We start from the raw sequence: 56,504 nt of genomic DNA on the forward strand, positions 1-56,504 counted from the left end.
GAAGAGGCGGAGCCGCAGCGAAAGCGAGTCTGAATAGGGCGTTTAGTACGTGGTCGTAGACCCGAAACCAGGTGATCTACCCATGTCCAGGGTGAAGTTCAGGTAACACTGAATGGAGGCCCGAACCCACGCACGTTGAAAAGTGCGGGGATGAGGTGTGGGTAGCGGAGAAATTCCAATCGAACCTGGAGATAGCTGGTTCTCCCCGAAATAGCTTTAGGGCTAGCCTTAAGTGTAAGAGTCTTGGAGGTAGAGCACTGATTGGACTAGGGGTCCTCATCGGATTACCGAATTCAGTCAAACTCCGAATGCCAATGACTTATCCTTAGGAGTCAGACTGCGAGTGATAAGATCCGTAGTCAAAAGGGAAACAGCCCAGACCGCCAGCTAAGGTCCCAAAGTGTGTATTAAGTGGAAAAGGATGTGGAGTTGCTTAGACAACTAGGATGTTGGCTTAGAAGCAGCCACCATTTAAAGAGTGCGTAATAGCTCACTAGTCGAGTGACTCTGCGCCGAAAATGTACCGGGGCTAAATACACCACCGAAGCTGCGGATTGATACCGAATGGTATCAGTGGTAGGGGAGCGTTCTAAGGACAGTGAAGTCAGACCGTAAGGACTGGTGGAGTGCTTAGAAGTGAGAATGCCGGTATGAGTAGCGAAAGACGGGTGAGAATCCCGTCCACCGAATGCCTAAGGTTTCCTGAGGAAGGCTCGTCCGCTCAGGGTTAGTCAGGACCTAAGCCGAGGCCGACAGGCGTAGGCGATGGACAACAGGTTGATATTCCTGTACCACCTCTTTATCGTTTGAGCAATGGAGGGACGCAGAAGGATAGAAGAAGCGTGCGATTGGTTGTGCACGTCCAAGCAGTTAGGCTGATAAGTAGGCAAATCCGCTTATCGTGAAGGCTGAGCTGTGATGGGGAAGCTCCTTATGGAGCGAAGTCTTTGATTCCCCGCTGCCAAGAAAAGCTTCTAGCGAGATAAAAGGTGCCTGTACCGCAAACCGACACAGGTAGGCGAGGAGAGAATCCTAAGGTGTGCGAGAGAACTCTGGTTAAGGAACTCGGCAAAATGACCCCGTAACTTCGGGAGAAGGGGTGCTTTCTTAACGGAAAGCCGCAGTGAATAGGCCCAAGCGACTGTTTAGCAAAAACACAGCTCTCTGCGAAGCCGTAAGGCGAAGTATAGGGGGTGACACCTGCCCGGTGCTGGAAGGTTAAGGAGAGGGGTTAGCGTAAGCGAAGCTCTGAACTGAAGCCCCAGTAAACGGCGGCCGTAACTATAACGGTCCTAAGGTAGCGAAATTCCTTGTCGGGTAAGTTCCGACCCGCACGAAAGGTGTAACGATTTGGGCACTGTCTCAACCAGAGACTCGGTGAAATTATAGTACCTGTGAAGATGCAGGTTACCCGCGACAGGACGGAAAGACCCCGTGGAGCTTTACTGTAGCCTGATATTGAATTTTGGTACAGTTTGTACAGGATAGGCGGGAGCCATTGAAACCGGAGCGCTAGCTTCGGTGGAGGCGCTGGTGGGATACCGCCCTGACTGTATTGAAATTCTAACCTACGGGTCTTATCGACCCGGGAGACAGTGTCAGGTGGGCAGTTTGACTGGGGCGGTCGCCTCCTAAAGTGTAACGGAGGCGCCCAAAGGTTCCCTCAGAATGGTTGGAAATCATTCGTAGAGTGCAAAGGCATAAGGGAGCTTGACTGCGAGACCTACAAGTCGAGCAGGGACGAAAGTCGGGCTTAGTGATCCGGTGGTTCCGCATGGAAGGGCCATCGCTCAACGGATAAAAGCTACCCCGGGGATAACAGGCTTATCTCCCCCAAGAGTCCACATCGACGGGGAGGTTTGGCACCTCGATGTCGGCTCATCGCATCCTGGGGCTGTAGTCGGTCCCAAGGGTTGGGCTGTTCGCCCATTAAAGCGGTACGCGAGCTGGGTTCAGAACGTCGTGAGACAGTTCGGTCCCTATCCGTCGTGGGCGTAGGAAATTTGAGAGGAGCTGTCCTTAGTACGAGAGGACCGGGATGGACGCACCGCTGGTGTACCAGTTGTTCTGCCAAGGGCATAGCTGGGTAGCTATGTGCGGAAGGGATAAGTGCTGAAAGCATCTAAGCATGAAGCCCCCCTCAAGATGAGATTTCCCATAGCGTAAGCTAGTAAGATCCCTGAAAGATGATCAGGTTGATAGGTTCGAGGTGGAAGCATGGTGACATGTGGAGCTGACGAATACTAATAGATCGAGGACTTAACCATATAATATGTAGCAAATGTTATCTAGTTTTGAAGGAATATGCCTTCATAGTTTGGTGATGATGGCAGAGAGGTCACACCCGTTCCCATACCGAACACGGAAGTTAAGCTCTCTAGCGCCGATGGTAGTTGGGACCTTGTCCCTGTGAGAGTAGGACGTCGCCAAGCAACTAAACACGAGTCAAATGACTCGTGTTTTTTCGTGTTTTCTTTTATAATCCATAGTAATTAAAAAAATGTGCTTAAATAATTACCATGTTGATTAAATACAGGGGAATGTGGCTAGGATAGTGAATAAGCAAAAGAGTTGCAAATTTTATTAATACGTATATAATTAAAGTCAAAGATAGTCAAAGTCAATAAAGGTGGCGGATAAATGAGAAATATATCTGATATCATTGAGCAATATCTAAAGCAAGTTATTGACTTAAGTAATAATAATGTGATTGAAATCAAAAGAAATGAGATTGCGGATCGATTCGAGTGCGTACCATCTCAAATCAATTATGTAATCAATACCCGTTTTACATTAGAAAGAGGATTTATAGTAGAAAGTAAACGTGGTGGTGGAGGTTACATTCGCATTATAAAAGTCAAACTGCATGATGATATAGACATTATTGATCAAATGCTTCATATGATTGATCATAGCGTTGCACAAGGGAATGCAGAGAGTATGATTATACGTTTATTAGAAGAGGGAATTATAACAGGCCGTGAAGCAAAACTAATGTTAAGTGTACTAGATCGTTCTGTATTATCAATGGATATTCCTTCTCGAGATGAACTTAGGGCTCGAATATTATGCGCAATGTTAAGAACACTGAAATATAAATAAATACAGCTTTTGTAAAAGAATGATAATTAAGATAGGGCAGTTAAATATTGTAGAAGTTTTGAAAAAGAGCATGTACTTTTATCTAAATGGATTAAGGAAAGAGGACAATCTAGTAATGTATGAAAAGTATCATGAGGTAGATCGTTCCTATTGTAAAGGTGGGGATATTGATGACTTGTCAAAACTGTAATATAAGACCAGCAACTTTACATTATACAAAAGTAATCAACGAGAAGAAGGCGGAAGTTCATCTTTGTGAGCAATGTGCGGAGCAAAGTGGCTATACGTCTTTCTTTCAATCATCACAGTCTAACTTTTCATTTCATGATGTATTTGCTGGTTTATTACACGGTGAATCAACAATGTTTGGAGAAGAAAAAAACGGGTTTTCAAATACAAATACAGTAAGATGTCCAGATTGTAAGATGACATATGAACATTTTACAAAAGTGGGACGCTTTGGTTGTGCTTCTTGTTACGATACATTTAAAGGACACTTAAACCCATTGTTAAAGCGACTTCATGGTGGACATACAGAACATTGTGGAAAAATTCCGGAACGAATGGAAGGAAATATCCACTTAAAGAAAGAATTAGATGAACTAAAACTTATTCTGAAACAATATGTACAGAATGAGGAGTTTGAGAAAGCTGCTGAGGTAAGAGATGAAATTCGAGGGCTTGAAACTCAGCTTAGTGAGCATAGAGAGGGGGAGTAGTTCTATGTCACTGGACAAAATTATGAATGAAGCGATTAGTCCATGGATGAAGGGGGATGGCCCTGATTCTGATATTGTTTTAAGTAGTCGAATTCGTTTGGCTCGTAATTTTAAGCAATATCAATTTTCTACTATGCAAAACGAAGAGGAAGCTCAACAGGTTCAAGAATTATTTAAAAAGAAATTTATAAATAAATCGGTAGAGCCCTTTGGGAAGTTTGGATTATTAAAAATGAATGAATTAACGCCTCTTCAAAGGAGAGTTTTAGTCGAAAAGCATTTAATTAGTCCAAATCTCGCAGGGACCGAATATGGAGCATGTCTGTTATCAGAAAGCGAACACATTAGTGTGATGCTTAATGAGGAAGACCACATTAGGATTCAGTGCCTATTTCCAGGGCTACAGTTATCAAAGGCGCTTCAAAGCGCTAATCAAATAGATAATTGGATTGAGAAAGAGGTTGAATATGCTTTTGATGAATCACTTGGATATATTACGAGTTGTCCTACTAACGTTGGTACAGGATTAAGAGCTTCTGTAATGATTCATTTACCAGGGCTGGTTTTAACAAAAAGAATTAGCCGTATTATACAAGTAATTCAAAAATTAGGGTTAGTAGTAAGAGGAATATACGGTGAAGGTAGCGAAGCGTTAGGTAATATATTTCAAGTATCAAATCAAATGACGCTAGGGAAATCCGAAGTAGATATTATTGCAGATTTAAAGAGTGTCATGCAGCAAATTATACAACAAGAAAAATTGGCCAGAGAATTAATTGTACAAAATTCGAGTATTGAGCTTGAAGATAAGGTTTATCGTTCTTACGGTATACTAGCAAACAGTCGTTTAATTCAATCTGCAGAAGCGGCAACTTGCTTATCGGATGTACGACTTGGTATTGATCTAGGATATATAAAAGGTATATCGAGAAATATTTTGACTGAGCTAATGGTTCTTACGCAACCAGGTATTTTACAACAATACGCAGGAGGACCTTTAGGACCAGAAGAAAGAGATTATCGAAGAGCAACCTTAATCCGTGAGCGATTACGTATTGAAAAAAACTAAGCGCAAGTAGGAGGCGATTTCTATGATGTTTGGAAGATTTACAGAAAGAGCACAGAAAGTATTAGCTTTATCTCAAGAGGAAGCAATTCGCATTGGGCATAATAATATTGGAACAGAACATATTTTACTTGGGCTTGTACGCGAAGGTGAAGGAATTGCAGCAAAAGCGTTAATTGCTCTTGGATTGAGCCCGGAAAAAGTGCAAAAAGAGGTAGAAGCGTTAATTGGACGTGGAACAGAAGCTTCTCAAACTGTACATTATACACCTCGTGCTAAAAAAGTTATTGAATTGTCTATGGATGAAGCGCGTAAGCTAGGACATTCTTACGTTGGAACAGAACATATTTTACTTGGCTTAATCCGTGAAGGTGAAGGTGTAGCGGCACGTGTTTTAAATAATTTAGGCGTAAGCCTCAACAAAGCAAGACAACAAGTGTTACAACTTCTTGGAAGTAACGAAGCGAGTTCAGGTCACCAAGGTGGTTCATCGACAAATGCCAATACACCGACACTAGACAGTTTAGCGCGCGACTTAACAGTTGTTGCACGTGAGAATCGTTTGGATCCTGTTATTGGACGTAGTAAAGAAATTCAACGTGTAATTGAAGTGTTAAGCCGTAGAACAAAAAACAATCCAGTGTTAATTGGAGAGCCTGGTGTAGGTAAAACAGCAATTGCTGAAGGGTTAGCACAGCAAATCGTAAATAATGAAGTTCCTGAAACGTTAAGAGATAAGCGTGTTATGACACTAGATATGGGAACAGTGGTAGCTGGGACGAAATATCGTGGTGAGTTTGAAGATCGTTTAAAGAAAGTAATGGATGAAATACGTCAAGCAGGGAATATTATTCTATTTATTGATGAACTTCATACATTAATCGGTGCAGGTGGAGCAGAAGGTGCAATCGATGCATCAAATATTTTAAAACCATCTTTAGCACGCGGAGAATTACAATGTATTGGTGCGACAACTTTAGATGAGTATCGTAAATATATTGAAAAGGATGCAGCTTTAGAGAGACGTTTCCAGCCAATTCATGTTGATGAGCCGAGTCTAGAAGAATCAACTCAAATCTTGAAAGGTTTACGCGATCGTTATGAGGCGCATCACCGTGTGTCTATTACAGATGATGCAATTGATGCAGCTGTAAAACTTTCTGATCGTTATATTACGGATCGTTTCTTACCGGATAAAGCAATTGATTTAATTGATGAAGCTGCTTCAAAGGTTCGCTTACGCTCTTATACAACACCACCAAACTTAAAAGAGCTTGAAGTGAAGCTTGAGGAAATTCGAAAAGAAAAAGATGCGGCTGTACAAAGTCAAGAGTTTGAAAAGGCTGCTTCCTTACGTGATATGGAACAACGCTTACGTGAGAAATTGGAAGATACAAAGCGTCAGTGGAAAGAGCAACAAGGAAAAGAAAATTCAGAGGTTACGGTAGAAGATATTGCAAATGTCGTTTCTACATGGACACGTATCCCTGTTTCTAAACTTGCACAAACAGAGACTGATAAATTATTAAACTTAGAATCCATTCTTCATGATCGTGTCATCGGCCAGGATGAAGCGGTAGTGGCTGTAGCGAAAGCTGTTCGTCGTGCAAGAGCAGGACTAAAAGATCCGAAACGTCCAATTGGTTCATTTATTTTCTTAGGACCAACAGGTGTAGGTAAAACAGAATTAGCAAGAGCATTGGCAGAATCTATGTTCGGTGATGAGGATGCAATGATTCGCATTGATATGTCTGAGTATATGGAGAAACATTCAACTTCTCGCTTAGTTGGTTCTCCTCCAGGATATGTTGGGTATGAAGAAGGCGGACAATTAACAGAGAAGGTTCGTCGTAAGCCGTATTCAGTTGTCCTATTAGATGAAGTAGAGAAGGCGCATCCCGATGTATTTAATATTTTACTACAGGTATTGGAAGATGGTCGTTTAACTGATTCTAAAGGACGTACAGTTGACTTCCGTAATACGATTGTTATTATGACGTCTAACGTTGGTGCTGAGGCGTTAAAACGTAACAAACATCTTGGATTTAACGTACAAGATGAAAGCCGTGATTATTCGGATATGAAAGGTAAAGTAATGGATGAGCTGAAAAAGGCATTTCGTCCAGAATTCTTAAACCGTATTGATGAAATTATCGTATTCCATATGCTTGAGAAAAAACATATTCAAGAAATTGTGACTCTTATGGTAAATCAGTTAGTGAATCGCTTAAAAGAACAAGAAATTGAATTGCAATTAACAGAAGGGGCGATTGCAGCTATTGCTGATAAAGGGTTTGATCGTGAATATGGTGCTCGTCCACTACGTAGAGCAATTCAGAAGCATGTAGAAGATAGACTATCGGAAGAACTTTTAAAAGGTGCTATTGAGAAAGGGCAAAAAGTTATCTTTGATGTAGAAGGGGAAACATTTGTCATTCATAGTGCTGAAAAGGTAAAATAAGTATAGACAAACTAAGAGGGCTACGAGATAGCCCTCTTTCTTGTACGAGAAGGTCAAATGTTTATAGATGAAAGCGAAGTGAAATATAAAAAGATATGGCTAAAAAGAAAACAAAATTCACATGTCAAGAGTGTGGTTATCAATCACCAAAATATATGGGTAAATGTCCAGGGTGTGGTCAATGGAATTCGCTTGTTGAAGAGATGGAACCCGTTGTATCATCCAGACGCCTAAATTATGCAAATGCAATTCAAACAGAAGTAACAAAACCAAGACGTCTTACAGAAGTAGAAACAAAGTCTGAGGCACGTATTGAAACAAAATTTCAGGAGTTTAACCGTGTACTAGGTGGCGGAATTGTAGATGGATCTTTAGTACTTATTGGTGGGGACCCTGGGATTGGAAAATCAACGTTATTATTACAGATTTCCTCGCAATTAGCAGATGCTTCATATGATGTATTGTATATATCAGGTGAGGAGTCAGCAAAGCAAATTAAACTTCGTGCAGATCGTTTACATGTAAATGGTAGTAATCTATTTGTTGTATCAGAGACAGATTTACAGCGTATTGCAGCACATATTGAAGAGATGAATCCTGCTTTTGTTGTTATTGATTCTATTCAAACGATACATTTACCTGAAGTGACATCAGCTCCTGGTAGTGTGGCGCAAGTACGTGAATGTACAGCAGAATTAATGAAACTTGCAAAAACAAAGGGAATCCCAATTTTTATCGTAGGGCATGTGACAAAAGAAGGTGCAATTGCGGGACCGCGTATGCTAGAACATATGGTCGATGCAGTTCTTTACTTTGAAGGAGATCGACACCATACATATCGTATTTTACGAGCTGTAAAGAATCGTTTTGGTTCTACGAATGAAATGGGTATCTTTGAAATGAAAGAACTTGGCCTTGCAGAAGTCTTAAATCCTTCTGAAATTTTCCTTGAGGAAAGACCAGTTGGAGTTGCAGGTTCAACAGTAGTTGCCTCAATGGAAGGAACAAGACCAGTTTTAGTAGAAATACAGGCATTAATTTCCCCTACTAGTTTTGGAAATCCTCGAAGAATGGCGACAGGAATTGATCATAATCGTGTCTCGCTTATTATGGCGGTACTAGAGAAAAGAACAGGTTTACTATTACAAAATCAAGATGCGTATTTAAAAGTAGCTGGTGGTTTGAAATTAGATGAACCGGCAATTGATTTAGCTGTTGCCTTAAGTATAGCTTCAAGTTTTAGAGATAAATCTACGGCACCAACTGATGCGGTAATAGGAGAAGTTGGATTAACTGGAGAAATAAGAAGAGTATCAAGAATCGAACAACGTGTACAAGAAGCAGCTAAATTAGGATTTCAACGTGCTATCATTCCTAGAAAAAATTTAGGGGGGTGGACAATTCCAGAGGGGATTGAGGTTGTAGGTGTTTCTAATTTAGGAGAAGCGCTTCGTTTGACATTAGGAGGCTAGGCTATGGAAGAAAATAAGCAACGTGTCAAAAGTATAATTAATATTTTACAGCTCGTGGCCCCGGGAACACCACTGCGCGAAGGGATAGATAATGTACTTCGCGCACAAACAGGGGGACTAATTGTTCTTGGGTATAATGAGCAGATTAAAAGCATTGTTGATGGTGGTTTTCATATTAATTGCGCATTCTCTCCTGCTAGTTTATATGAATTAGCAAAAATGGATGGAGCACTTATTTTAAATGAAACTGGAAGTAAAATTTTAATTGCAAACGCACAGTTAGTTCCGGATTCATCTATTGATTCTATTGAAACAGGTATGCGTCACCGAACAGCAGAGCGTGTAGCAAAGCAGACGGGCAGCCTTGTTGTGGCCATTTCACAAAGACGTAATGTAATTACGCTATATCAAGGGAACTTACGTTATACACTAAAAGATATAGGTGTCATTTTAACGAAGGCAAATCAAGCAATTCAAACGCTAGAAAAATATAAGGCTGTATGGAATGACGGCATTACGAATTTGGGTATTCTAGAATTTGAAGAGGTCGTTACAATGTCCGAGGTGGTTCACGTTTTACATAGTGTTGAAATGGTGCTGCGTATAAAAAATGAAATATTGAGCTATATTCATGAGCTAGGAACAGAAGGTAGGTTAATTCGTTTACAGCTTACAGAATTACTAGCTGATTTAGAGGCAGAGGCAGCATTGTTAATTAAAGATTATCACCAGGAGAAAACACAAGACCATCATCAAATCTTGAAAAAGTTACAAGATCTTGCAAATACACAACTTTTAGAGGATAGTGATTTAGTTAAATTACTTGGGTATTCAGGACAAACAAGTTTAGAAGAAAGTGTGACACCTAGAGGATACCGAATCACAAGCAAGATTTCTCGTGTTCCGCCACTTATTATCGAGAATTTAATTAATCGATTTAAAACATTGCAAGGTGTTTGCCGAGCAACTATTAATGAATTGGATGATGTGGAAGGAATTGGAGAAGTGAGAGCGAAGAAAATACGAGAAGGTCTAAAAAGAATTCAAGAGCATCTCTATATGAGTAGACACAATTAAGAATATTACATTGATTCTATAATATAACGACACTAGAACATTTTTGGTATATGATATGATATATTGGTAAATAAAACTATTTACAAAAAAACACGTCCGCTTTTGCATTCGGCGTTTTGATTAGCGAAACAATGGTTAATAATGAGTAGGAGGTGGTTGGATGTTAAAACGGATTGTACAGCTCTTCTTTTTAGTGATCGGGGGAGCGTTAGGGATTTACTTAATCCCAAAAATTATTAATGTATTAGATATCGGTGCGGTTCCTTTGTTGGAAGGATCGTATGTTCGTGCAATTATTGGTGCAATTATTTTATTTTTAACAACATTTTGGCTTGTAGATTATATTGTTCAACTTATTAAGCATATTGAAGAGGCTCTTGTAAAGGCGCCTGTAGCAGATGTTTTATTTGGTACATTAGGATTAATCTCTGGTCTTATTGTTGCATATTTAATTTTGATACCAATTCGTGAATTTACAATTCCAGTTATTAGTACGGTGTTGCAAGTGTTCTTCACCCTTTTACTTGGATATTTAGGATTCCAAGTAGGATTTAAAAAGAGGAATGAATTGCTAGGATTATTTACATTACCCCAACGCGGAGGTAAGAAGAAAAACAATAGTGAGAATGAAGAGGTAGAGGTCGAAGCAGAAAAATCTACGACTCATTGGAAAATTCTCGATACGAGTGTAATTATTGATGGACGTATTGCAGATATTTGCCAAACAAAGTTTTTAGAAGGAACAATCGTCATTCCACAATTCGTATTAGAAGAGCTTCAGCATATTGCCGATTCTTCAGATGCTTTAAAGCGTAATCGTGGCCGCAGAGGACTAGACATTTTAAATCGTATTCAAAAGGAGATGCCAATTCCGGTAGAAATTTATGAAGGCGATTTCGATGATATCCAAGAAGTAGATAGCAAGCTTGTAAAGTTGGCAAAAATCACTGGTGGAACTGTAGTAACAAACGATTTCAATTTAAACAAAGTTTCTGAATTACAAGGGGTTACGGTGTTAAACATTAATGATTTAGCTAATGCGATTAAACCAGTCGTACTCCCTGGTGAAGAATTAAGTGTTTATGTTGTGAAAGATGGTAAAGAACAGAATCAAGGTGTTGCATACTTAGATGATGGTACGATGATTGTAGTAGAAGATGGTAGAGAGTATGTGGGTTCACAACTTGATGTACTTGTTACTAGCGTATTACAAACATCGGCTGGTCGTATGATTTTCGCAAAACGTAAATTGCTAGAAAAAGCATTATAAGTAGAGGATTATTAATATGTATACATTAATTATTCCGGCAGCGGGCCAAGGGAAACGAATGGGTGCTGGTAAAAATAAGTTATTTTTACTTATAGATGAAGTACCAATTATTGTGCACACATTGCGTGCTTTTGAAAAAGATAAAGCGTGCAAAAGTATTATTATGGCAATTAACGAAGAAGAACGCCCGTATTTTGAAGAGTTGGTGCAGAAGTACCAGATTGAAAAGCACGTACAATTTATTCAGGGTGGAGCCGAAAGACAAGATAGCGTATATAACGCACTTCAGTATGCGAGTGGTGTCGAATATGTTCTTGTTCATGACGGGGCGCGCCCGTTCGTAACGAATAAAGTGATTTGCGATGTATTAACTGCAGCAGAAAAATATGGAGCTTCCATTTGTGCAGTGCCAGTAAAAGATACTGTTAAGAAAGTAGAGCAGGGTGTTGTTGTAGAAACGGTAGAGCGGTCTCAACTTAACGCTGTACAAACACCACAAGGATTCTCTGTTTCTCTTTTGCTAGAAGCTCATAGAAGCGCAAAGCAAAGTTGTTTTCTTGGCACAGATGATGCAAGTCTCGTAGAACGCGTTGGGAAGCAAGTTGGTGTAGTGGAGGGGAGTTACTATAATATTAAAGTGACGACTCCGGAAGATCTACTAATTGCTGAAAGTTTCCTTCGTGTTCAGAAGAAATAAAGTTGATGATGTGTTAATAAAGAAAAGCTCGGCAACAGCCGGGCTTTTCTTTATAAGGATAGCGATATAATATAGAGTCATAAAGCTCAGTAGTTTAGCTTAAGGAGGAAGTAAGGATGTTTCGAATTGGACAAGGTTTTGATGTACATGAATTTGCGGAAGGGCGTCCGTTGATTATCGGTGGAATTACAATTCCACACGAGAAAGGATTAATCGGTCATTCAGATGCAGATGTATTGTTACATACGATTGCTGATGCATGTTTAGGTGCGATTGCAGCAGGAGATATCGGAAAGCATTTTCCTGATACAGACCCAGCTTTTAAAGATGCAGATTCAGCTGTATTGTTACAAAAAGTTTGGGAATTTGTGCGTGAACAAGGTTACGAGTTAGGAAATTTAGATTGTACAATTATTGCTCAAAAACCAAAAATGGCACCACATATTGAGAGCATGCGTAAGCGCATTAGTGAACTGTTAGAAACGTCTATCAATAACATTAATGTAAAGGCAACAACAACAGAAAAATTAGGATTTACAGGTAGAGAAGAAGGGATTGCTTCTCAAGCGGTTGTTTTATTACAGAAAAAATAATGGTTTTTAATTCGTAAGATGGATAATCACATTTTTTTGGTGTACAATTATAGAATGTGTTGACATTAAGAATGGAAGGTGTACCAATTATGGAAAAGCAAGTGAGAGTGCGCTACGCGCCAAGTCCAACAGGACACTTACATATCGGAAATGCGCGTACGGCATTATTTAATTATTTATTTGCTCGTCATTTAGATGGCAAATTTATTATTCGTATTGAAGATACTGATGTAAAACGTAACGTGGCTGGTGGAGAAGAAAGCCAATTAAAATACTTGAAATGGCTCGGTATGGACTGGGATGAAGGTGTTGATGTTGGTGGTGAATTTGGACCATATCGCCAAACAGAGCGTTTAGATATTTATAAAAAATTATATGAAGATTTATTAGAGCGTGGTCTAGCTTATAAATGTTACATGACAGAAGAAGAGCTAGAAGCAGAGCGTGAAGGACAAATCGCTCGCGGTGAAACACCTCGTTACGCAGGTAACCACCGTGAATTAACTGAAGAACAAGTGAAAGAATTTGAAGCTGAGGGACGTATTCCAAGTATTCGTTTCCGTGTACCAGCTGATCGTGACTACACATTCAAAGATATTGTAAAAGATGAAGTTGCGTTCCATTCAAATGATTTCGGTGATTTTGTTATTGTGAAAAAAGATGGAATTCCAACTTATAACTTTGCAGTAGCAGTAGATGATCATCTAATGGAAATTACACATGTACTTCGTGGTGATGATCATATTTCAAATACACCGAAACAAATGATGATTTATGAAGCTTTCGGCTGGGATATTCCACAATTCGGTCATATGACTCTAATTGTTAATGAAAGTCGTAAAAAGTTAAGTAAGCGTGATGAATCTATTATTCAATTTATTGAGCAATATAAAGAGCTTGGGTATCTTCCAGAAGCAATCTTTAACTTTATTGCACTACTAGGTTGGTCTCCGGTAGGAGAAGAAGAAATCTTCTCTAAAGATGAGTTTATCAAAATGTTCGATGCAGCTCGTTTATCAAAATCACCTGCATTATTTGATTCTCAAAAACTAAAATGGATGAACAACCAGTATATGAAAAAGCAAGATTTAGATACGGTTGTAGAGTTAAGCTTACCGCATTTAGTGAAAGCTGGACGTGTGGGAGAAACTTTAAGCGAACAAGACCAAGCTTGGATTCGTGATGTAATTGCTTTATACCATGAACAAATGAGTTTTGGAGCTGAAATTGTAGAGCTTTCTGAAATGTTCTTTAAAGATCATGTTGATTATGAAGAAGAAGGACAAGAAGTATTAAATGGTGAACAAGTACCTGAAGTACTTCGTGCATTTGCTGGTCAAATAGAAGCTCTAGAAGCAATGGAGCCAGCAGCAATTAAGGCAGCAATTAAAGCAGTTCAAAAGGAAACAGGACATAAAGGTAAAAATTTATTTATGCCAATCCGTGTTGCAACTACAGGACAAACGCATGGTCCAGAGCTTCCGAATGCTATTGCACTTCTTGGAAAAGAAAAAGTTTTAAATCGTCTTCAAAAAGTAATTGGTTAACATTTTCTAGATTTAGAAATATAATAAGTATACCTAAAATCTAATAAGGAAAAGCGACGAGAAGGAGAAGTAGAAAATCAGGCTTTTTACAGAGAGAACCACCTTTAGGCTGGGAGTGGTTTATAAGCGGGTTTTTGAAATGCCCCTTCGAGTCTTCTGCTGAACAGCGAATTGCTTCGTGGGACGTCTTAGGCCGCAAAGTAAGCAGAAGCGGTGTACACCGTTATCATGGATGAGTTTGAGGCTTTTTTAAGCCTAAACAGAGTGGAACCGCGCTTAAAAGGCGTCTCTGTCAATATGACAGAGACGCCTTTTTTTTTATACCGTGTAAATAGGTAGAGATATAGAATTTCTCCCCTTATATAAAGAATTAGGGGAGAAGTGATGAGTTAGGGGAGTTAGTTCGTTCGACAAAAAAGCAGCCCATAAAGGGGAGGGAACACCGATGTTTAAGAGGCTTCGGGAAGATATTGAAGTCGTTTTTGAACAGGATCCAGCGGCAAGAGGTTATTTCGAAGTCATTTTAACTTACTCTGGATTACATGCAGTTTGGGCCCATCGAATTGCACATGCTTTTTATAAAAGGAATTTTTTCTTTCTTGCACGTTTTGTTTCACAAGTGAGTCGCTTTTTTACTGGCATTGAGATCCATCCAGGAGCAACTATTGGTCGACGCTTTTTTATAGATCATGGAATGGGAGTTGTAATTGGAGAAACTTGTGAAATTGGTGATAATGTAACGATTTATCAAGGGGTTACATTAGGTGGTACAGGAAAAGAAAAAGGGAAGAGGCACCCAACAATTCAGGATAATGTATTAATTGCGACGGGTGCTAAAGTTCTTGGGTCTATTACTGTGGGAGAGAATTCTAAAATCGGAGCAGGGTCTGTCGTATTAAAAGAAGTTCCTGCACATTCTACAGTTGTAGGTATACCTGGCCGTGTCGTTATTCAAAATGGAGTAAAGATTGGTCAAGAATTAAATCACTCTGACCTTCCAGATCCGATTTTTGATAAATTAAAGGCTATGGAAGTAGAACTTGATAAATTGAAGAAACAATTGGAATTAAAGGTAGAAAGGAAGGATAAAAATGACTATTCACATTTATAATACGTTAACACGTCAAAAAGAAGAGTTTGTTCCATTAGAAGAAAATAAGGTAAAGATGTATGTATGCGGACCTACAGTTTATAACTACATTCATATTGGGAATGCAAGACCTCCTATGGTATTCGATACAGTGCGTCGTTATTTAGAATACAAAGGATACGATGTGCAATATGTATCTAACTTTACGGACGTAGATGATAAATTAATTAAAGCGGCAAATGAATTAGGTGAAGATGTACCAACGATTGCTGATCGTTTTGTTGAAGCGTACTTTGAAGATGTGACAGCACTAGGTTGCAAACATGCAACAGTTCATCCTCGTGTAACAGAAAATATGGATATCATTATTGAATTTATTCAAGAACTTGTGAATAAAGGGTATGCATATGAATCAGAGGGTGATGTGTACTTTAAGACGAAGGAATTTGAAGGTTACGGTAAATTATCACATCAACCAATCGCAGATTTACGTCACGGTGCTCGTATTGAGGTAGGGGAAAAGAAACAAGACCCTCTTGATTTTGCTTTATGGAAAGCTGCGAAAGAAGGAGAAATCTTCTGGGAAAGCCCTTGGGGGCAAGGACGTCCAGGATGGCATATTGAATGCTCAGCAATGGCGCGTAAGTACTTAGGGGATACAATTGACATTCATGCTGGTGGGCAAGATTTGGCGTTCCCGCATCATGAAAATGAAATTGCGCAGTCAGAGGCATTGACTGGAAAAACGTTTGCACGTTACTGGATGCATAATGGATATATTAATATTAACAATGAGAAGATGTCTAAATCGCTTGGTAACTTTATTTTAGTTCACGATATTATTAAGCAATACGACCCGCAGTTAATTAGATTCTTTATGTTATCAGTACACTATCGTCACCCGATTAACTTTAGTGAAGAGTTATTACAAAGTACGAATAATGGACTGGAAAGAATTAAAACAGCTTATGGAAACTTAAAGCATCGTATGGAGAGTAGTACGGATTTAACGGACCATAATGAGAAATGGTTAGCTGAAATAGAGAAATTCCAGACTGCATTTGAAGAGGCAATGAATGATGACTTTAACACTGCAAATGCAATTACCGAATTATACAACGTAGCAAATCATGCAAATCAATATTTACTTGAAGAGCATACATCTAAAGTTGTGATTGAAGCATACGTAAAACAACTGGAAACGTTATTTGATATTTTAGGATTAGAATTATCAAAAGAAGAATTACTGGATGAAGAAATTGAAGAGCTTATCCAAAAGCGCATTGAAGCTCGTAAAAATCGCGATTTCGCATTGTCTGATCAAATTCGTGACGATTTAAAAGAACGTAATATTATTTTAGAAGATACCGCTCAAGGTACAAGATGGAAAAGAGGATAAGGATGATTGATGCAAAGCAATTAAACAGCTTGGCGTTAGCGTATATGGGTGATGCGGTATATGAACAATATATCCGCTATCACCTCCTTCAAAAAGGAAAAGTTCGCCCTAATCAATTACATCGCTTAGGGACGAGCTTTGTTTCAGCAAAAGCACAGGCGAAAGTTGTTTATCATTTATTAGAGACGGCATTTTTGACAGAGGAAGAAGAGGCGGTATTAAGAAGAGGGCGTAATGCAAATTCAGGTACAGTTCCGAAAAATACGGATGTACAAACATATCGACATAGTACAGCCTTTGAAGCACTAATTGGTTATCATCATTTATTAAATAATCGTGAAAGATTAGACGAAATTGTATATAAGGCAATTGCAGTTTTAGAAGAAAAGGAAGGGGGCACATCATCATGACTAGTGAATATATTATCGGACGTAACCCTGTAATTGAAGCGTTAAGATCAGGGAGAGATATTAATAAAATTTGGATCGCAGAAGGTGCTGCCAAAGGACAAGTACAAATTGTACTAGCGTTAGCGAAAGAAAATAAGATTATTTTACAACATGCACCAAAGAAAAAGTTAGATCAATTAGTTGAGGGTAATCATCAAGGTGTAATTGCTCAAGTAGCTGCATATCAGTATGCAGAGTTAGAAGATTTATTCAAAGTGGCAGAAAAACGTAATGAAGATCCGTTCTTCTTGATTTTAGATGAGATTGAAGATCCGCATAACCTAGGTTCTATTATGCGTACTGCTGATGCAACAGGAGCTCATGGAATTATTATTCCGAAGAGAAGAGCTGTGGGACTTACAGCATCAGTTGCGAAAGCATCAACAGGAGCGATTGAATACATTCCTGTTGCGCGCGTAACAAACTTATCTCGTACAATTGATGAATTAAAAGAGCGTGGACTTTGGATTGCTGGTACAGATGCCAAAGGGAAAACGGATTACCGTAATTTAGATGGTACAATGCCGATTGGATTAGTAATTGGTAGTGAAGGAAAAGGTATGAGTCGTATTATTGGTGAAAAGTGTGATTTCTTAATCACTCTACCGATGGTTGGTAAAGTTACATCCTTAAATGCTTCAGTAGCCGCAAGTTTGTTAATGTATGAGGTATATCGTAAACGTCACGAAATTGGTAAATAAAAAATGAACGATATTTTAATCGTTGACGGTTACAACATTATCGGAGCTTGGGGAGATTTGAAGAAACTGCGGGATGTAGATTTACAATCATCAAGAGATGCGCTTATTGATAAGATGGCGGATTATCAAGGTTATACAGGCACAAAAGTGATGATAGTCTTTGATGCCTATACAGTCCATGGTATTGAAAAAAAGATGAAACAATCTCGTGTAGAAGTAATATTCACACGAAAGAATCAAACTGCAGACGAAAAGATAGAGCAACTTGCAATAGAGCTTAGAAATATAAATACACAAATATATGTTGCGACTTCTGATTATACAGAACAATGGGTTATATTTGGGCAAGGTGCCCTTCGAAAATCTGCGCGTGAATTAGAGTTGGAAGTACAAGCGATGGAACAACAAGTAAGAAGGCGTACAAAAGACGCGAAAGAACAGCAGCCTGCCATGCGAAAGATATTTAGTAAGGATATTACAGAAAAATTAGAAAAATTAAGAAGAGGAGAGCGTTGAAGCATTGACGCTCTTTATCTTTTTACTGTATAATATTGCTAAATAAATAGCGGTCGGAGGGATCAAGGTGGAAGCAGGCTTCGTAAGTATAGGCGACGTTACATTTCGTGATTTAGAGGATGAGGCAATCGTTGAGTTAGTTCGAAAAGGTAATACTGACGCTCTAGAATATTTAATTCACAAGTATAAGAACTTTGTTCGTGCGAAATCAAGATCTTACTTTTTAGTGGGTGCCGATCGAGAAGACATTGTTCAAGAAGGTATGATAGGGTTGTTTAAAGCAATTCGTGATTATAAAGAGGACAAGCTGTCTTCATTCAAAGCATTTGCTGAACTATGTATCACTCGACAAATTATTACCGCTATTAAAACGGCAACAAGACAAAAACATATTCCTTTAAATTCGTATGTGTCTTTAGATAAGCCGATTTACGATGAGGAATCTGATCGAACGTTATTGGATGTTATTTCTGAAGCGAAGGTGACTGATCCTGAAGAGATGATCATTAGCCAGGAAGAATATACAGACATAGAATCAAAAATATCTGAATTATTAAGCGATTTAGAAAGAAAAGTGCTTTCTTTATATTTAGATGGTCGTTCTTATCAAGAGATTTCAGAACAGTTAAACAGGCATGTGAAATCTATTGATAACGCTTTACAACGAGTAAAGAGGAAATTGGAACGATATATGGAAATGAGAGAAAGTACAACTTTAAATTCATAAGAAGTAACAAGTGCTGCAGGTGTAAAATAAATCACCTGTTTTCTTTTGTAGAGAGTACAAAATGCATGTCATTGACATTGTCTTTTATTGTATGATACATTTTTAGGGACATAATGTTACAAGGTTGGTGTAACTAATGAGGAAAAAAGTTGTACTCTCATGTGAAGAGTGTAAAAATCGAAACTACTCTACTATGAAAGATACGAGCTCAATAGAGCGACTTGAAATAAAAAAGTTTTGTAAAACATGCAATCAGCATACAGTTCACAAGGAAACAAAATAAATAATTGAAATAATACACTGGAGGTCCCGCAGATGCGTTTAACGAACTTTTTCGGCGATGTAGGTCGCGAAATGAAAAAAGTAAGTTGGCCTAAAAAAGATGAATTACTCCGCTCAACAGCGACTGTTGTTGCTACAGTTGTGTTCTTTGCGATTTTCTTCGCAGTAGTTGATATGGGCATTTCTTCTTTAATTCGGTTAATTCTTGGTTAATTCTTGAATAAGAAGCACTTATCCATGATATAATGTTATTTATAAGAACTGTGTAAAAGCCCGGTGAACGGGTTTTTTCATTTGCGCAAAAAAATGTACGTCAGGGAGGGAAGGACGCTCGTCCTAAATGAATGGAAAAAAGTTGGTATGTTGTCCATACTTATTCTGGATATGAAAATAAAGTAAAAGCAAACCTAGAGAAACGTGTAGAATCAATGGGTATGCAAGATAAAATTTTCCGTGTTGTTGTCCCGGAAGAAGTAGAAGTAGAAATGAAAAACGGAAAAGAAAAATTAATGAAAAGAAAAGTGTTCCCAGGTTATGTATTAGTAGAATTAATCATGACTGATGACTCTTGGTATGTTGTACGTAACACGCCAGGTGTAACTGGGTTCGTTGGTTCTTCTGGTTCTGGATCTAAACCATCACCTCTATTAGAAGAGGAAGTTGTTACCATTATGAAACATATGGGAATGGACAACGAAGTGGTTGATTTCGACTTTGAACTTCATGAGACAGTACGTGTAAATGAGGGGCCATTCGCAGATTATACAGGTGCTATTGAAGAAATTGATGTGGAGAAGAAAAAGGTTAGCGTGCTTGTGGACATGTTTGGTCGCGAGACTCCAGTTGAACTTGACTTCCATCAAATTGAAAAATTATAAAATGAAACTTGAAATGAATTGTAAAAAGTGATAATATCTTTTAAGTCAGTACGTCTTCGTTATCGGAGACGTTTTTTGAAAGATTTTATCCTTACAGATAAAATATGACGTGGGAGGGCAAATCACTGTCCAATTGACCACATCACGGACTTAAGGAGGTGTGTCTCGTGGCTAAAAAGGTAATTAAAATGGTAAAGCTTCAAATTCCTGCAGGTAAAGCTAACCCAGCTCCACCAGTTGGTCCAGCATTAGGACAAGCAGGTGTTAACATCATGGGCTTCTGTAAAGAGTTTAACGCTCGTACAGCAGATCAAGCTGGTCTTATCATCCCTGTTGAAATTACGGTATTTGAGGACCGTTCATTCACTTTCATTACTAAAACTCCTCCTGCTGCTGTTCTTCTTAAGAAAGTAGCTGGTATTGAGTCTGGTTCTGGTGAACCAAACCGTAATAAAGTGGCAACTGTTAAGCGTGATAAAGTACGCGAAATCGCTGAAACTAAAATGCCTGACCTAAACGCTGCTAGCGTAGAAGCTGCAATGCGTATGGTTGAAGGTACTGCACGCAGTATGGGCATCGTTATCGAAGACTAATTCGATTTGTTTTTAAAAAAGGTTGCGGGTCTGGAATTCCAATTCGCAACCTTTATTATCGTAAATGATTATCGTTTTTAAATAAATGGATGGCGCTCATCCTCAGGTTATACCTGAAAACAGGCGTAAACGTGGGAGGTTATTCCGCTAAAACCACATTCGAGGAGGAAATAAAAATGGCTAAAAGAGGTAAAAAGTACGTAGAAGCTGCAAAGCTTGTTGATCGTGCAGCTGCTTACTCTGCAACAGAAGCAGTAGAATTAGTAAAGAAAACAAACACAGCTAAATTTGATGCAACTGTAGAAGCTGCATTCCGTTTAGGTGTTGACCCTAAGAAAGCTGACCAACAAATCCGTGGCGCAGTTGTTCTTCCACACGGTACTGGTAAAGTACAACGTGTATTAGTATTTGCTAAAGGTGAAAAAGCTAAAGAAGCTGAAGCTGCTGGAGCTGACTTCGTAGGCGATACTGATTACATCGGTAAAATCCAACAAGGTTGGTTCGATTTCGATGTAGTAGTAGCAACTCCTGACATGATGGGTGAAGTTGGTAAACTTGGTCGCGTATTAGGACCTAAAGGTTTAATGCCAAACCCTAAAACTGGAACAGTTACTTTCGATGTAACTAAAGCTGTTAACGAAATCAAAGCTGGTAAAGTTGAATACCGCGTTGATAAAGCTGGTAACATCCACGTTCCAATCGGTAAAGTATCTTTCGAAGATGCTAAATTAGTAGAAAACTTCAAAACAATTGCTGACACTTTACAAAAAGTTAAGCCAGCTGCTGCAAAAGGTACTTACATGAAGAACGTAACAGTTGCTTCTACAATGGGACCTGGCGTACGTGTAGACGTTTCTACATTAGCGTAAATTTTGGAAGTTGACTTCATAAAGAAGTTTTAATATAATCATTTATGTTGTGAATTTAATTAGTGTACCGTAGACAGTAGGTGTCAATAGACTTAATTTCCTACCTAGGTGTTAATATACGAAGCGGAATCTTTTTTCTGTGACTATATGCCTCCATGTCTACAAGTTGGGCATGGAGGTTTTTAGTGCACTTTCGGTACATCTTCTATATAATCTACAGGAGGTGTAATAACATGAGCAAAGTAATCGAAACTAAACAACAAGTTGTAACTGAAATCGCGGACAAACTTCGCGCTAGTAAATCTACAATCGTTGTTGACTACCGTGGTTTAACAGTTTCTGAAGCAACAGAATTACGTAAGCAATTACGTGAAGCTGGCGTTGAGTTCAAAGTTTACAAAAACTCTCTAACTCGTCGTGCTGCAGAATCTGCTGAAATGGCTGAGTTAAATGAATTCTTAACAGGACCAAACGCAATCGCGTTCAGTAACGAGGATGTAGTTGCTCCTGCGAAAGTATTAAACGACTTCGCTAAAGATCATGAAGCTTTAGAAATTAAAGCGGGCGTAATCGAAGGTAAACTTGTAACACTTGATGAGGTTAAAGCAATCGCTACTCTTCCATCACGTGAAGGCTTACTTTCTATGCTTCTTAGCGTTCTTCAAGCTCCAATCCGTAACCTTGCACTTGCTACTAAAGCAGTTGCAGACCAAAAGGAAGAGCAAGGCGCTTAATTTTTTAAAAGATAATTACGTATTATCGATAAAACAATACAAACCTATTTAAGGGAGGATATTTACAATGACTAAAGAACAAATCATTGAAGCAGTTAAATCTATGACTGTATTAGAACTTAACGACTTAGTAAAAGCTATCGAGGAAGAATTCGGCGTAACTGCTGCTGCTCCTGTAGCTGTTGCTGGTGGCGCTGGAGAAGCTGCTGCTGAGAAAACTGAATTTGATGTGGAACTAACTAGCGCTGGTGCACAAAAAATCAAAGTTATCAAAGTTGTTCGTGAAATCACTGGTCTTGGCTTAAAAGAAGCTAAAGAATTAGTTGACAACACTCCAAAAGTAATCAAAGAAGCTGCTGCTAAAGAAGAAGCTGAAGAAATCAAAGCTAAACTTGAAGAAGTTGGCGCTGCTGTAGAAGTTAAGTAATTAACTTTTGATGCTTTAAAAAAAGCTCGCTCTCATGCGAGCTTTTTTTTTAACTGTAAAGAAAAGAGGTGGCCATATGGCAGACCATTATTTTTCTAACGACCCTTCTAGTAAAAGTGATCGTAAGCGATGGGAGTTTGCCCTTCGTGGATCTCGATTTACTTTCTTATCTGACCATGGGGTGTTCTCGAAAAACGAAGTGGACTTTGGTTCCCGTCTTTTAATTGAAGCGTTTCAAATGCCAGATATTAAAGGTGATATATTAGACGTAGGTTGCGGATACGGTCCTATTGGTTTGTCGTTAGCGAAAGAGTTTCAAGGTCGTGAAGTTCACATGGTGGATGTGAACGAGAGGGCACTTGGGCTTGCGAAAGAAAACGCCGCTAATAACAAAATCGAGAATATACGTATTTTTCAAAGTAGCGTCTATGAAAATGTAGATGGTAAGTATGCTGCTATTCTATCTAACCCTCCAATTCGTGCGGGTAAAGATATCGTACATGAGATTTTAGAAAAAGCTGTGGAGTATTTAGTTCCGGGTGGAGAACTTTGGGTTGTTATTCAAAAGAAACAAGGTGCACCGTCTGCGCTAAAAAAACTAGAAGAAGTATTTTCTGAAGTTGAGGTTGTAGAAAAGAAAAAAGGATATTATATCATAAAATCAAAAAAACGTTGACGGTTATTTTTGGCTATGTTAACATTATACAATGCCAATATATGATTTTCTGCGTTGAGAAAGATGTATATTTTTGTTTCTCTTGGAAAAGATAGTAAAATCAGCAGATTATGAAACAGAATGATGGTTTTCTTATAGAAGCCATTTTTCTTTTTTGAGCAGGTAGAAAGACTCAACGTATTTATCTTTAAGAGAAAGAGACTACGCTAATAGCAGTAGTTGTATTTATTTGTGATTTTGCACAAATTTTTTTGTGCATTTATAATACTCATGATTTGAGGGGTGAAGCAGTTGACAGGTCAACTAGTTCAATACGGACGCCACCGCCAACGAAGAAGTTATGCCCGTATTAGTGAAGTATTAGAGTTACCAAATCTTATCGAAATTCAAACCTCTTCTTATCAGTGGTTTCTTGATGAGGGTTTGCGAGAAATGTTCCAAGACATTTCTCCGATTGAAGACTTTACGGGAAATCTATCGCTTGAATTTATCGACTACAGCTTAGGTGAACCTAAATACTCTGTAGACGAATGCAAAGAGCGTGATGTGACGTATGCAGCACCACTTCGTGTAAAAGTGCGTCTAATCAACAAGGAAACTGGTGAAGTAAAAGAACAAGATGTGTTCATGGGAGATTTCCCACTCATGACAGAGACTGGAACATTCGTAATTAACGGTGCAGAACGTGTTATCGTTTCCCAGTTAGTTCGCTCTCCAAGCGTATACTATAGTGGCAAAGTGGATAAAAACGGAAAACGTGGTTTTACTGCTACTGTAATTCCAAACCGCGGAGCTTGGTTAGAGTATGAGACAGATGCTAAGGATGTTGTATATGTGCGTATTGACCGTACGCGTAAACTTCCTGTAACTGTTTTGTTACGCGCATTAGGGTTTGGCTCTGATCAAGAAATCACCGAGCTTTTAGGTGATAACGAATACTTAAGCAACACATTAGAAAAAGACAACACAGATAGCACAGAAAAAGCATTGCTTGAAATTTATGAGCGTCTACGTCCTGGTGAACCACCAACAGTAGAAAATGCTAAGAGCTTACTTGTGTCTCGTTTCTTCGATCCAAAGCGCTACGATTTAGCAAATGTAGGTCGCTATAAGATCAACAAGAAGTTACACATTAAAAACAGGTTGTTTAATCAACGTTTAGCTGAAACATTAGTGGATCCAGAAACTGGTGAAATTTTAGCGGCAGAAGGAACAATCTTAGATCGTCGTACACTTGATCGCATTTTACCTTACTTAGAGAAAAACATTGGATTCAAAACAGCGAAACCAATGGGTGGAGTGGTAGAAGGCGATGTTGAGCTGCAATCTATTAAGATTTATGCTCCTGAGTCGGAAGGCGAACGCGTAATTAATGTAATTGGTAATGCAAACATTACTCGTGATGTGAAACACATCACACCAGGTGATATCCTTGCTTCTATCAGTTACTTCTTCAACCTACTATACAAAGTAGGGGATACAGATGATATTGACCATTTAGGAAACCGTCGTCTGCGTTCTGTTGGAGAACTATTACAAAATCAATTCCGTATCGGTCTTTCTCGTATGGAACGTGTTGTTCGTGAGAGAATGTCGATCCAAGATACAAATGCAATTACACCACAGGCACTAATTAATATTCGTCCTGTTATTGCATCTATTAAAGAGTTCTTCGGAAGTTCTCAGTTATCTCAGTTTATGGACCAAACAAACCCATTAGCAGAGTTAACTCACAAACGAAGACTATCTGCATTAGGACCTGGTGGTTTAACGCGTGAGCGCGCAGGCTTTGAAGTGCGTGACGTTCATTACTCCCACTACGGTCGTATGTGTCCGATTGAAACACCAGAGGGACCAAACATCGGTTTGATTAACTCATTATCTTCGTTCGCGAAAGTAAATGAGTTTGGTTTCATTGAAACACCATACCGTCGTGTTGACCCAGAAACTGGTCTTGTAACAGGGCATGTTGATTACTTAACAGCAGATGAAGAAGATAACTATGTTGTAGCCCAAGCGAATATGAAATTATCTGACGAAGGTGAATTCCTAAGTGAAGATATCGTAGCTCGTTTCCGTGGTGAAAACATTGTCACAAATAGAGAACGCATCGACTACATGGATGTATCTCCAAAACAAGTAGTGTCGGCAGCGACAGCTTGTATTCCGTTCTTAGAAAACGATGACTCTAACCGCGCACTTATGGGAGCGAACATGCAACGTCAGGCGGTTCCGTTAATGAATCCGGAATCTCCGATTGTAGGTACAGGTATGGAGTACGTATCAGCAAAAGACTCAGGTGCTGCAGTAATCTGTAAACATCCTGGTGTTGTTGAGCGCGTAGAAGCACGTGAAGTTTGGGTACGTCGCTATGTAGAAGTTGACGGTCAAACAGTAAAAGGCGACTTAGATCGCTACAAAATGCAAAAATTCATTCGTTCTAACCAAGGAACTTGTTACAACCAACGTCCAATCGTAAGTGTTGGAAATGAAGTTGTAAAAGGTGAAATCCTTGCGGATGGTCCTTCTATGGAATTAGGTGAACTAGCACTTGGACGTAACGTGCTTGTTGGCTTCATGACTTGGGACGGTTATAACTACGAGGATGCGATCATCATGAGTGAGCGCCTTGTAAAAGATGATGTGTACACTTCTATTCATATTGAAGAATATGAATCAGAAGCTCGTGATACGAAGCTTGGACCAGAAGAAATTACACGTGACATTCCAAACGTTGGGGAAGACGCATTACGTAACCTTGACGAGCGCGGTATCATTCGCGTTGGTGCTGAAGTAAAAGATGGAGATTTACTTGTTGGTAAAGTAACACCTAAAGGTGTAACAGAATTAACAGCTGAAGAACGTCTATTACATGCTATCTTTGGAGAAAAAGCACGTGAAGTACGTGATACATCACTACGTGTACCACACGGTGGTGGCGGTATTATCTTAGACGTAAAAGTATTCAACCGTGAAGATGGCGATGAATTACCACCAGGTGTGAATCAACTTGTACGTGCATATATCGTTCAAAAACGTAAAATCTCTGAAGGTGACAAGATGGCCGGACGTCACGGTAACAAAGGTGTTATTTCTCGTATTTTACCAGAAGAAGATATGCCTTACTTACCAGACGGTACGCCAATCGATATCATGTTAAACCCATTAGGGGTACCATCTCGTATGAATATCGGTCAGGTATTAGAACTTCATCTTGGTATGGCAGCAAGATACCTTGGCATTCACATTGCAACACCAGTATTTGATGGTGCTCGTGAGGAAGATGTTTGGGGCACAATTGAAGAAGCTGGTATGGCAAATGACGCGAAAACAATCCTGTATGACGGACGTACTGGTGAACCATTCGATAACCGCGTATCTGTTGGTGTCATGTATATGATCAAACTTGCGCACATGGTTGACGATAAACTTCATGCTCGTTCTACTGGACCATACTCACTTGTAACGCAGCAACCTCTTGGAGGTAAAGCTCAGTTCGGTGGACAGCGTTTCGGTGAGATGGAGGTTTGGGCACTTGAAGCATACGGTGCTGCTTATACTCTTCAAGAAATCTTAACAGTGAAGTCTGATGATGTTGTTGGACGTGTTAAGACTTATGAAGCAATTGTTAAAGGCGAAAATGTTCCAGAACCAGGCGTTCCTGAATCATTCAAAGTATTGATTAAAGAGCTGCAAAGTTTAGGTATGGACGTTAAAATGATGTCTAGCGACGATACAGAAATTGAAATGCGTGATACAGAAGATGACGATGATCATCAATCAGCAGATAAATTGAATGTCGAAGTTGAGACAACTAAGGAATAATTGGGATAACCTGTAGACTAAAAGGGAGGTAGGCCCCTTGATAGATGTAAATAACTTTGAATATATGAAGATTGGACTTGCTTCACCTGACAAGATTCGTTCTTGGTCATACGGTGAAGTTAAGAAACCAGAAACTATTAACTATCGTACGTTAAAGCCTGAAAAAGATGGCTTGTTCTGTGAGCGTATTTTCGGACCACAAAAGGACTGGGAATGTCATTGCGGAAAATACAAACGTGTACGTTATAAAGGTGTAGTTTGTGATCGATGTGGCGTTGAAGTAACGCGTGCAAAAGTACGTCGTGAACGTATGGGTCATATCGAATTAGCTGCTCCTGTATCTCATATTTGGTATTTCAAAGGTATCCCGAGCCGCATGGGACTTGTCTTAGACATGTCCCCTCGCGCGCTTGAAGAAGTAATTTATTTCGCTTCTTATGTTGTAACAGAAAGTGGAGATACACCACTTGATAAGAAGCAATTACTTTCTGAAAAAGAATACCGTGCATATCGTGATCGATATGGTAGCACATTCCAAGCTGCTATGGGTGCAGAAGCAATTAAAAAGCTACTACAAGACATCGATTTAGATAAAGAAGTAGACTTCTTAAAAGAAGAATTAAAAACAGCACAAGGACAACGCCGTACTCGTGCTATTAAACGTCTAGAAGTATTAGAAGCATTCCGTAACTCTGGAAATGAACCGTCTTGGATGATCTTAGATGTTCTACCAGTAATCCCACCAGAACTACGCCCAATGGTACAGTTAGACGGTGGACGTTTTGCTACTTCTGACTTAAACGACTTATACCGTCGTGTAATTAACCGTAACAATCGTTTAAAACGTCTATTGGACTTAGGTGCACCAAGCATCATCGTTCAAAACGAAAAACGTATGTTACAAGAAGCTGTAGACGCATTAATCGATAATGGTCGTCGTGGCCGTCCAGTTACTGGACCAGGTAATCGTCCATTAAAATCACTATCTCACATGCTTAAAGGTAAACAAGGACGTTTCCGTCAAAACTTATTAGGTAAACGTGTTGACTACTCTGGTCGTTCTGTAATCGTTGTAGGACCGAACTTAAAGATGTATCAATGTGGATTACCAAAAGAAATGGCGCTTGAACTGTTCAAACCTTTCGTAATGAAAGAGTTAGTTGAAAAAGGATTAGCACATAACATTAAGAGTGCGAAACGTAAAATCGAGCGTGTACAACCTGAAGTTTGGGACGTTTTAGAGTCTGTGATTAAAGAACATCCAGTACTTCTAAACCGCGCACCAACACTTCACCGTCTTGGTATCCAGGCGTTTGAACCTACATTAGTAGAAGGTCGCGCAATCCGTCTACACCCACTTGTATGTACTGCATACAACGCGGACTTTGACGGTGACCAAATGGCCGTTCACGTACCTTTATCATCAGAAGCTCAAGCTGAAGCTCGTCTTCTTATGTTAGCGGCACAAAACATCTTGAACCCGAAAGACGGTAAACCAGTTGTTACTCCATCTCAGGATATGGTATTAGGTAACTATTACTTAACACTTGAGCGTGAAGGTGCAATCGGTGAAGGTATGGTCTTTAAAGATGCAAACGAAGCATTGCTTGCATATCAAAATGGATATGTTCATCTTCATACACGTGTTGCAGTAGCTGCAAGTGCAGTAAACAACGCAACATTTACTGAAGAGCAAAAGAGTATGCTTCTATTAACAACAGTTGGTAAATTAATATTTAACGAAATCTTACCAGAGTCGTTCCCTTATATTAATGAACCAACAAATTCAAACCTTGAAAAAGAAACACCAGCGAAATATTTCGTTGAAAAAGGTGCGAACATTAAAGAAATTATTGCTAGTCGCGAAGAAGTGGCGCCATTTAGCAAGAAGATCCTTGGTAACATCATTGCGGAAGTGTTCAAACGTTTCCAAATTACAGAAACGTCTCGCATGCTTGACCGTATGAAAAACTTAGGATTCAAGTACTCTACAAAAGCTGGTATTACAGTTGGGGTATCTGACATTCTTGTATTAGGCGAAAAAGATGAAATTCTCCACGAAGCACAAGCAAAAGTAGATAATGTAATTAAACAATTCCGTCGCGGTTTAATCACGGAAGAAGAACGTTACGATCGCGTTATCTCTATTTGGAGTAATGCAAAAGATGTTATCCAAGGAAAACTGATGAAATCCTTGAATAAACGCAACCCAATCTTCATGATGAGTGACTCAGGTGCCCGTGGTAACGCATCTAACTTTACTCAGCTTGCTGGTATGCGTGGTCTTATGGCCAATCCATCTGGTCGTATCATCGAACTTCCAATCAAATCGAGTTTCCGTGAAGGTTTAACAGTACTTGAGTACTTCATCTCTACGCATGGTGCGCGTAAAGGTCTTGCCGATACAGCACTTAAAACTGCCGATTCTGGTTACTTAACACGTCGTCTTGTTGACGTTGCACAAGATGTAATCGTTCGTGAAGATGATTGTGGAACAGATCGCGGTTTATTAATTGGTGCGATTAAAGAGGGTAATGAAGTTATCGAGTCATTATATGATCGTCTTGTTGGACGTTTTGCAAGAAAAACTGTAAAACATCCTGAAACAGGTGAAGTATTAGTTGCTGAAAATCAATTAATTACTGAAGATATTGCTCATATCGTTGAAAATTCGGGTGTTGAAACTGTAAACATTCGTTCAGCGTTTACGTGTAACACTCGCCACGGTGTATGTAAGAAGTGTTACGGTCGTAACTTAGCAACTGGAACAGACGTAGAAGTAGGAGAAGCGGTAGGTATTATCGCAGCTCAATCTATCGGTGAGCCAGGTACACAGTTAACGATGCGTACATTCCATACAGGTGGGGTTGCCGGAGATGATATCACTCAAGGTTTACCTCGTATCCAAGAGATTTTCGAAGCTCGTAATCCGAAAGGTCAGGCAGTTATCAGTGAAATCGACGGTGTTATCGCAGCGATCAACGACGTTAAAGATCGCCAAGAAGTAGTTGTGCAGGGTGAAGTTGAAGCTCGTACGTATGCTATTCCTTACGGTGCTCGTCTGAAAGTAACTCCAGGACAGCCAATTAGCCACGGTAAAGAGTTAACAGAAGGTTCTATTGATCCGAAAGAATTACTAAAAGTAACGGACATTACGGCGGTTCAAGAATACTTATTACGTGAAGTTCAAAAAGTATACCGTATGCAAGGGGTAGAAATTGGTGACAAACACGTAGAAGTAATGGTACGTCAAATGTTACGTAAAGTTCGTGTAAGTGATGCAGGTGAAACAGATGTATTACCAGGAACATTACTAGATATCCATCAGTTTACTGATGCGAATGCTAAGGTCTTACTGCAAGGTAAGCAACCAGCAACGGCTAGACCTGTTCTACTTGGTATTACAAAAGCTTCACTTGAAACAGATTCATTCTTATCTGCAGCATCGTTCCAAGAAACAACTCGTGTCTTAACTGATGCAGCAATTAAGGGTAAACGCGATGAACTTCTAGGATTAAAAGAAAATGTTATTATCGGTAAACTTGTTCCTGCTGGAACAGGTATGAATCGTTATCGCAAAGTGGATCTTGTAAAAACAACACAAGATGACATGAATGTAGAAAACGATGAGGTTTATGTGGAACAGTAAAATTTTCCGGTATAAATTTTGTATAAAAACAATTAATCTTAGTTGACATTGTATGAGTCAAAATGTTACTATAATCAAGGTTGCTCCTGAACGATGCTTTGGAGGATATTTATATGTCTTATCAAAAAGTATCAACTGCTGAAAATGTAGTCGTTGGTCATAAACGCACATTGGAAGCAATCAAAAATGGTACAGTTAAAGAAGTTGTCATCGCAGAGGATGCTGACATGCGGTTAACCCATGCTATCATTCGTGTTGCAATGCAATATAACGTGCCCATAACAAAAGTTGAATCAGTTCGTAAGCTTGGTAAAGCTTCGGGGATTCAAGTGGGAGCTTCAGCAATAGGAATAATAAGTTAAAACTGTTTTTGTGAGGAGAGAGCATTTGCTCTTCCTTGCAAAAACTTTGTTTTCAACTAATAATGAACCACCTGGATATGTGGTCATACAAACATGCGAAGGGAGGATAATCAAATGCCTACTATTAACCAATTAGTGAGAAATGGTCGTACTGATAAAGTATGGAAATCTAAATCACCTGCGTTAAACAAAGGTTTTAACTCTTTAAAGAAAAAATCAACTGATATCTCTGCACCTCAAAAACGTGGTGTATGTACTCGTGTTGGTACAATGACTCCAAAGAAACCTAACTCAGCGTTACGTAAATACGCTCGTGTACGTTTAACAAACGGTATCGAGGTTACAGCTTACATCCCAGGTATCGGTCATAACCTACAAGAGCATAGCGTAGTATTAATTCGCGGTGGTCGTGTAAAGGATTTACCGGGGGTACGTTACCACATCGTTCGTGGTGCGCTTGACACAGCTGGTGTTGACAAACGTATGCAAGGACGTTCTAAATATGGTACTAAGAGACCAAAACCTGCTAAAAAATAATAACTTTAAAATGAAAGGAGGAACTCAATATGCCTCGTAAAGGACCTGTTGCGAAACGTGACGTGTTACCAGATCCAATGTACAATTCTAAGCTAGTAACACGCCTTATCAACAAAATGATGGTTGACGGTAAAAAAGGTAAATCTCAAACAATTCTTTATAATGCGTTCGATATCGTAAACGAACGTACTGGTAAAGAGCCAATGGAAGTATTCGAGCAAGCTCTTAAGAACATCATGCCTGTTCTTGAAGTACGCGCTCGTCGTGTTGGTGGTGCTAACTACCAAGTTCCAGTTGAGGTTCGTCCAGAACGCCGTACAACTTTAGGTCTTCGTTGGTTAGTAAACTACGCTCGTCTTCGTGGTGAAAAAACTATGGAAGAGCGTCTTGCTAACGAAATCTTAGATGCAGCTAACAACGCTGGTGCATCTGTTAAGAAACGTGAAGACACTCATAAAATGGCAGAAGCTAACAAAGCATTTGCTCATTACCGTTGGTAGGATTCAACGTAAAATAAATGTAAGCATAAACCGCTTTATTTGTCGCTTATGGAAGTGTGGAGAGGGAGAATGCCTCTCCCTTTCATCGGGCGCTCGTTTTACATAATGAGAGTACTGGACATACTGACATGTGTAACAATATAAAGTGGCTTTTTTGCTACTTAAAATAAAAAAATCCAATCCATATATGGAAGGAGCAAGACACCAAATGGCAAGAGAGTTCTCTTTAGAAAACACTCGTAATATTGGTATCATGGCTCACATCGATGCTGGTAAAACAACAGCAACTGAGCGTATTCTGTACTACACAGGACGTATTCATAAAATCGGTGAAACTCACGAAGGTGCATCTCAGATGGACTGGATGGAGCAAGAGCAAGAGCGTGGTATCACAATTACTTCTGCTGCAACTACAGCACAATGGAAAGGTCATCGTGTAAACATCATTGATACTCCAGGACACGTAGATTTCACAGTAGAAGTAGAACGTTCTTTACGCGTACTTGATGGCGCTGTAGCAGTACTTGATGCGCAATCTGGTGTAGAACCACAAACAGAAACTGTTTGGCGTCAGGCTACTACTTACGGCGTACCTCGTATCGTATTCGTTAACAAAATGGATAAGATCGGTGCAGATTTCTTATACTCTGTAGGAACAATCCACGATCGTTTACAAGCAAACGCACATCCAATTCAGTTACCAATCGGTGCTGAAGATGAGTTCAATGGTATCATTGACCTTGTTGAAGAGTGTGCTTACATGTACGGTAACGATTTAGGAACAGACATTCAACGTGTTGAAATTCCTGAAGAGCACAAAGAATTAGCTGAAGAATACCGTGGAAAACTTATTGAAGCGGTAGCTGAGCTTGATGAAGAAATGATGATGAAGTACCTAGAAGGTGAAGAAATCACTGTAGAAGAGCTTAAAGCTGGTATCCGTAAGGCTACAACTTCTGTAGAATTCTTCCCAGTAATCTGTGGTTCTGCATTCAAAAACAAAGGTGTTCAAATTCTGTTAGACGCAGTTATCGACTACCTTCCATCTCCACTAGATGTACCTGCTATTAAAGGTACTCTACCGGATACAGATGAAGAAGTAGAACGTAAGTCTAGCGATGAAGAACCATTCGCAGCTTTAGCATTCAAAATCATGACTGACCCTTATGTTGGTAAGTTAACGTTCTTCCGTGTGTACTCTGGTGTGTTAAACTCTGGATCATACGTGAAAAACTCAACTAAAGGTAAGCGTGAGCGTGTAGGTCGTATCCTACAAATGCACGCTAACAGCCGTGAAGAGATTTCAACAGTTTACGCTGGTGATATCGCTGCTGCTGTAGGTTTAAAAGATACTACTACTGGTGATACTCTTTGTGACGAGAAGAGCCTTGTTATCCTTGAGTCTATGGAATTCCCAGAGCCAGTTATCTCTGTAGCTATCGAACCAAAATCTAAAGCTGACCAAGATAAGATGGGTACAGCATTATCTAAGCTTTCTGAAGAAGATCCAACATTCCGTGCTCACACTGACCAAGAAACTGGCCAAACTATCATCGCTGGTATGGGTGAACTTCACCTTGATATCATCGTTGACCGTATGCGCCGTGAATTCAAAGTGGAAGCAAACGTTGGTGCTCCTCAGGTAGCATACCGTGAGACTTTCCGCGCTGCTGCGAAAGTTGAAGGTAAGTTCGCTCGTCAATCTGGTGGTCGTGGACAATTCGGTCACGTTTGGATTGAGTTTGAACCTAACGAAGAAGGTAAAGGATTCGAATTCGAAAACAAGATCGTCGGTGGTGTAGTTCCTCGTGAATACATCCCAGCTGTTGGAGCAGGTCTTGAAGATGCACTTAAAAATGGTGTACTAGCTGGTTATCCACTAGTTGACATTAAAGCTGCATTAGTTGACGGATCTTACCATGATGTCGATTCATCTGAGATGGCGTTCAAAATCGCTGCATCTATGGCACTTAAAGCTGCGGTTTCTAAATGTAGCCCAGTAATTCTTGAGCCAATGATGAAAGTTGAAGTTGTAATTCCTGAAGAGTACATGGGTGACATTATGGGTGACGTAACATCTCGTCGTGGACGTGTAGAAGGTATGGAAGCTCGCGGTAACGCACAAGTTGTTCGCGCTATGGTTCCACTTTCTGAAATGTTCGGTTATGCAACGTCATTACGTTCTAACACTCAAGGACGCGGAACATTCTCTATGGTGTTTGACCACTATGAAGAAGTACCAAAGTCTGTTTCTGAAGAAATTATCAAAAAAAATAAAGGTGAATAATTGATTTTTATCGATTGTTCAAGTATAACTACTTATGTAAGCTTAGAAAGTGGGACGTAAGTTTCGCTTTCTAGTCTAAATATAAAATAACCTATATAAACTAAGGAGGAATTTAGAATGGCTAAAGCTAAATTCGAACGTTCTAAACCCCATGTTAACATCGGTACAATCGGCCACGTTGACCATGGTAAAACTACATTAACTGCTGCGATCACTACAGTTCTTGCAAAAGCTGGTGGTGCTGAAGCACGCGGATACGATCAAATCGATGCTGCTCCAGAAGAAAGAGAGCGCGGTATCACAATCTCAACTGCACACGTTGAGTACGAAACTGAAACTCGTCACTATGCACACGTTGACTGCCCAGGTCACGCTGACTATGTTAAAAACATGATCACTGGTGCTGCTCAAATGGACGGCGGTATCTTAGTAGTATCTGCTGCTGATGGCCCAATGCCTCAAACACGTGAGCACATCCTTCTTTCTCGTCAAGTAGGTGTTCCTTACATCGTTGTATTCTTAAACAAATGCGACATGGTAGATGACGAAGAATTATTAGAATTAGTAGAAATGGAAGTTCGCGACCTATTATCTGAATACGGATTCCCAGGCGACGACATTCCTGTAATCAAAGGTTCTGCTCTTAAAGCTCTTCAAGGAGAAGCTGATTGGGAAGCAAAAATCATTGAATTAATGGCTGAAGTTGATGCTTACATCCCAACTCCAGAACGTGAAACTGACAAACCATTCTTAATGCCTGTAGAGGACGTATTCTCTATCACAGGTCGTGGTACAGTTGCTACTGGTCGTGTTGAGCGCGGTATCGTTAAAGTTGGTGACGTAGTAGAAATCATCGGTCTTGCTGAAGAAAATGCTTCTACAACTGTAACTGGTGTAGAGATGTTCCGTAAACTTCTTGACCAAGCTCAAGCTGGAGACAACATCGGTGCTTTACTTCGTGGGGTTGCTCGTGAAGACATCCAACGTGGACAAGTACTTGCAAAAAGCGGTTCTGTAAAAGCTCACGCTAAATTCAAAGCTGAAGTTTTCGTATTATCTAAAGAAGAAGGTGGACGTCACACTCCATTCTTCGCTAACTACCGTCCTCAGTTCTACTTCCGTACAACTGACGTAACTGGTATCATCCAATTACCAGAAGGTACTGAAATGGTAATGCCTGGTGACAACATCGAAATGACTATCGAACTTATCGCTCCAATCGCTATCGAAGAGGGAACTAAATTCTCTATTCGTGAAGGTGGACGTACAGTAGGTTACGGTGTAGTTGCTACTATCGTTGAGTAATCTTAACTGATATAAAAAAACCTAAGGGATTTTCCCTTAGGTTTTTTGTTTGCGTTTATATAAGGGAGAAGAGAGTGTTTTTTTTGTTTTGACGAGTTTCTTCTATAGTAATATAAAAACAATAAAAGATAATCCAGAAACTGTAAAATGAATTCTGTTAGATGAAAACTTGAAATTCTTTAAAGTGCCATGTATAATAGCAAAAGTAGAGAAAAGCAGATGCAAACAAAAAGATGCTTGCATCTAGACGAATAACATTGTATAATAAACAATGTTGGTCTTTGACTGCGATGAAGTGGAAGGTTGCTGACACACCCGGCCGCTTTGCCATGGCATGGTGTGGGGAAATTTCCATGGAGAAGGTCTATTTTAGAAATAGGCGAACGAAGGAGGGAAAATAATGGCAAAAGAAAAAATTCGTATCCGTTTAAAAGCTTACGATCACCGTATTCTTGATCAGTCAGCTGAGAAAATTGTAGAAACAGCTAAGCGTTCTGGGGCAACAGTTTCTGGTCCGATCCCATTACCAACTGAAAAAACTGTTTACACAATTCTTCGTGCTGTTCATAAGTACAAAGATTCTCGTGAGCAATTCGAAATGCGCACGCACAAACGTCTAATCGACATCGTGAGTCCTACTCCACAAACAGTAGATTCATTAATGCGTTTAGACTTACCATCTGGTGTAGATATCGAAATCAAACTATAATTTATATAACTTAAAAATGTAGGAGGTGTAACTCATGACCAAAGGAATCTTAGGAAGAAAGATCGGTATGACTCAAGTATTTGCTGAGAATGGTGAGTTAATCCCAGTAACAGTTATCGCTGCTAATCCAAACGTTGTTCTTCAAAAGAAAACAACTGAAACTGATGGCTACAATGCAATCCAGTTAGGATTTGAAGATAAACGTGAAAAGTTAACTAACAAGCCTGAACAAGGCCACACTGCTAAAGCATCTACAACTCCTAAGCGCTTCATTCGCGAAATCCGCGATGCAGACGTGGACGGATTAGAGGTTGGTCAAGAGGTAAAAGTTGACGTATTCGCTACAGGTGAAATCGTTGATGTAACAGGAATTTCTAAAGGTAAAGGTTTCCAAGGTGTTATCAAACGCCACGGACAATCTCGCGGACCTATGTCTCATGGTTCTCGCTATCACCGTCGTCCAGGTTCAATGGGCCCAGTTGCTCCGAACCGTGTATTCAAAGGCAAAAAACTTGCTGGACGTATGGGTGGAGACCAAGTTACTATCCAAAACTTAGAAATCGTTCAAGTTGACACTGAGCGCAACTTATTACTAGTAAAAGGTAACGTTCCAGGTGCTAAGAAATCTCTTGTAGTTGTTCAAGGCGCTGTGAAGGTTAGCAAATAATTCACAATAGGAAGGAGGAATTCCAATGCCAAAAGTTACTGTATATAACCAAACTGGTTCACAGGTTGGTGAAATCGAATTAGCTGAAGCTATTTTCGGTATCGAACCAAATGAAGCTGTACTTTTCGAAGCTGTAATGATGCAACGTGCATCTTTACGTCAAGGTACACACAAAGTAAAAACTCGCTCTGAAGTTCGCGGTGGTGGTCGTAAACCATGGCGTCAAAAAGGAACTGGACGTGCTCGTCAAGGGTCTATCCGCTCTCCTCAATGGCGTGGTGGTGGTACGGTATTCGGACCTACACCAAGAAGCTATGCGTACAAACTTCCTAAGAAAGTTCGTCGTTTAGCAATCAAATCTGCATTAGCTACTAAAGTAGTTGAGAACAACATTGTAGTTCTTGAAGACCTAGTGTTAAATGCACCAAAAACAAAAGATATGCTAGCAGTACTTAAAGGATTAACTGTTGAGAAGAAAGCTCTTATCGTAACTGCTGATGCAAACGAATCTGTAGAGTTATCTGCTCGCAATATCCCTGGAGTAACAGTAATCACTGCTGATGGCGTAAACGTTTTAGACGTGCTTCATCATGATAAGCTAATCATGACAAAAGCGGCAGTGGAAAAAGTAGAGGAGGTGCTTGCATAATGAGAGATCCTCGTGATATCATTAAGCGCCCAGTTATCACTGAACGTTCTATGGAAATGATGGCTGAAAAAAAATACACGTTCGATGTGGACGTTAAATCTAATAAAACAGAAGTTAAAGATGCTCTTGAAGCGATCTTTGGTGTTAAAGTAGAAAAAGTGAACATCATGAACTACAAGCCGAAAGCAAAACGCGTTGGTCGTCACGCTGGTTTTACTAGCCGTCGTCGTAAAGCAATCGTTAAGCTAACTGCTGACAGCAAAGAAATCGAAATCTTCCAAGGCGTTTAATTCTTACTAAAGAAGGAGGGAAATTGAGATGGGAATCAAAAAGTATAATCCAACTACTAACGGTCGTCGTAATATGACTACGAATGATTTCGCTGAAATCACGACTGATAGACCCGAAAAGTCATTACTTGCTCCTTTAAGCAAGAAGGCTGGTCGTAATAACCAAGGTAAAATCACTGTACGTCATCAAGGTGGCGGACATAAGCGTCAATACCGTATCATCGACTTTAAGCGTAACAAAGATGGAATTCCAGGACGCGTTGCTACGATCGAATACGATCCAAACCGCTCTGCGAATATCGCATTAATTAACTACGTTGACGGTGAAAAACGTTACATTCTTGCTCCTAAATCTTTAGAAGTAGGTATGGAAGTTATGTCTGGCCCAGAAGCTGACATTAAAATCGGTAACGCATTACCATTAATCAACATTCCAGTAGGTACTGTTGTTCATAACATCGAGCTTAAGCCTGGTCGTGGCGGACAATTAGTTCGTTCTGCTGGTACATCTGCTCAAGTACTTGGTAAAGAAGGTAAATACGTACTTGTACGTTTAACTTCTGGTGAAGTACGTCTTGTATTATCTGCTTGTCGCGCTTCAATCGGTCAAGTAGGTAACGAACAACACGAACTTATCAAAATCGGTAAAGCAGGTCGCTCTCGCTGGTTAGGTAAACGCCCAACAGTTCGTGGTTCTGTAATGAACCCGGTTGATCACCCACACGGTGGTGGTGAAGGACGTTCTCCAATCGGACGTAAGTCTCCAATGTCTCCATGGGGTAAACCAACTCTTGGATTCAAGACTCGTAAGAAAAACAAAGCGTCTGACAAATTCATCGTTCGTCGTCGTAAAAAATAATGGGATTGTAGTACGGTTCATTTCTAGAACCGTACGCCAATCACGAAGGGAGGCACCAAAATGGCTCGTAGCTTAAAAAAAGGACCATTTGTCGATGATCACTTAATGAGCAAAATGGAAAAATTAGTTGCATCTGAGCAAAAACAAGTTGTTAAAACTTGGTCTCGCCGTTCAACAATCTTCCCTCAGTTCATCGGACACACAATCGCTGTATATGATGGTCGTAAACACGTACCTGTGTACATCACTGAGGATATGGTTGGCCATAAGTTAGGTGAATTCGCACCAACTCGTACGTACAAAGGTCACCTTGCTGACGATAAGAAAACTAGAAGATAATGAGAGGAGGCACTTCAATGCAAGCTAAAGCAGTAGCGAGAACAGTTCGTATTGCTCCTCGTAAAGTTCGTTTAGTAGTAGACTTAATCCGAGGTAAGCAAGTGGGTGAAGCGATTGCTATCCTTAACCACACACCAAAAACTGCTTCTCCAGTTGTAGAAAAAGTTTTAAAATCTGCAATCGCAAATGCAGAGCACAATTATGAGATGGACATTAACAACCTAGTTGTAGAAAAAGTTTTCGTTGACGAAGGTCCAACGTTAAAACGTTTCCGTCCACGTGCAATGGGTCGTGCAAGCCAAATTAACAAACGCACAAGCCACATCACAGTTGTGGTATCAGAAAAGAAGGAGGGATAATCGATGGGTCAAAAGGTTAATCCAATTGGTCTTCGTGTCGGCGTTATCCGTGACTGGGAATCTCGTTGGTTCGCTGAGAAAGATTACGCTACATTATTACATGAAGACATCAAAATCCGTGAGTACATTAATGTACGCTTAAAAGATTCTGCTGTTGCTAAAGTAGAAATCGAACGTGCAGCAAATCGTGTAAATGTTACAATTCACACTGCAAAACCTGGTATGGTAATTGGTAAAGGTGGTACTGAAGTTGAAGCACTTCGTAAAGCTCTTAACCAATTAACAGGCAAGCGTGTACACATCAACATTTTAGAAGTTAAGAGAGCTGATCTTAACGCTAAATTAGTAGGCGAAAACATCGCTCGTCAATTAGAAAACCGTGTATCATTCCGTCGTGCACAAAAGCAAGTTATTCAACGTGCTATGCGTGCAGGTGCTAAAGGTATTAAAACACAGGTTTCTGGTCGTCTTGGCGGAGCTGATATCGCTCGTGCAGAATCTTACAGTGAAGGAACTGTTCCACTTCATACACTTCGCGCTGATATTGACTATGCAGCAGTTGAAGCTGATACAACATACGGTAAATTAGGCGTAAAAGTATGGATCTACCGTGGAGAAGTCCTTCCTACAAAAAAGAAAGCTTCTGAGGAAGGAGGAAAATAATATGTTAATGCCAAAACGCGTAAAATATCGTAGAGAGCATCGTGGTAAAATGCGTGGTCGTGCTAAAGGTGGAACTGAAATTGCTTTCGGTGAATTCGGTTTACAAGCACAAGCTGCTTCATGGATTACAAACCGTCAAATCGAAGCTGCTCGTCGTGCAATGACTCGTTACATGAAACGTGGCGGTAAAGTATGGATTAAAATTTTCCCTTCTAAACCTTACACTGCAAAACCTCTAGAAGTACGTATGGGTTCCGGTAAAGGGGCACCAGAAGGCTGGGTAGCAGTAGTAAAACCTGGGAAAATTATGTTCGAAATCGCGGGTGTATCTGAAGAGGTAGCACGCGAAGCATTACGTCTTGCAGCTCACAAGTTACCTGTGAAATGTAAATTCGTAAAACGTGAAGAAAATGGTGGTGAATCTAATGAAAACTAATGATATTCGTGAATTAACCACTGCCGAAATCGAAACAAAAGTTAAAGCTTTAAAGGAAGAGTTGTTTAATCTTCGCTTCCAACTTGCTACAGGACAATTAGAGAATCCAACTCGCATTCGTGAAGTGCGTAAAGCAATTGCTCGTATGAAAACTGTAGTTCGTGAAAGAGAGATCGGAATTAATCGATAAATTGAGGGGAGGTTTGCATAGTGAGCGAACGTAACCAACGCAAAGTTTATACTGGTCGTGTAGTGTCTGACAAAATGGACAAAACGATTACAGTTTTAGTTGAAACTTACAAAACTCATTCCTTGTACGGAAAACGTGTTAAGTATTCTAAGAAGTACAAAGCCCATGATGAGCAAAACCAAGCGAAACTTGGCGATATCGTTAAAATCATGGAAACTCGCCCGCTTTCTGCTACTAAGCGTTTCCGTTTAGTTGAAATCGTTGAAGAAGCGGTTATTATCTAAATAGACGAATCGGAATTTTTAGTCCGAAGGGAGGTTTCATAACATGATCCAACAAGAATCTCGTTTGAAAGTTGCTGACAACTCTGGTGCACGTGAACTTTTAACAATTAAAGTATTAGGCGGCTCTGGTCGTAAATATGCTAACATTGGTGACATTATCGTTGCTACGGTAAAACAAGCAACACCAGGTGGCGTTGTTAAAAAAGGTGACGTTGTTAAAGCAGTAGTGGTACGTACGAAGAGCGGAGCTCGTCGTCCGGACGGTTCTTACATCAAATTTGATGAAAACGCAGCGGTTATCATTAAAGACGATAAGAGCCCACGTGGTACTCGTATCTTCGGACCAGTAGCTCGTGAATTACGTGATAGCAACTTCATGAAGATCGTTTCTTTAGCTCCAGAAGTTCTATAATTTAAGGTATTGCCTTGCTAAGGAGGTGCAGAATTAAGATGCATGTAAAAAAAGGTGATAAAGTACAGGTAATCACTGGTAAAGACAAAGGAAAACAAGGCGTTATCCTTGTGGCTTTCCCAAAGCAAAACCGTGTTATCGTTGAGGGTGTCAATATCGTTAAGAAGCACTCTAAGCCATCTCAATTAAATCCACAAGGTGGAATTATTACTAAAGAAGCACCTATTCACGTTTCTAACGTTATGATTTTAGATCCGAAAACAGGTGAACCTACTCGTGTAGGCTTCAAAGTAGAAGATGGTAAAAAAGTTCGTATTGCAAAAAAATCTGGTGAATTATTAGATAAATAATTTTCTTAAGAAAGGAGGTCACTTCATTGAATCGCCTTAAAGAGAAGTTCCAAAAGGAAATTACTCCTGCTCTAGTGAGCAAGTTTAACTATAAATCTGTAATGCAGGTACCAAAAATCGAAAAGATCGTAATCAACACTGGTGTTGGTGACGCGGTATCTAACTCAAAAGCGTTAGACAACGCAGTAGAAGAATTAACACAAATCACAGGTCAAAAACCTGTTGTAACTCGTGCTAAAAAATCAATCGCTGGTTTCCGTCTTCGTGAAGGTATGCCAATCGGTGCGAAAGTAACTTTACGCGGCGAGCAAATGTATGAGTTCTTCGACAAATTAGTATCAGTTTCTTTACCACGTGTACGTGATTTCCGTGGTGTTTCTAAGAAATCATTCGATGGTCGTGGAAACTATACATTAGGTGTTAAAGAGCAACTTATTTTCCCTGAGATTGATTATGATAAAGTAAGCAAAGTCCGCGGTATGGACATCGTAATCGTTACTACAGCGAAAACTGATGAAGAAGCTCGTGAACTTTTAACACAATTCGGTATGCCATTCCAAAAATAATGGAAGCCAACGCTAAGTAGAGGAGGCGAAAACGTGGCTAAAAAATCTATGATAGCGAAACAAAAGCGTACTCCTAAGTTTAAAGTACAAGAGTATACACGTTGCGAACGCTGCGGTCGTCCGCATTCTGTATACCGCAAATTTAAACTTTGCCGTATTTGTTTCCGTGAACTTGCATATAAAGGTCAAATTCCTGGTGTTAAAAAAGCTAGTTGGTAAAACCCACAAATGGGAAGGAGGTAAAACACATGGTGATGACAGATCCAATTGCAGACATGCTTACTCGCATCCGTAATGCGAACATGGTACGTCATGAGAAATTAGAGGTTCCTGCTTCTAAAATCAAAAAAGAGATCGCTGAACTTTTAAAACGTGAAGGTTTCATTCGTGATGTAGAATACATCGAGGATAACAAACAAGGTATCCTTCGTATTTTCCTGAAATATGGTGCAAACAATGAACGTGTAATCACTGGATTAAAACGTATCAGTAAACCTGGCTTACGCGTTTACGCTAAAGCTGACGAAGTACCACGTGTACTTAACGGATTAGGTATCGCTCTTGTTTCTACATCTAAGGGAGTAATGACAGACAAAGACGCTCGTCAATTACAAACTGGTGGAGAAGTAGTAGCATACGTTTGGTAATATATATTTAAAACGAACGGAGGTGTGACCACATGTCTCGTATTGGTAAAAAGATTCTTGAAATCCCTGCAGGTGTTACTATTACAGTTGCAGAAGACAATACTGTAACAGTAAAAGGCCCTAAAGGTGAATTAACTCGTACTTTCAATGCTGATATGCTTATCAAAATTGAAGAGAATACATTAACAGTTGAGCGTCCATCTGAACAGAAGGAACACCGTGCATTACACGGTACAACTCGTGCTTTAATCGGAAACATGGTTGAAGGTGTAACTGAAGGTTTCGCACGCGGACTTGAATTAGTCGGTGTTGGTTACCGTGCTCAAAAACAAGGTGATAAACTTGTATTAAGCGTAGGTTATTCTCATCCAGTAGAAATGACTCCGGAAGCAGGTCTTGAAGTTGAAGTACCTGCACCAACTAAGATCGTAATTAAAGGTATCGACAAGCAACGTGTTGGCGAATTCGCTGCTAACATCCGTGCTGTACGTGCTCCTGAGCCTTACAAAGGTAAAGGTATTCGTTACGAAGGCGAAGTTGTTCGTCGTAAAGAAGGTAAAACTGCTAAGTAAACCCGTTAGGTGAGAGAAAGGAGTGACAAGAATGATCACTAAAGCTGATAAAAATGCGACTCGTAAGAAAAGACATGCACGTGTACGTGCTAAACTTACTGGTACTGCAGAGCGTCCACGTTTAAACGTGTTCCGTTCTAACCAACATATTTACGCTCAAGTTATTGATGATGTGAATGGTGTAACGTTAGTAAGTGCATCTACTCTTGATAAAGACCTTGCTCTTAACGGTACTAGCAATATTGAAGCTGCTACGAAAGTTGGAGAATCAGTTGCTAAGCGTGCTGTAGAGAAAGGCGTTAAAGAAGTAGTATTTGATCGCGGTGGTTACTTATACCATGGCCGTGTTAAAGCTCTAGCTGAGGCTGCTCGTGAGGCTGGATTACAATTTTAATGGTCAAAGGAGGGAAAATTGATGCATCGCATTGACCCAAGTAAATTAGAACTTGAAGAACGTGTAGTTACGATAAATCGTGTCGCGAAAGTTGTTAAGGGTGGTCGTCGTTTCCGCTTTGCTGCACTAGTTGTAGTTGGCGATAAAAACGGTCATGTTGGATTCGGTACTGGTAAAGCACAAGAGGTACCAGACGCAATCCGTAAAGCTATCGAAGACGCTAAGAAAAACTTAATCGCTGTACCATTAGTTGGTACAACAATTCCACACACAATCAACGGTCATTTTGGCGCTGGTGAAGTATTCTTAAAACCTGCTGCTGAGGGTACTGGTGTTATTGCTGGTGGACCTGTTCGTGCGGTCCTTGAATTAGCTGGTGTACAAGATATTCTTTCGAAATCTCTTGGTTCTAACACACCAATCAACATGATTCGCGCTACTGTGAACGGATTAAGCGAACTTAAGCGCGCTGAAGATGTTGCAAAATTACGCGGTAAATCTGTAGAAGAGCTACTAGGTTAAGGAGGGAAAACAAATGGCGAAAAAGTTAGAAATTACCCTCACTCGTAGTGTAATTGGTCGTCCACAAGATCAACGTGCGACGGTAGAAGCTTTAGGTCTTAAAAAGTTGAATTCAACTGTAGTTAAGGAAGAAACTCCTGCTATTCTTGGTATGATCAACAAAGTTTCTCACCTTGTAACTGTAAAAGAAGCTTAAGGATAACTCATTAATATAAGGAGGTGCCTGGGAATGAAACTTCATGAATTAAAACCTGCAGAAGGTTCTCGTAAAGTACGTAACCGTGTCGGTCGTGGTATCGGTTCTGGTAACGGTAAAACTGCTGGTAAAGGTCATAAAGGACAAAACGCACGTTCTGGCGGCGGTGTTCGTCTTGGCTTCGAAGGTGGTCAAACTCCATTATTCCGTCGTTTACCAAAACGCGGCTTCACAAACATTAACCGTAAAGAGTTTGCTATTGTAAACTTATCAACGTTAAATCGTTTTGAAGATGGTACAGAAGTAACACCTGAATTATTGCTGGAAACTGGCGTTATCAGCAAGTTAAACGACGGTGTTAAAGTTCTTGCAAGCGGAGCAGTAGAGAAAAAACTAACTGTTAAAGCGCACAAGTTCTCTTCAAGTGCTAAAGAAGCAATTGAAGCAGCTGGCGGATCAGTTGAGGTGATCTAATGTTTCGTACAATCTCCAACTTTATGCGCGTTGCTGAGATAAGACGTAAAATATTATTCACTTTAGCGATGTTAATCGTATTCAGGATTGGCACGTTTATCCCCGTGCCATTTACAAATGGAGACGTACTGAAGGCACAAGATCAATTAAATGCTTTAGGTATTCTAAATACATTTGGCGGTGGAGCCTTGAAAAACTTCTCCATCTTTGCGATGGGAATCATGCCGTATATTACAGCATCCATCATCGTGCAATTATTGCAGATGGATGTTGTTCCTAAATTTTCGGAATGGTCGAAGCAAGGTGAAATGGGCCGTCGTAAATTAACGCAATTCACGCGTTACTTTACAATTGTTCTTGCGTTTATTCAGGGGTTTGGTATGTCAATCGGTTTTAACGGTATGGTAGGTGGACAATTAATTTTGAATCCAGGTTGGAGCACTTATTTATACATTGCTACGGTACTGACTGCTGGTACTGCATTTTTAATGTGGTTAGGTGAACAGATTACAGCTAAAGGTGTAGGTAATGGTATTTCCATCCTTATCTTTGGCGGTATTGCCGCAGCGATCCCAAGTGTTATATCTCAAGTGTATCAGCAACAGTTTCAAAATATCGGAGATCAATTGTTCATGAGTATCGTTAAAGTTGCATTGATTTTACTAGCTGTGCTAGCAGTTATTGTGGGTGTTATTTTCATTCAACAGGCTGTTAGAAAGATTCCAATTCAATATGCGAAGCGTGTAACAGGAGGAAATGGTGGTTATGCTGGAGCACAAAACACACATTTACCGCTTAAGGTAAATAGTGCTGGTGTTATTCCAGTAATTTTTGCTGTTTCATTCTTAATTACGCCTCCGACTATTGCACAGTTCTTCCCGAAACATGATGTATCGCAGTGGATTATTGCAAACTTTAACTATTCTCACCCAGTGGGAATGATCATATATGTTGCGCTCATTGTAGCCTTCACATATTTCTATGCATTTGTTCAGGTTAATCCAGAGCAAATGTCAGAGAATCTAAACAAGCAAGGTGGATATGTTCCAGGTATTCGTCCGGGTAAGAATACGGAACAATATCTAACAAAAATCTTGTATCGTTTGACCTTTGTAGGATCAATTTTCCTAGCAGCGATTGCAATCTTACCAGTTATCTTTACGAAATTGGGAAATCTTCCTCCGTCTGCACAGATCGGTGGAACGAGTATGTTAATCGTTGTCGGCGTTGCTTTAGAAACAATGAAGCAGCTAGAAAGCCAACTGGTAAAACGCCATTACAAAGGGTTTATCAAGCAGTGAGTAAGTGGGAAGAATTGTCTTCCCTACATGCTCATGTACTCTGAGGGGGAACAAGGATGAACTTAATTTTAATGGGGCTTCCTGGTGCTGGTAAAGGTACACAAGCCGAACAGATTGTTGCCAAGTATAACATCCCTCACATTTCAACAGGAGACATGTTCCGTGCAGCTATGAAGGCTGAAACTGAAATGGGTCTACAAGCAAAATCTTTTATTGATAAAGGTGCACTTGTTCCAGATGAAGTTACAATCGGAATCGTTCGTGAACGTTTAAGTCAAGACGACTGCGTAAGAGGTTTCTTACTAGACGGTTTCCCACGAACTGTTGCACAAGCATCAGCTCTTGAAGAAATTATGAAAGATCTTGGCAAAAAAATCGACTATGTTTTAAACATTAATGTGGATTCAGGGTTGTTATTAAAACGCCTTACAGGCCGTCGCATTTGTAAAGAGTGCGGTGCGACTTACCACTTAGAATTCAATCCACCAGCAAAAGCTGATGTGTGCGATAAATGTGGTGGCGAATTATATCAACGCTCTGATGACAATGAAGAAACTGTAGCAAATCGTTTAGATGTAAATATTAAGCAAACAAAACCTTTGCTTGATTTCTACGAAGAGCTTGGTTACTTACAAAGCATTAATGGTGAGCAAGATATCAATAAAGTATTTGCTGATATCGATGTTCTCATCGGAGGCTTAGCGTAATGATAATCTGCAAAACTCCTCGCGAGATAGAAATCATGCGAGAAGCTGGCAGGATCGTTGCTTTGACTCATCAAGAGTTGAAACAGCACATTACTCCAGGAATTACAACGAAAGAGCTCGATCAAATAGCGGAAAAGACGATTCAAAAATATGGTGCTACGCCATCTTTTAAAGGATACAACGGATTTCCGGGGAGCATATGTGCTTCTGTAAATGAAGAGCTTGTACACGGAATTCCAGGGAAGCGCAAGCTCAAAGAGGGCGATATCATCAGTATCGATATTGGTGCGAAATACAATGGGTACCATGGAGATTCTGCATGGACGTATCCAGTTGGAAACATTTCTGAATCTGTTCAAAAGCTACTTGATGTCACAGAAAAATCGTTGTATCTTGGTCTAGAACAAGTAAAACCAGGCGAGAGATTATCAAATATCTCACATGCGGTTCAAACCCATGCTGAAGAGAATGGATTCTCGATCGTTAGGGAGTATGTTGGTCACGGAATCGGGCAAGACTTACATGAGGACCCTCAAATCCCGCACTATGGTCCACCAAATAGAGGCCCTAGATTAAAGCCGGGAATGGTCATCTGTGTTGAGCCGATGGTGAATCAAGGAAGACGATATGTAAAAACACTATCTGATGACTGGACAGTGGTAACGGTAGATGGTAAATGGTGTGCCCATTTTGAGCACACGATTGCTCTTACAGAAGCAGGATACGAAATCCTTACCACTTTATAAGTAGCTGGCTCTCCGGGATTTCAGAGCAGTGTAAAATGTTACTGATTTGAAGAAGGGAGAACTATTGAATGGCTAAAGATGATGTAATTGAAGTCGAAGGTACCGTTCTTGAAACGTTGCCAAATGCTATGTTCAAAGTAGAATTAGAGAATGGGCATGTCGTATTGGCTCACGTTTCTGGTAAAATCCGTATGAACTTCATTCGTATTTTACCAGGAGACAAAGTTACGGTAGAATTATCTCCGTACGATTTAAATCGTGGTCGTATTACGTACCGTTTTAAATAATATAGCACTCCGTAATCTTTAAGGAGGTTCGAGACATGAAAGTAAGACCGTCAGTTAAACCAATCTGCGAAAAATGTAAAGTTATTCGTAGACGTGGAAAAGTAATGGTTATTTGTGAAAACCCTAAACATAAACAAAAACAAGGTTAATCAGAAGGAGGTGCATTCGTAATGGCACGTATCGCAGGTGTAGATATTCCTCGAGACAAACGCGTTGTTATTTCTTTAACTTACGTATTCGGCATTGGTCGCACAACTGCTGAAAAAATTCTTGCTGAAGCAGGTATTTCTGAAGAAACACGAGTTCGTGATTTAACGGAAGACGAATTAGGACGTATCCGTGATATCATCGATCGTATTAAAGTTGAGGGAGACCTTCGTCGTGAAGTATCTCTTAACATCAAACGTCTAATGGAGATCGGTTCTTACCGTGGTCTTCGTCACCGTCGTGGTTTACCAGTTCGTGGTCAAAACTCTAAAAACAATGCTCGTACACGTAAAGGTCCACGTCGTACAGTAGCAAATAAAAAGAAATAATAAGTAAAGGAGGTTGAACTAACAATGGCACGTAAAACAAACACTCGTAAAAAACGTGTGAAAAAGAATATTGAAGCTGGTATAGCTCATATTCGTTCTACTTTCAACAACACAATCGTAACACTTACAGATACTCACGGTAACGCACTTTCTTGGTCTAGTGCTGGTGCACTTGGTTTCCGTGGATCTCGTAAATCTACTCCATTCGCTGCGCAAATGGCTGCTGAAACTGCTGCTAAAGCTGCAATGGAACACGGTTTAAAAACTTTAGAGGTTACTGTTAAAGGTCCTGGTGCTGGTCGTGAAGCTGCAATTCGTGCTCTTCAAGCTGCAGGTCTAGAAGTAACAGCAATTAGAGATGTTACTCCAGTTCCTCATAATGGATGTCGTCCACCAAAACGTCGTCGTGTGTAATTTTTCTGTATAGAATTTTCCCTTTTGTCTATAATGGATATGATGCATTATCGAGAAATTTCGTACAGAAACATCGCTTGTTGTGCACAATCGGGAACTGCCTAAGGGGGACTTTCGGTTAGACAGGGGTTATACCTTTGTTTAACCGGGGTTTCGACGTTTTGAAGGAGGGTTTAGTTAATGATTGAAATCGAAAAGCCGAAAATCGAAACGGTTGAACTTAACGAAGATGCTAAATATGGTAAATTCGTAATTGAACCGCTTGAGCGTGGATATGGTACTACTTTGGGTAACTCCTTACGTCGTATTCTTTTATCCTCACTCCCTGGTGCCGCTGTTACTGCTATCCAAATCGATGGCGTATTACATGAATTTTCAACAGTTGAGGGCGTAGTAGAAGACGTTACGACGATCATCTTAAACTTGAAAAAGTTAGCTCTTAAAATCTACTCTGAAGAAGAGAAGACGTTGGAAATTGATGTACAGGGCGAAGGTATTGTCACAGCTGCTGATATTACTCACGATAGTGATGTAGAAATCTTAAATCCAGATTTACACATTGCAACGTTAGCAAAAGATGCGCATTTCCGCGTGCGTTTAACTGCAAAGCGTGGCCGTGGGTATACGCCAGCTGATGCAAATAAAAGCGAAGATCAACCAATAGGAGTAATTCCTATTGATTCTATTTATACTCCGGTATCACGTGTGACTTACCAAGTGGAAAAGACACGTGTCGGACAAGTGGCTAATTATGATAAGCTTACGCTTGATGTATGGACGGATGGAAGCATCGGGCCAAAAGAAGCTATCTCTTTAGGTGCCAAAATCTTAACTGAGCATTTAAATATCTTTGTTGGTTTAACTGATGAAGCACAAAATGCTGAGATTATGGTCGAGAAGGAAGAAGATCAAAAAGAGAAAGTTCTTGAGATGACTATCGAAGAACTAGACCTTTCTGTTCGTTCTTATAATTGCCTAAAACGTGCAGGAATTAATACTGTACAAGAGCTTGCGAACAAAACAGAAGAAGATATGATGAAAGTTCGTAACTTAGGACGTAAATCCTTAGAAGAAGTTAAACATAAACTTGAGGAATTAGGTTTAGGTTTACGTAAAGACGACTGAGGATTTAAACCCATCAACAAAGGAGGGAACTACGAATGGCATACAGAAAATTAGGCCGTACAAGTGCGCAACGTAAAGCTATGTTACGTGATTTAGCTACTGATTTAATTATCAACGAGCGCATCCAAACGACAGAAACTCGTGCAAAAGAACTTCGTTCTGTAGTGGAAAAAATGATCACTTTAGGTAAACGCGGAGATCTTCATGCTCGTCGTCAAGCAGCAGCTTTCATTCGCAATGAAGTAGCTAACGCTGAGACTGGTCAAGATGCACTTCAAAAACTATTCGCTGATGTAGCTCCACGCTATGCTGAGCGCCAAGGCGGATACACTCGTATTGCAAAAATTGGTCCACGTCGCGGAGACGCAGCACCAATGGTAATTATCGAGTTAGTATAATGATAATTAAAAGGGCAGGACAGTTCTTTTCAAGAAACTGGTCATGGCCCTTTTTTTTAAATATAAAAATAGGCTAACTTGGCGAAGGAAAGGGTGCCTTCTATTGAAAAAAGAGAAACTTCGGATAAAAAATATATCATTTCAATATCCTGGGGCAGCCACTTATGCATTAAAAGATGTTTCATTTTCCTTATATGAGGGAGAATGGGTATCTATTATTGGACAAAACGGTTCAGGAAAGTCTACACTTGCAAAATTATTGAATGGTTTGTTTTTGCCAGAAGCAGGGACTATTATAATAAATGATACAATGGTTTTATCAGAGGAAACGGTATGGGATGTTCGAAAACAAATTGGAATGGTATTTCAAAATCCAGATAATCAATTTGTTGGAACAACAGTGCAAGATGATGTTGTATTTGGCTTAGAGAATATCGGAATGCCAAGAGAACAAATGATTGAAAGATTAGAACAGGCCTTGCAACTTGTCCGTATGGAAGATTTTCTTAATGATGAGCCTCATTCCTTATCCGGTGGGCAAAAGCAGCGAGTGGCAATAGCAGGCGTTTTAGCACTTCAACCATCTATTTTAATATTAGATGAAGCAACGTCAATGTTAGACCCTCAAGGGAGACGTGAAGTAGTAGAAACGGTTAGACAGCTTGTTACTCAAAAAGGTATTACTGTGTTATCGATTACGCACGATTTAGAAGAAGCGGCACAGTCAGATCGTGTCATTATTTTAAATAAGGGAGAAATATTAGAGGAAGGGACTCCAGAAAAAATTTTCAAATCCTCTCATATGCTCCAAGAAATTGGCTTAGATGTACCGTTTTCAGTGAAAATAGCAGAATTATTAAAAAGAAATGAAATTCTCTTGCAAAATACGCATCTTACAATGGAAAGCTTGGTGAACGAACTTTGGAGATTACATTCCAAAAAGTAGAGCATCGTTATCAATATAAAACTCCATTTGAAAGACGCGCACTTTATGATGTAGACGTGTCGTTTCCAAGTGGGGGCTATTATGCCATTATCGGTCATACTGGTTCAGGTAAGTCGACGATGATTCAACATTTAAATGGTTTATTGCAGCCGACAAATGGTACAGTTCAAATTGGTGAACATTTGATTTCGGCAGGAAAGAAAGAAAAAAAGCTAAAGCCACTACGTAAAAAAGTAGGGGTTGTCTTTCAATTCCCAGAACATCAGTTGTTTGAAGAGACTGTGGAGAAAGATATTTGTTTCGGCCCTACTAATTTTGGAGTATCTGTAGACGAAGCAAGGCAAAAGGCTAGAAAGGCAATTGAACTTGTAGGGCTAGAACCGGAACTGTTAACACGTTCTCCGTTCGAATTAAGTGGTGGACAAATGAGACGTGTTGCTATAGCGGGTGTACTGGCGATGGAACCTGAAGTGCTTGTATTAGATGAACCTACAGCAGGACTAGATCCAAAAGGGCAGAACGAACTTATGGAGATGTTTTATAAGCTGCACAAGGAGAAGGGTCTTACAGTTATCCTTGTAACGCATAATATGGAGGATGCTGCTCAGTATGCGGAGCAGATTGTAGTTATGCATAAAGGAACGGTCTTTTTGCAAGGAAGTGCAGAGGAAGTATTTTCACATGCTGATGAACTAGAGAAAATTGGTGTGGATCTTCCTATGTCATTAAAGTATAAACGTGCAATTGAAGAGAAGTTTGGTATTTCAATTCCAAAGGCTACCTTATCTTTAGAGGATCTTACTCATGAAGTTGTGCAGGTGATACGAAAAGGTGGTCATGAATCATGCAGCAGTTGATTATTGGGAGATATATCCCGGGGAATTCACTTATTCATCAACTTGATCCACGTACGAAGCTGCTGATTGTCTTTTTATATGTATTTGTTGTTTTCTTAGCAAATAATGCGATTTCATATGGATTTTTATTTTTATATGCACTCATTGCTTTATTTTTTGCAAAAGTGCCGATTCGTTATGTACTTTCGGGCTTAAAACCAATTTTATGGATTTTTCTTTTTACATTTTTCCTGCATATTTTTACAAATAAAGAGGGGGATGTACTATTCCAGCTTGGTTGGTTTTCGATATATGAAAAAGGATTAGAGCAAGGGATATACATTTCTGTACGATTCTTCGTTATTATTTTAATGACGACATTATTAACGTTAACGACGACACCTATTGAAATTACAGATGGTTTGGAGACGTTATTAAAGCCGTTGAAGCGTATAAAGGTTCCTGTTCATGAAATCGCATTAATGATGTCAATTTCTCTTCGTTTTATCCCGACATTAATGGATGAAACGAGTAAAATAATGAAAGCACAAGCGTCACGTGGTATTGATTTTGCCGGGGGACCGATAAAAGATAGAATGAAAGCTATTATTTCACTGCTCGTTCCTCTGTTTATCAGTGCTTTTAAGCGTGCAGAGGACTTAGCCGTTGCGATGGAAGCTCGTGGATATCAAAGTGGTGAAGGACGTACTAAATTTAGGCAACTACGCTGGAAAACAAGCGATACAGTAACGATTGTCAGCTTATTTTGTTTAGCTTGTATTTTGGCATGGGTGCGATCGTAATGGAGAATAGAGAAATGGATAGAATAAAATGTACGGTTGCATATGATGGCATGCATTTTTGTGGTTATCAAATTCAGCCGAACCATCGTACTGTTCAACAGGAGATAGAAAAAGCATTGCAGAAATTGCATAAGGGAGAACTTGTTCGTGTTCAGGCATCTGGTAGAACAGATTCTACAGTTCATGCAAAAGGACAAGTAATACACTTTGATACTCCTTTGTCTCTTGAAGAGTGGCAATGGAGTAATGCTTTAAACACAATGTTGCCAGATGATATTGTTATTAGGCAAGTAGAGAAAAAAACAGAAGAATTTCATGCACGTTACGGTGTTGAGAAAAAAGAATATCGTTATCGTGTATTATTATCAAAGACTGCGGATGTATTCCGTAGAAATTACGTATATCAATATCCATACCCGCTCGAAATCAACTCTATAAGAAAAGCAATTCCTTATTTTATTGGAACGCATGATTTCACTTCTTTTTGTTCGGCAAAAACTGACAAAAAAGATAAAGTGCGAACAATTTATGAAATCGAGTTAATTGAACAAGATGATGAAATAATTTTTCGTTTTGTAGGTAATGGATTTTTATATAATATGGTCAGAATTATTGTTGGTACGTTACTTAGCGTAGGGCAAAGAAAGCTTGATCCTGATAGCATTCCAGAGATTTTAGCGAAACAAAATCGTCAGTTTGCTGGAAAGATGGCTCCAGGTCATGGGCTTTACTTATGGGAGGTAAACTATAACAACTAATCCTGGTGTAACATTTGCTTGACATTAGAAACTCAAAAGTATATCATAACATATGGTATTGTTTCTAAAACCACGATTAGCCCCGGAAGGAAATCGTGTTTAAGATAAACAATAGATTTTTTCTATGGAAAAGATAACGAGGAGGGAAACACATGCGTACGACTTTTATGGCAAAAGCTAACGAAGTTGAGCGTAAATGGTATGTGGTTGATGCTGAAGGTCAAACTTTAGGTCGCCTTGCTAGTGAAGTAGCATCCATTTTACGTGGTAAAAACAAACCTACATTTACACCACACGTTGACACGGGTGATCATGTAATTATTATTAACGCTGAGAAAATTCATTTAACAGGTAATAAATTAAACGATAAAATTTACTACCGTCACACTAACCACCCAGGTGGACTTAAGCAAAGAACAGCTCTTGAAATGCGTACAAACTACCCTGTACAAATGTTAGAGCTTGCAATTAAAGGCATGCTTCCAAAAGGACGCTTAGGCCGTCAAGTTTCTAAGAAACTTAACGTGTATGCTGGAGCAGAGCATCCACACCAAGCACAAAAACCAGAAGTTTACGAACTTCGCGGATAATTAATTAAAGGAGGGCTTACTTTGGCACAGGTTCAATACTATGGCACTGGACGTCGTAAGAGTTCAGTAGCGCGCGTACGCCTAGTTCCAGGCGAAGGACGCGTTATCATTAACGGTCGTGATTTTGAAAACTATATCCCATTTGCTGCATTACGTGAAGTAGTGAAACAACCTCTAGTTGCAACAGAAACTTTAGGTAACTACGATGTACTTGTAAACGTAAATGGTGGTGGATACACTGGTCAAGCTGGTGCTATTCGTCACGGTATTTCTCGCGCTTTATTAAAAGCTGATCCAGAATACCGTCTAACACTAAAACGTGCAGGTCTATTAACTCGTGACGCACGTATGAAAGAGCGTAAAAAATACGGTCTTAAAGGCGCACGTCGTGCACCTCAGTTCTCAAAACGTTAATTTTTGCGAACTACAAACCCCAACCATTTTGGTTGGGGTTTTTTTATGTTTCATTCCTCTTTTGCAATTTTTATAGCTTGGAATATTTTAGTGCTACCGCCACGCGTATGCTTCTTCTTTAGAAGTTTAGACTAATACGTATTAGGGAGGTTTATAAGTACTATGAATGTCATTGTCAGCTTACAAGAAAAACAAAAAGAAAAGCAGTTAAAATACGAGCGGAAGATGTTGCGGGAATTATCATTAAAAACATTGCGTTCAAATATTCGTGATGCCTTTCAAATGCAAGAGCTTCATCGTCAGTATGAAGATTACTGTATTGAATTAGGGATAGAATCTTATTTATTAGGAGCGAGATATAGTAAATTTGGTTATTATGGTGAATCGTTTTTTGATGTGAAATATAGAGCTTTAGAAGAAGAACAACAATTAACTGAAACGCTATTTCAATTTTTAACGAGTATGACTATGCGAGAAATAAAGTTGAAAGATGAGGAATTACTTTTTGAATCTTGTCAGCAGTTTATAGGATTGTGGTGGCAAGAAGGGTATGAAAAAGGTGAAAGAAGATATCGATTAAAGCTTCATTAAGACAAGCATAAACTTTCCTCTTGTCCCATATAAGTAATTAGAGGGACTAGCTGGAGGAGGAAAGGTATGAAGAGAATTCGAATTATCTCTTTTGCACTCGCTGCGGTTGTATTGTTTTTTTTAGTCAAACAAGAATTTCAAATTACAAAATCGTGGCGTGCTTGGAATTTACCCTTATCAGGGAAAGTAATCGTATTAGATGCTGGGCATGGTGGACCAGATGGAGGGGCTGTTGGTGGAAAGGATATTATAGAAAAGGATATTACGCTTGAAATTACAAAAAAGGTACAAGACTATTTACAAGAACAAGGTGCACTAGTCATTTTAACGCGTGAGGGAGATTATGATTTAGCTAACAAAGATACAAAGTCATATAGCAGACGTAAAGCAGAGGATTTAAAAAAACGTGTAGAAATCATCAATAAACCTGATGTAGACTTTTTTGCAAGTATTCATTTAAATGCTTTAACTAGTAGTGGATCGAAAGGCGCACAAACGTTCTATTACCGCTCTTCAATTGAAAATGAACGTGCTGCAAAATTTATACAGGCTGAATTGAGAACAAGTTTAGAGAACACGAATCGTTCTGCTAAGACTATTTCGCATGTGTATTTATTAAAGTATTCTAAAACACCAGGTGCTTTAATTGAAGCTGGCTTTTTAT

Annotated in this window: 69 protein-coding genes, 2 rRNA genes and 2 other annotated features (2 of these 73 only partly in view); all 71 genes read left to right on the forward strand. The window is 39.7% G+C overall.

The features are described 5' to 3' along the window. Window positions 1-2,267, forward strand: a 23S ribosomal RNA gene (locus NST86_RS00500); it begins 656 nt to the left of the window's first position. A 49-nt stretch (window positions 2,268-2,316) separates the two neighbouring features. Further along, window positions 2,317-2,432: ribosomal RNA gene (gene rrf, locus NST86_RS00505) — 5S ribosomal RNA — on the forward strand. Window positions 2,433-2,640: 208 nt separating this feature from the next. After that, window positions 2,641-3,102, forward strand: coding sequence for a transcriptional regulator CtsR (gene ctsR / locus NST86_RS00510; RefSeq protein WP_001244558.1), 462 nt, complete (start codon window positions 2,641-2,643; stop codon window positions 3,100-3,102). A gap of 170 nt (window positions 3,103-3,272) precedes the next feature. Beyond that, on the forward strand, window positions 3,273-3,821 hold the full coding sequence (locus tag NST86_RS00515; protein ID WP_000128397.1) for a UvrB/UvrC motif-containing protein: 549 nt from the start codon (window positions 3,273-3,275) through the stop codon (window positions 3,819-3,821). A 4-nt stretch (window positions 3,822-3,825) separates the two neighbouring features. Then, a complete protein-coding gene (locus tag NST86_RS00520; RefSeq protein ID WP_000050843.1) occupies window positions 3,826-4,890 on the forward strand; it encodes a protein arginine kinase in 1,065 nt (354 codons plus the stop codon). Between the two features lie 22 nt (window positions 4,891-4,912). After that, window positions 4,913-7,348, forward strand: coding sequence for an ATP-dependent protease ATP-binding subunit ClpC (clpC, locus tag NST86_RS00525; RefSeq protein WP_000971184.1), 2,436 nt, complete (start codon window positions 4,913-4,915; stop codon window positions 7,346-7,348). A gap of 95 nt (window positions 7,349-7,443) precedes the next feature. Beyond that, window positions 7,444-8,820 (forward strand): DNA repair protein RadA, encoded by a 1,377-nt coding sequence (radA, locus tag NST86_RS00530; RefSeq protein ID WP_001085202.1) that lies wholly within the window; start codon window positions 7,444-7,446, stop codon window positions 8,818-8,820. A 3-nt stretch (window positions 8,821-8,823) separates the two neighbouring features. After that, window positions 8,824-9,897, forward strand: coding sequence for a DNA integrity scanning diadenylate cyclase DisA (gene disA / locus NST86_RS00535; protein WP_000392159.1), 1,074 nt, complete (start codon window positions 8,824-8,826; stop codon window positions 9,895-9,897). Window positions 9,898-10,057: 160 nt separating this feature from the next. Further along, window positions 10,058-11,167, forward strand: coding sequence for a PIN/TRAM domain-containing protein (locus NST86_RS00540; protein WP_000919677.1), 1,110 nt, complete (start codon window positions 10,058-10,060; stop codon window positions 11,165-11,167). A 16-nt stretch (window positions 11,168-11,183) separates the two neighbouring features. Then, complete coding sequence (gene ispD, locus NST86_RS00545) at window positions 11,184-11,864, forward strand: 2-C-methyl-D-erythritol 4-phosphate cytidylyltransferase (RefSeq protein WP_061663735.1); 681 nt, start codon at window positions 11,184-11,186, stop codon at window positions 11,862-11,864. Between the two features lie 116 nt (window positions 11,865-11,980). Further along, on the forward strand, window positions 11,981-12,457 hold the full coding sequence (gene ispF / locus NST86_RS00550; protein WP_000488388.1) for a 2-C-methyl-D-erythritol 2,4-cyclodiphosphate synthase: 477 nt from the start codon (window positions 11,981-11,983) through the stop codon (window positions 12,455-12,457). An 89-nt stretch (window positions 12,458-12,546) separates the two neighbouring features. Next, window positions 12,547-14,004 (forward strand): glutamate--tRNA ligase, encoded by a 1,458-nt coding sequence (gene gltX, locus NST86_RS00555; RefSeq protein WP_000415143.1) that lies wholly within the window; start codon window positions 12,547-12,549, stop codon window positions 14,002-14,004. 47 nt (window positions 14,005-14,051) lie between these two features. After that, window positions 14,052-14,298: a binding site (T-box leader), on the forward strand. 151 nt (window positions 14,299-14,449) lie between these two features. After that, window positions 14,450-15,115: a serine O-acetyltransferase gene (gene cysE, locus NST86_RS00560; protein WP_000476497.1), complete on the forward strand. Its 666-nt coding sequence runs from the start codon at window positions 14,450-14,452 to the stop codon at window positions 15,113-15,115. Beyond that, window positions 15,096-16,493 (forward strand): cysteine--tRNA ligase, encoded by a 1,398-nt coding sequence (cysS, locus tag NST86_RS00565; protein ID WP_000152276.1) that lies wholly within the window; start codon window positions 15,096-15,098, stop codon window positions 16,491-16,493. Before cysE ends, cysS begins: the two co-directional genes overlap by 20 nt. A gap of 2 nt (window positions 16,494-16,495) precedes the next feature. Beyond that, window positions 16,496-16,903 carry a Mini-ribonuclease 3 gene (locus NST86_RS00570; protein WP_000564261.1) on the forward strand — a complete coding sequence of 136 codons (408 nt, stop codon included), beginning with the start codon at window positions 16,496-16,498 and terminating at the stop codon, window positions 16,901-16,903. Further along, the gene (gene rlmB, locus NST86_RS00575; RefSeq protein ID WP_000200237.1) at window positions 16,900-17,643 is read left to right on the forward strand and encodes a 23S rRNA (guanosine(2251)-2'-O)-methyltransferase RlmB; all 744 of its coding nucleotides are present in this window, start codon (window positions 16,900-16,902) and stop codon (window positions 17,641-17,643) included. The genes NST86_RS00570 and rlmB overlap by 4 nt, the downstream gene beginning before the upstream one ends. Window positions 17,644-17,646: 3 nt before the next feature. After that, window positions 17,647-18,159 carry an NYN domain-containing protein gene (locus NST86_RS00580; RefSeq protein ID WP_000997885.1) on the forward strand — a complete coding sequence of 171 codons (513 nt, stop codon included), beginning with the start codon at window positions 17,647-17,649 and terminating at the stop codon, window positions 18,157-18,159. A gap of 67 nt (window positions 18,160-18,226) precedes the next feature. Next, window positions 18,227-18,886, forward strand: a complete 660-nt coding sequence (locus NST86_RS00585) for an RNA polymerase sporulation sigma factor SigH (RefSeq protein ID WP_000387193.1) — start codon at window positions 18,227-18,229, stop codon at window positions 18,884-18,886. Window positions 18,887-19,022: 136 nt separating this feature from the next. After that, window positions 19,023-19,169, forward strand: coding sequence for a 50S ribosomal protein L33 (rpmG, locus tag NST86_RS00590; RefSeq protein ID WP_014481927.1), 147 nt, complete (start codon window positions 19,023-19,025; stop codon window positions 19,167-19,169). A 32-nt stretch (window positions 19,170-19,201) separates the two neighbouring features. Next, entirely contained in the window at window positions 19,202-19,381 is a 180-nt protein-coding gene (gene secE / locus NST86_RS00595; RefSeq protein WP_001241323.1) for a preprotein translocase subunit SecE, read from the forward strand. Between the two features lie 131 nt (window positions 19,382-19,512). Further along, window positions 19,513-20,046, forward strand: a complete 534-nt coding sequence (gene nusG, locus NST86_RS00600) for a transcription termination/antitermination protein NusG (RefSeq protein WP_000415794.1) — start codon at window positions 19,513-19,515, stop codon at window positions 20,044-20,046. Between the two features lie 167 nt (window positions 20,047-20,213). Beyond that, window positions 20,214-20,639: a 50S ribosomal protein L11 gene (gene rplK / locus NST86_RS00605; RefSeq protein ID WP_001085872.1), complete on the forward strand. Its 426-nt coding sequence runs from the start codon at window positions 20,214-20,216 to the stop codon at window positions 20,637-20,639. 176 nt (window positions 20,640-20,815) lie between these two features. Continuing rightward, entirely contained in the window at window positions 20,816-21,508 is a 693-nt protein-coding gene (gene rplA / locus NST86_RS00610; protein WP_001987630.1) for a 50S ribosomal protein L1, read from the forward strand. Between the two features lie 49 nt (window positions 21,509-21,557). Continuing rightward, window positions 21,558-21,702, forward strand: a sequence feature (ribosomal protein L10 leader region). Between the two features lie 39 nt (window positions 21,703-21,741). Continuing rightward, on the forward strand, window positions 21,742-22,242 hold the full coding sequence (gene rplJ / locus NST86_RS00615; protein WP_000048716.1) for a 50S ribosomal protein L10: 501 nt from the start codon (window positions 21,742-21,744) through the stop codon (window positions 22,240-22,242). Between the two features lie 67 nt (window positions 22,243-22,309). Next, window positions 22,310-22,669, forward strand: coding sequence for a 50S ribosomal protein L7/L12 (rplL, locus tag NST86_RS00620; protein ID WP_000159736.1), 360 nt, complete (start codon window positions 22,310-22,312; stop codon window positions 22,667-22,669). A 76-nt stretch (window positions 22,670-22,745) separates the two neighbouring features. Further along, window positions 22,746-23,345, forward strand: coding sequence for a class I SAM-dependent methyltransferase (locus NST86_RS00625; protein WP_061663736.1), 600 nt, complete (start codon window positions 22,746-22,748; stop codon window positions 23,343-23,345). A gap of 291 nt (window positions 23,346-23,636) precedes the next feature. Beyond that, on the forward strand, window positions 23,637-27,170 hold the full coding sequence (gene rpoB, locus NST86_RS00630) for a DNA-directed RNA polymerase subunit beta (RefSeq protein WP_000147553.1): 3,534 nt from the start codon (window positions 23,637-23,639) through the stop codon (window positions 27,168-27,170). A 37-nt stretch (window positions 27,171-27,207) separates the two neighbouring features. Beyond that, the gene (gene rpoC / locus NST86_RS00635) at window positions 27,208-30,819 is read left to right on the forward strand and encodes a DNA-directed RNA polymerase subunit beta' (protein ID WP_000567939.1); all 3,612 of its coding nucleotides are present in this window, start codon (window positions 27,208-27,210) and stop codon (window positions 30,817-30,819) included. Window positions 30,820-30,932: 113 nt separating this feature from the next. Next, complete coding sequence (locus NST86_RS00640; protein ID WP_000121837.1) at window positions 30,933-31,181, forward strand: 50S ribosomal protein L7ae-like protein; 249 nt, start codon at window positions 30,933-30,935, stop codon at window positions 31,179-31,181. Between the two features lie 114 nt (window positions 31,182-31,295). Beyond that, window positions 31,296-31,718, forward strand: coding sequence for a 30S ribosomal protein S12 (rpsL, locus tag NST86_RS00645; RefSeq protein ID WP_001142341.1), 423 nt, complete (start codon window positions 31,296-31,298; stop codon window positions 31,716-31,718). A 29-nt stretch (window positions 31,719-31,747) separates the two neighbouring features. Then, entirely contained in the window at window positions 31,748-32,218 is a 471-nt protein-coding gene (gene rpsG, locus NST86_RS00650) for a 30S ribosomal protein S7 (protein ID WP_001137491.1), read from the forward strand. Window positions 32,219-32,426: 208 nt separating this feature from the next. Continuing rightward, complete coding sequence (gene fusA / locus NST86_RS00655) at window positions 32,427-34,505, forward strand: elongation factor G (RefSeq protein WP_000090370.1); 2,079 nt, start codon at window positions 32,427-32,429, stop codon at window positions 34,503-34,505. 117 nt (window positions 34,506-34,622) lie between these two features. Further along, window positions 34,623-35,810 carry an elongation factor Tu gene (gene tuf, locus NST86_RS00660; protein WP_001029614.1) on the forward strand — a complete coding sequence of 396 codons (1,188 nt, stop codon included), beginning with the start codon at window positions 34,623-34,625 and terminating at the stop codon, window positions 35,808-35,810. Between the two features lie 400 nt (window positions 35,811-36,210). After that, window positions 36,211-36,519 (forward strand): 30S ribosomal protein S10, encoded by a 309-nt coding sequence (gene rpsJ, locus NST86_RS00665; RefSeq protein ID WP_001040596.1) that lies wholly within the window; start codon window positions 36,211-36,213, stop codon window positions 36,517-36,519. A gap of 34 nt (window positions 36,520-36,553) precedes the next feature. Then, window positions 36,554-37,186, forward strand: coding sequence for a 50S ribosomal protein L3 (gene rplC, locus NST86_RS00670; protein ID WP_000160207.1), 633 nt, complete (start codon window positions 36,554-36,556; stop codon window positions 37,184-37,186). A gap of 25 nt (window positions 37,187-37,211) precedes the next feature. Beyond that, window positions 37,212-37,835, forward strand: a complete 624-nt coding sequence (gene rplD / locus NST86_RS00675) for a 50S ribosomal protein L4 (protein ID WP_001127258.1) — start codon at window positions 37,212-37,214, stop codon at window positions 37,833-37,835. Further along, window positions 37,835-38,125 carry a 50S ribosomal protein L23 gene (gene rplW / locus NST86_RS00680; RefSeq protein ID WP_001205558.1) on the forward strand — a complete coding sequence of 97 codons (291 nt, stop codon included), beginning with the start codon at window positions 37,835-37,837 and terminating at the stop codon, window positions 38,123-38,125. Before rplD ends, rplW begins: the two co-directional genes overlap by 1 nt. Window positions 38,126-38,153: 28 nt before the next feature. After that, complete coding sequence (gene rplB / locus NST86_RS00685; RefSeq protein WP_000511583.1) at window positions 38,154-38,984, forward strand: 50S ribosomal protein L2; 831 nt, start codon at window positions 38,154-38,156, stop codon at window positions 38,982-38,984. A gap of 60 nt (window positions 38,985-39,044) precedes the next feature. Then, window positions 39,045-39,323, forward strand: coding sequence for a 30S ribosomal protein S19 (rpsS, locus tag NST86_RS00690; RefSeq protein WP_000124454.1), 279 nt, complete (start codon window positions 39,045-39,047; stop codon window positions 39,321-39,323). Between the two features lie 17 nt (window positions 39,324-39,340). Beyond that, window positions 39,341-39,682, forward strand: a complete 342-nt coding sequence (gene rplV / locus NST86_RS00695) for a 50S ribosomal protein L22 (RefSeq protein WP_001148024.1) — start codon at window positions 39,341-39,343, stop codon at window positions 39,680-39,682. 3 nt (window positions 39,683-39,685) lie between these two features. Continuing rightward, window positions 39,686-40,345, forward strand: coding sequence for a 30S ribosomal protein S3 (gene rpsC, locus NST86_RS00700; protein WP_000529956.1), 660 nt, complete (start codon window positions 39,686-39,688; stop codon window positions 40,343-40,345). 1 nt (window position 40,346) lies between these two features. Beyond that, window positions 40,347-40,781: a 50S ribosomal protein L16 gene (rplP, locus tag NST86_RS00705; RefSeq protein WP_000928969.1), complete on the forward strand. Its 435-nt coding sequence runs from the start codon at window positions 40,347-40,349 to the stop codon at window positions 40,779-40,781. Beyond that, window positions 40,771-40,971 carry a 50S ribosomal protein L29 gene (gene rpmC, locus NST86_RS00710; protein ID WP_000855718.1) on the forward strand — a complete coding sequence of 67 codons (201 nt, stop codon included), beginning with the start codon at window positions 40,771-40,773 and terminating at the stop codon, window positions 40,969-40,971. Before rplP ends, rpmC begins: the two co-directional genes overlap by 11 nt. 20 nt (window positions 40,972-40,991) lie before the next feature. Then, a complete protein-coding gene (gene rpsQ, locus NST86_RS00715) occupies window positions 40,992-41,255 on the forward strand; it encodes a 30S ribosomal protein S17 (protein WP_000004106.1) in 264 nt (87 codons plus the stop codon). A gap of 43 nt (window positions 41,256-41,298) precedes the next feature. Then, window positions 41,299-41,667, forward strand: coding sequence for a 50S ribosomal protein L14 (gene rplN, locus NST86_RS00720; protein ID WP_000615912.1), 369 nt, complete (start codon window positions 41,299-41,301; stop codon window positions 41,665-41,667). A 38-nt stretch (window positions 41,668-41,705) separates the two neighbouring features. After that, the gene (rplX, locus tag NST86_RS00725; RefSeq protein WP_000558200.1) at window positions 41,706-42,017 is read left to right on the forward strand and encodes a 50S ribosomal protein L24; all 312 of its coding nucleotides are present in this window, start codon (window positions 41,706-41,708) and stop codon (window positions 42,015-42,017) included. Between the two features lie 26 nt (window positions 42,018-42,043). Further along, window positions 42,044-42,583, forward strand: coding sequence for a 50S ribosomal protein L5 (gene rplE / locus NST86_RS00730; protein ID WP_001080831.1), 540 nt, complete (start codon window positions 42,044-42,046; stop codon window positions 42,581-42,583). 33 nt (window positions 42,584-42,616) lie between these two features. Further along, the gene (gene rpsN / locus NST86_RS00735; protein ID WP_001085700.1) at window positions 42,617-42,802 is read left to right on the forward strand and encodes a 30S ribosomal protein S14; all 186 of its coding nucleotides are present in this window, start codon (window positions 42,617-42,619) and stop codon (window positions 42,800-42,802) included. Between the two features lie 29 nt (window positions 42,803-42,831). Next, window positions 42,832-43,230, forward strand: coding sequence for a 30S ribosomal protein S8 (gene rpsH / locus NST86_RS00740; RefSeq protein WP_000245511.1), 399 nt, complete (start codon window positions 42,832-42,834; stop codon window positions 43,228-43,230). A 32-nt stretch (window positions 43,231-43,262) separates the two neighbouring features. After that, complete coding sequence (rplF, locus tag NST86_RS00745; RefSeq protein WP_000086558.1) at window positions 43,263-43,802, forward strand: 50S ribosomal protein L6; 540 nt, start codon at window positions 43,263-43,265, stop codon at window positions 43,800-43,802. 31 nt (window positions 43,803-43,833) lie between these two features. Further along, complete coding sequence (gene rplR, locus NST86_RS00750) at window positions 43,834-44,196, forward strand: 50S ribosomal protein L18 (protein WP_000628816.1); 363 nt, start codon at window positions 43,834-43,836, stop codon at window positions 44,194-44,196. 21 nt (window positions 44,197-44,217) lie between these two features. Continuing rightward, window positions 44,218-44,718 (forward strand): 30S ribosomal protein S5, encoded by a 501-nt coding sequence (gene rpsE, locus NST86_RS00755; protein ID WP_000554646.1) that lies wholly within the window; start codon window positions 44,218-44,220, stop codon window positions 44,716-44,718. A 13-nt stretch (window positions 44,719-44,731) separates the two neighbouring features. After that, on the forward strand, window positions 44,732-44,914 hold the full coding sequence (gene rpmD, locus NST86_RS00760) for a 50S ribosomal protein L30 (protein ID WP_001085234.1): 183 nt from the start codon (window positions 44,732-44,734) through the stop codon (window positions 44,912-44,914). Between the two features lie 33 nt (window positions 44,915-44,947). Then, a complete protein-coding gene (rplO, locus tag NST86_RS00765; RefSeq protein ID WP_000766081.1) occupies window positions 44,948-45,388 on the forward strand; it encodes a 50S ribosomal protein L15 in 441 nt (146 codons plus the stop codon). After that, window positions 45,388-46,689 carry a preprotein translocase subunit SecY gene (gene secY / locus NST86_RS00770; RefSeq protein ID WP_000490117.1) on the forward strand — a complete coding sequence of 434 codons (1,302 nt, stop codon included), beginning with the start codon at window positions 45,388-45,390 and terminating at the stop codon, window positions 46,687-46,689. The genes rplO and secY overlap by 1 nt, the downstream gene beginning before the upstream one ends. A gap of 56 nt (window positions 46,690-46,745) precedes the next feature. Next, a complete protein-coding gene (locus NST86_RS00775) occupies window positions 46,746-47,396 on the forward strand; it encodes an adenylate kinase (RefSeq protein ID WP_001048989.1) in 651 nt (216 codons plus the stop codon). Further along, the gene (gene map, locus NST86_RS00780) at window positions 47,396-48,142 is read left to right on the forward strand and encodes a type I methionyl aminopeptidase (RefSeq protein ID WP_000582539.1); all 747 of its coding nucleotides are present in this window, start codon (window positions 47,396-47,398) and stop codon (window positions 48,140-48,142) included. Before NST86_RS00775 ends, map begins: the two co-directional genes overlap by 1 nt. A gap of 68 nt (window positions 48,143-48,210) precedes the next feature. Then, the gene (gene infA / locus NST86_RS00785; protein ID WP_001029884.1) at window positions 48,211-48,429 is read left to right on the forward strand and encodes a translation initiation factor IF-1; all 219 of its coding nucleotides are present in this window, start codon (window positions 48,211-48,213) and stop codon (window positions 48,427-48,429) included. 35 nt (window positions 48,430-48,464) lie between these two features. Next, a complete protein-coding gene (gene rpmJ / locus NST86_RS00790) occupies window positions 48,465-48,578 on the forward strand; it encodes a 50S ribosomal protein L36 (protein ID WP_000868344.1) in 114 nt (37 codons plus the stop codon). A gap of 21 nt (window positions 48,579-48,599) precedes the next feature. After that, the gene (rpsM, locus tag NST86_RS00795; RefSeq protein ID WP_000090788.1) at window positions 48,600-48,965 is read left to right on the forward strand and encodes a 30S ribosomal protein S13; all 366 of its coding nucleotides are present in this window, start codon (window positions 48,600-48,602) and stop codon (window positions 48,963-48,965) included. Window positions 48,966-48,989: 24 nt separating this feature from the next. Further along, window positions 48,990-49,379, forward strand: coding sequence for a 30S ribosomal protein S11 (rpsK, locus tag NST86_RS00800; RefSeq protein ID WP_000101798.1), 390 nt, complete (start codon window positions 48,990-48,992; stop codon window positions 49,377-49,379). A gap of 180 nt (window positions 49,380-49,559) precedes the next feature. Beyond that, on the forward strand, window positions 49,560-50,504 hold the full coding sequence (locus tag NST86_RS00805; protein ID WP_000569643.1) for a DNA-directed RNA polymerase subunit alpha: 945 nt from the start codon (window positions 49,560-49,562) through the stop codon (window positions 50,502-50,504). A 35-nt stretch (window positions 50,505-50,539) separates the two neighbouring features. Continuing rightward, window positions 50,540-50,902 carry a 50S ribosomal protein L17 gene (gene rplQ / locus NST86_RS00810; RefSeq protein WP_000331490.1) on the forward strand — a complete coding sequence of 121 codons (363 nt, stop codon included), beginning with the start codon at window positions 50,540-50,542 and terminating at the stop codon, window positions 50,900-50,902. Window positions 50,903-51,005: 103 nt separating this feature from the next. Further along, entirely contained in the window at window positions 51,006-51,848 is an 843-nt protein-coding gene (locus NST86_RS00815) for an energy-coupling factor ABC transporter ATP-binding protein (protein WP_000711765.1), read from the forward strand. Then, window positions 51,824-52,705, forward strand: coding sequence for an energy-coupling factor ABC transporter ATP-binding protein (locus tag NST86_RS00820; RefSeq protein WP_000406534.1), 882 nt, complete (start codon window positions 51,824-51,826; stop codon window positions 52,703-52,705). Before NST86_RS00815 ends, NST86_RS00820 begins: the two co-directional genes overlap by 25 nt. Next, window positions 52,693-53,487: an energy-coupling factor transporter transmembrane component T family protein gene (locus NST86_RS00825; RefSeq protein WP_001186528.1), complete on the forward strand. Its 795-nt coding sequence runs from the start codon at window positions 52,693-52,695 to the stop codon at window positions 53,485-53,487. The genes NST86_RS00820 and NST86_RS00825 overlap by 13 nt, the downstream gene beginning before the upstream one ends. Before the next feature lie 14 nt (window positions 53,488-53,501). Then, window positions 53,502-54,245: a tRNA pseudouridine(38-40) synthase TruA gene (gene truA, locus NST86_RS00830; RefSeq protein ID WP_144576109.1), complete on the forward strand. Its 744-nt coding sequence runs from the start codon at window positions 53,502-53,504 to the stop codon at window positions 54,243-54,245. Between the two features lie 152 nt (window positions 54,246-54,397). Beyond that, window positions 54,398-54,835, forward strand: coding sequence for a 50S ribosomal protein L13 (gene rplM, locus NST86_RS00835; protein WP_001260793.1), 438 nt, complete (start codon window positions 54,398-54,400; stop codon window positions 54,833-54,835). Between the two features lie 21 nt (window positions 54,836-54,856). Next, window positions 54,857-55,249 carry a 30S ribosomal protein S9 gene (rpsI, locus tag NST86_RS00840; RefSeq protein WP_000079986.1) on the forward strand — a complete coding sequence of 131 codons (393 nt, stop codon included), beginning with the start codon at window positions 54,857-54,859 and terminating at the stop codon, window positions 55,247-55,249. A 162-nt stretch (window positions 55,250-55,411) separates the two neighbouring features. Next, a complete protein-coding gene (locus tag NST86_RS00845; protein WP_001101005.1) occupies window positions 55,412-55,840 on the forward strand; it encodes a DUF2521 family protein in 429 nt (142 codons plus the stop codon). A gap of 66 nt (window positions 55,841-55,906) precedes the next feature. Then, window positions 55,907-56,504: the 5' portion of an N-acetylmuramoyl-L-alanine amidase CwlD gene (cwlD, locus tag NST86_RS00850; protein ID WP_000822439.1), read on the forward strand. 116 nt of this gene lie beyond the right edge of the window; 598 of the gene's 714 nt are visible here — the first part of the coding sequence; it begins with the start codon at window positions 55,907-55,909; its stop codon lies off the right edge, out of view.

The organism is Bacillus sp. FSL L8-0199 (assembly GCF_038005705.1).
Lineage (GTDB): Bacteria > Bacillota > Bacilli > Bacillales > Bacillaceae_G > Bacillus_A > Bacillus_A cereus.

Excerpts from the sequence above, each read along its gene's own strand:
- rpmJ (WP_000868344.1), top strand. The coding sequence starts at position 48,465 with ATGAAAGTAAGACCGTCAGTTAAACCAATCTGCGAAAAATGTAAAGTT.
- cysS (WP_000152276.1), top strand. The coding sequence starts at position 15,096 with ATGACTATTCACATTTATAATACGTTAACACGTCAAAAAGAAGAGTTT.
- rpmC (WP_000855718.1), top strand. The coding sequence starts at position 40,771 with ATGAAAACTAATGATATTCGTGAATTAACCACTGCCGAAATCGAAACA.
- rplL (WP_000159736.1), top strand. The coding sequence starts at position 22,310 with ATGACTAAAGAACAAATCATTGAAGCAGTTAAATCTATGACTGTATTA.
- rplB (WP_000511583.1), top strand. The coding sequence starts at position 38,154 with ATGGGAATCAAAAAGTATAATCCAACTACTAACGGTCGTCGTAATATG.
- rplJ (WP_000048716.1), top strand. The coding sequence starts at position 21,742 with ATGAGCAAAGTAATCGAAACTAAACAACAAGTTGTAACTGAAATCGCG.
- rpsJ (WP_001040596.1), top strand. The coding sequence starts at position 36,211 with ATGGCAAAAGAAAAAATTCGTATCCGTTTAAAAGCTTACGATCACCGT.
- rpsG (WP_001137491.1), top strand. The coding sequence starts at position 31,748 with ATGCCTCGTAAAGGACCTGTTGCGAAACGTGACGTGTTACCAGATCCA.
- rplF (WP_000086558.1), top strand. The coding sequence starts at position 43,263 with ATGTCTCGTATTGGTAAAAAGATTCTTGAAATCCCTGCAGGTGTTACT.
- rpmG (WP_014481927.1), top strand. The coding sequence starts at position 19,023 with ATGAGGAAAAAAGTTGTACTCTCATGTGAAGAGTGTAAAAATCGAAAC.
- infA (WP_001029884.1), top strand. The coding sequence starts at position 48,211 with ATGGCTAAAGATGATGTAATTGAAGTCGAAGGTACCGTTCTTGAAACG.
- tuf (WP_001029614.1), top strand. The coding sequence starts at position 34,623 with ATGGCTAAAGCTAAATTCGAACGTTCTAAACCCCATGTTAACATCGGT.
- rpsE (WP_000554646.1), top strand. The coding sequence starts at position 44,218 with ATGCATCGCATTGACCCAAGTAAATTAGAACTTGAAGAACGTGTAGTT.
- NST86_RS00520 (WP_000050843.1), top strand. The coding sequence starts at position 3,826 with ATGTCACTGGACAAAATTATGAATGAAGCGATTAGTCCATGGATGAAG.
- rpsC (WP_000529956.1), top strand. The coding sequence starts at position 39,686 with ATGGGTCAAAAGGTTAATCCAATTGGTCTTCGTGTCGGCGTTATCCGT.
- ctsR (WP_001244558.1), top strand. The coding sequence starts at position 2,641 with ATGAGAAATATATCTGATATCATTGAGCAATATCTAAAGCAAGTTATT.
- NST86_RS00540 (WP_000919677.1), top strand. The coding sequence starts at position 10,058 with ATGTTAAAACGGATTGTACAGCTCTTCTTTTTAGTGATCGGGGGAGCG.
- rplO (WP_000766081.1), top strand. The coding sequence starts at position 44,948 with ATGAAACTTCATGAATTAAAACCTGCAGAAGGTTCTCGTAAAGTACGT.
- NST86_RS00570 (WP_000564261.1), top strand. The coding sequence starts at position 16,496 with ATGATTGATGCAAAGCAATTAAACAGCTTGGCGTTAGCGTATATGGGT.
- NST86_RS00775 (WP_001048989.1), top strand. The coding sequence starts at position 46,746 with ATGAACTTAATTTTAATGGGGCTTCCTGGTGCTGGTAAAGGTACACAA.
- gltX (WP_000415143.1), top strand. The coding sequence starts at position 12,547 with ATGGAAAAGCAAGTGAGAGTGCGCTACGCGCCAAGTCCAACAGGACAC.
- cysE (WP_000476497.1), top strand. The coding sequence starts at position 14,450 with ATGTTTAAGAGGCTTCGGGAAGATATTGAAGTCGTTTTTGAACAGGAT.
- map (WP_000582539.1), top strand. The coding sequence starts at position 47,396 with ATGATAATCTGCAAAACTCCTCGCGAGATAGAAATCATGCGAGAAGCT.
- rplW (WP_001205558.1), top strand. The coding sequence starts at position 37,835 with ATGAGAGATCCTCGTGATATCATTAAGCGCCCAGTTATCACTGAACGT.
- rpsS (WP_000124454.1), top strand. The coding sequence starts at position 39,045 with ATGGCTCGTAGCTTAAAAAAAGGACCATTTGTCGATGATCACTTAATG.
- fusA (WP_000090370.1), top strand. The coding sequence starts at position 32,427 with ATGGCAAGAGAGTTCTCTTTAGAAAACACTCGTAATATTGGTATCATG.
- NST86_RS00805 (WP_000569643.1), top strand. The coding sequence starts at position 49,560 with ATGATTGAAATCGAAAAGCCGAAAATCGAAACGGTTGAACTTAACGAA.
- radA (WP_001085202.1), top strand. The coding sequence starts at position 7,444 with ATGGCTAAAAAGAAAACAAAATTCACATGTCAAGAGTGTGGTTATCAA.
- NST86_RS00515 (WP_000128397.1), top strand. The coding sequence starts at position 3,273 with ATGACTTGTCAAAACTGTAATATAAGACCAGCAACTTTACATTATACA.
- rplA (WP_001987630.1), top strand. The coding sequence starts at position 20,816 with ATGGCTAAAAGAGGTAAAAAGTACGTAGAAGCTGCAAAGCTTGTTGAT.
- rpsM (WP_000090788.1), top strand. The coding sequence starts at position 48,600 with ATGGCACGTATCGCAGGTGTAGATATTCCTCGAGACAAACGCGTTGTT.
- NST86_RS00625 (WP_061663736.1), top strand. The coding sequence starts at position 22,746 with ATGGCAGACCATTATTTTTCTAACGACCCTTCTAGTAAAAGTGATCGT.
- truA (WP_144576109.1), top strand. The coding sequence starts at position 53,502 with ATGGATAGAATAAAATGTACGGTTGCATATGATGGCATGCATTTTTGT.
- NST86_RS00640 (WP_000121837.1), top strand. The coding sequence starts at position 30,933 with ATGTCTTATCAAAAAGTATCAACTGCTGAAAATGTAGTCGTTGGTCAT.
- rplV (WP_001148024.1), top strand. The coding sequence starts at position 39,341 with ATGCAAGCTAAAGCAGTAGCGAGAACAGTTCGTATTGCTCCTCGTAAA.
- rplC (WP_000160207.1), top strand. The coding sequence starts at position 36,554 with ATGACCAAAGGAATCTTAGGAAGAAAGATCGGTATGACTCAAGTATTT.
- rpsK (WP_000101798.1), top strand. The coding sequence starts at position 48,990 with ATGGCACGTAAAACAAACACTCGTAAAAAACGTGTGAAAAAGAATATT.
- nusG (WP_000415794.1), top strand. The coding sequence starts at position 19,513 with ATGGAAAAAAGTTGGTATGTTGTCCATACTTATTCTGGATATGAAAAT.
- rplQ (WP_000331490.1), top strand. The coding sequence starts at position 50,540 with ATGGCATACAGAAAATTAGGCCGTACAAGTGCGCAACGTAAAGCTATG.
- NST86_RS00845 (WP_001101005.1), top strand. The coding sequence starts at position 55,412 with ATGAATGTCATTGTCAGCTTACAAGAAAAACAAAAAGAAAAGCAGTTA.
- rpsL (WP_001142341.1), top strand. The coding sequence starts at position 31,296 with ATGCCTACTATTAACCAATTAGTGAGAAATGGTCGTACTGATAAAGTA.
- NST86_RS00825 (WP_001186528.1), top strand. The coding sequence starts at position 52,693 with ATGCAGCAGTTGATTATTGGGAGATATATCCCGGGGAATTCACTTATT.
- ispD (WP_061663735.1), top strand. The coding sequence starts at position 11,184 with ATGTATACATTAATTATTCCGGCAGCGGGCCAAGGGAAACGAATGGGT.
- rplN (WP_000615912.1), top strand. The coding sequence starts at position 41,299 with ATGATCCAACAAGAATCTCGTTTGAAAGTTGCTGACAACTCTGGTGCA.
- rplR (WP_000628816.1), top strand. The coding sequence starts at position 43,834 with ATGATCACTAAAGCTGATAAAAATGCGACTCGTAAGAAAAGACATGCA.
- NST86_RS00580 (WP_000997885.1), top strand. The coding sequence starts at position 17,647 with ATGAACGATATTTTAATCGTTGACGGTTACAACATTATCGGAGCTTGG.
- rplX (WP_000558200.1), top strand. The coding sequence starts at position 41,706 with ATGCATGTAAAAAAAGGTGATAAAGTACAGGTAATCACTGGTAAAGAC.
- secE (WP_001241323.1), top strand. The coding sequence starts at position 19,202 with ATGCGTTTAACGAACTTTTTCGGCGATGTAGGTCGCGAAATGAAAAAA.
- rplD (WP_001127258.1), top strand. The coding sequence starts at position 37,212 with ATGCCAAAAGTTACTGTATATAACCAAACTGGTTCACAGGTTGGTGAA.
- rpmD (WP_001085234.1), top strand. The coding sequence starts at position 44,732 with ATGGCGAAAAAGTTAGAAATTACCCTCACTCGTAGTGTAATTGGTCGT.
- disA (WP_000392159.1), top strand. The coding sequence starts at position 8,824 with ATGGAAGAAAATAAGCAACGTGTCAAAAGTATAATTAATATTTTACAG.
- clpC (WP_000971184.1), top strand. The coding sequence starts at position 4,913 with ATGATGTTTGGAAGATTTACAGAAAGAGCACAGAAAGTATTAGCTTTA.
- rpsH (WP_000245511.1), top strand. The coding sequence starts at position 42,832 with ATGGTGATGACAGATCCAATTGCAGACATGCTTACTCGCATCCGTAAT.
- rplP (WP_000928969.1), top strand. The coding sequence starts at position 40,347 with ATGTTAATGCCAAAACGCGTAAAATATCGTAGAGAGCATCGTGGTAAA.
- secY (WP_000490117.1), top strand. The coding sequence starts at position 45,388 with ATGTTTCGTACAATCTCCAACTTTATGCGCGTTGCTGAGATAAGACGT.
- rlmB (WP_000200237.1), top strand. The coding sequence starts at position 16,900 with ATGACTAGTGAATATATTATCGGACGTAACCCTGTAATTGAAGCGTTA.
- ispF (WP_000488388.1), top strand. The coding sequence starts at position 11,981 with ATGTTTCGAATTGGACAAGGTTTTGATGTACATGAATTTGCGGAAGGG.
- rplM (WP_001260793.1), top strand. The coding sequence starts at position 54,398 with ATGCGTACGACTTTTATGGCAAAAGCTAACGAAGTTGAGCGTAAATGG.